This is a genomic window from Acinetobacter rudis, from assembly GCF_031157835.1.
Lineage (GTDB): Bacteria > Pseudomonadota > Gammaproteobacteria > Pseudomonadales > Moraxellaceae > Acinetobacter > Acinetobacter rudis_A.
The window spans coordinates 57672-115342 of the sequence record NZ_JAVIDR010000003.1; the positions used below are offsets into that span (position 1 = coordinate 57672).

General features: G+C 33.9%; 60 protein-coding genes (1 of these 60 only partly in view). 33 read left to right on the forward strand and 27 right to left on the reverse strand.

The features are described from left to right. Positions 1 to 302, forward strand: partial view of a phospholipase A gene (locus tag RFH42_RS04220; protein WP_308974331.1) — the final stretch only. Its footprint begins 865 nt before the window's first position; the window shows 302 of its 1167 coding nt (coding positions 866-1167); its start codon lies off the left edge, out of view; it ends in the stop codon at positions 300 to 302. Positions 303 to 346: 44 nt separating this feature from the next. On the opposite strand, the gene RFH42_RS04225 is transcribed toward RFH42_RS04220, so the two are convergent. From RFH42_RS04225 to tusD, 4 genes are read right to left on the reverse strand one after another with little or no spacing between them, the layout of a single operon-like run. Then, the gene (locus RFH42_RS04225; RefSeq protein ID WP_308974332.1) at positions 347 to 658 is read right to left on the reverse strand and encodes a TusE/DsrC/DsvC family sulfur relay protein; all 312 of its coding nucleotides are present in this window, start codon (positions 656 to 658) and stop codon (positions 347 to 349) included. Positions 659 to 703: 45 nt separating this feature from the next. Next, positions 704 to 997 (reverse strand): hypothetical protein, encoded by a 294-nt coding sequence (locus tag RFH42_RS04230; RefSeq protein ID WP_308974333.1) that lies wholly within the window; start codon positions 995 to 997, stop codon positions 704 to 706. 6 nt (positions 998 to 1003) lie between these two features. Further along, a complete protein-coding gene (locus RFH42_RS04235) occupies positions 1004 to 1354 on the reverse strand; it encodes a hypothetical protein (RefSeq protein ID WP_308974334.1) in 351 nt (116 codons plus the stop codon). 43 nt (positions 1355 to 1397) lie between these two features. Further along, complete coding sequence (tusD, locus tag RFH42_RS04240; protein WP_308974335.1) at positions 1398 to 1766, reverse strand: sulfurtransferase complex subunit TusD; 369 nt, start codon at positions 1764 to 1766, stop codon at positions 1398 to 1400. Positions 1767 to 1837: 71 nt separating this feature from the next. Between tusD and RFH42_RS04245 the strand changes: the two genes are divergently transcribed. The 8 genes from RFH42_RS04245 to RFH42_RS04280 all read left to right on the forward strand — a co-directional run bounded on the left by RFH42_RS04245 (position 1838) and on the right by RFH42_RS04280 (position 9460). Then, positions 1838 to 2836: an NAD-dependent epimerase/dehydratase family protein gene (locus tag RFH42_RS04245; protein ID WP_308974336.1), complete on the forward strand. Its 999-nt coding sequence runs from the start codon at positions 1838 to 1840 to the stop codon at positions 2834 to 2836. Between the two features lie 122 nt (positions 2837 to 2958). Continuing rightward, a complete protein-coding gene (fumC, locus tag RFH42_RS04250; protein ID WP_308974337.1) occupies positions 2959 to 4353 on the forward strand; it encodes a class II fumarate hydratase in 1395 nt (464 codons plus the stop codon). A 200-nt stretch (positions 4354 to 4553) separates the two neighbouring features. Further along, entirely contained in the window at positions 4554 to 5213 is a 660-nt protein-coding gene (locus tag RFH42_RS04255; protein ID WP_374990816.1) for a haloacid dehalogenase-like hydrolase, read from the forward strand. A 264-nt stretch (positions 5214 to 5477) separates the two neighbouring features. Next, positions 5478 to 5981 carry a hypothetical protein gene (locus tag RFH42_RS04260; RefSeq protein ID WP_308974339.1) on the forward strand — a complete coding sequence of 168 codons (504 nt, stop codon included), beginning with the start codon at positions 5478 to 5480 and terminating at the stop codon, positions 5979 to 5981. A 292-nt stretch (positions 5982 to 6273) separates the two neighbouring features. Continuing rightward, positions 6274 to 6735 carry a DUF2946 domain-containing protein gene (locus tag RFH42_RS04265; RefSeq protein WP_308974622.1) on the forward strand — a complete coding sequence of 154 codons (462 nt, stop codon included), beginning with the start codon at positions 6274 to 6276 and terminating at the stop codon, positions 6733 to 6735. Positions 6736 to 6877: 142 nt separating this feature from the next. Then, positions 6878 to 8335: a cytochrome ubiquinol oxidase subunit I gene (locus tag RFH42_RS04270; protein ID WP_308974340.1), complete on the forward strand. Its 1458-nt coding sequence runs from the start codon at positions 6878 to 6880 to the stop codon at positions 8333 to 8335. Beyond that, positions 8332 to 9336, forward strand: a complete 1005-nt coding sequence (cydB, locus tag RFH42_RS04275; RefSeq protein ID WP_308974341.1) for a cytochrome d ubiquinol oxidase subunit II — start codon at positions 8332 to 8334, stop codon at positions 9334 to 9336. The genes RFH42_RS04270 and cydB overlap by 4 nt, the downstream gene beginning before the upstream one ends. A 13-nt stretch (positions 9337 to 9349) precedes the next feature. After that, entirely contained in the window at positions 9350 to 9460 is a 111-nt protein-coding gene (locus RFH42_RS04280) for a DUF2474 domain-containing protein (RefSeq protein WP_308974342.1), read from the forward strand. 79 nt (positions 9461 to 9539) lie between these two features. Here the strand turns inward: RFH42_RS04280 and RFH42_RS04285 are convergent, their stop codons facing one another. After that, positions 9540 to 10172, reverse strand: coding sequence for a DUF805 domain-containing protein (locus tag RFH42_RS04285; protein WP_308974344.1), 633 nt, complete (start codon positions 10170 to 10172; stop codon positions 9540 to 9542). A 274-nt stretch (positions 10173 to 10446) separates the two neighbouring features. Here RFH42_RS04285 and RFH42_RS04290 point away from each other — a divergent pair, with 274 nt between their 5' ends. Continuing rightward, positions 10447 to 11145, forward strand: a complete 699-nt coding sequence (locus RFH42_RS04290; RefSeq protein WP_374990811.1) for a histidine phosphatase family protein — start codon at positions 10447 to 10449, stop codon at positions 11143 to 11145. A 692-nt stretch (positions 11146 to 11837) separates the two neighbouring features. Here the strand turns inward: RFH42_RS04290 and RFH42_RS04295 are convergent. After that, positions 11838 to 12257 carry a hypothetical protein gene (locus RFH42_RS04295; RefSeq protein ID WP_308974347.1) on the reverse strand — a complete coding sequence of 140 codons (420 nt, stop codon included), beginning with the start codon at positions 12255 to 12257 and terminating at the stop codon, positions 11838 to 11840. A 4-nt stretch (positions 12258 to 12261) separates the two neighbouring features. Beyond that, a complete protein-coding gene (locus RFH42_RS04300) occupies positions 12262 to 12510 on the reverse strand; it encodes a hypothetical protein (RefSeq protein ID WP_308974348.1) in 249 nt (82 codons plus the stop codon). A 121-nt stretch (positions 12511 to 12631) separates the two neighbouring features. Here RFH42_RS04300 and RFH42_RS04305 point away from each other — a divergent pair, with 121 nt between their 5' ends. Beyond that, on the forward strand, positions 12632 to 12826 hold the full coding sequence (locus RFH42_RS04305; RefSeq protein WP_308974350.1) for a hypothetical protein: 195 nt from the start codon (positions 12632 to 12634) through the stop codon (positions 12824 to 12826). Positions 12827 to 13145: 319 nt separating this feature from the next. Continuing rightward, complete coding sequence (locus tag RFH42_RS04310) at positions 13146 to 13655, forward strand: YfbU family protein (protein WP_308974351.1); 510 nt, start codon at positions 13146 to 13148, stop codon at positions 13653 to 13655. A gap of 186 nt (positions 13656 to 13841) precedes the next feature. On the opposite strand, the gene RFH42_RS04315 is transcribed toward RFH42_RS04310, so the two are convergent. Both RFH42_RS04315 and RFH42_RS04320 read right to left on the reverse strand, forming a co-directional pair. After that, positions 13842 to 14261 (reverse strand): hypothetical protein, encoded by a 420-nt coding sequence (locus RFH42_RS04315; protein ID WP_308974352.1) that lies wholly within the window; start codon positions 14259 to 14261, stop codon positions 13842 to 13844. A gap of 4 nt (positions 14262 to 14265) precedes the next feature. Continuing rightward, positions 14266 to 14514, reverse strand: a complete 249-nt coding sequence (locus RFH42_RS04320) for a hypothetical protein (RefSeq protein ID WP_308974348.1) — start codon at positions 14512 to 14514, stop codon at positions 14266 to 14268. Positions 14515 to 14635: 121 nt separating this feature from the next. Between RFH42_RS04320 and RFH42_RS04325 the strand changes: the two genes are divergently transcribed. Together RFH42_RS04325 and RFH42_RS04330 are read left to right on the forward strand one after the other, a co-directional pair. Beyond that, a complete protein-coding gene (locus RFH42_RS04325) occupies positions 14636 to 14830 on the forward strand; it encodes a hypothetical protein (protein WP_308974350.1) in 195 nt (64 codons plus the stop codon). 319 nt (positions 14831 to 15149) lie between these two features. Next, on the forward strand, positions 15150 to 15659 hold the full coding sequence (locus tag RFH42_RS04330) for a YfbU family protein (RefSeq protein ID WP_308974353.1): 510 nt from the start codon (positions 15150 to 15152) through the stop codon (positions 15657 to 15659). A gap of 353 nt (positions 15660 to 16012) precedes the next feature. Here RFH42_RS04330 and RFH42_RS04335 read toward each other — a convergent pair whose 3' ends face one another. Together RFH42_RS04335 and RFH42_RS04340 are read right to left on the reverse strand one after the other, a co-directional pair. Continuing rightward, entirely contained in the window at positions 16013 to 16228 is a 216-nt protein-coding gene (locus tag RFH42_RS04335; RefSeq protein ID WP_308974354.1) for a hypothetical protein, read from the reverse strand. 287 nt (positions 16229 to 16515) lie between these two features. Continuing rightward, positions 16516 to 16866 (reverse strand): DUF3969 family protein, encoded by a 351-nt coding sequence (locus tag RFH42_RS04340; protein WP_308974355.1) that lies wholly within the window; start codon positions 16864 to 16866, stop codon positions 16516 to 16518. A gap of 369 nt (positions 16867 to 17235) precedes the next feature. Between RFH42_RS04340 and RFH42_RS04345 the strand changes: the two genes are divergently transcribed. Beyond that, entirely contained in the window at positions 17236 to 17472 is a 237-nt protein-coding gene (locus tag RFH42_RS04345; protein ID WP_308974356.1) for a VF530 family protein, read from the forward strand. Between the two features lie 117 nt (positions 17473 to 17589). Here the strand turns inward: RFH42_RS04345 and RFH42_RS04350 are convergent, their stop codons facing one another. Both RFH42_RS04350 and RFH42_RS04355 read right to left on the reverse strand, forming a co-directional pair. Continuing rightward, a complete protein-coding gene (locus RFH42_RS04350) occupies positions 17590 to 18795 on the reverse strand; it encodes an MFS transporter (protein ID WP_308974357.1) in 1206 nt (401 codons plus the stop codon). A 121-nt stretch (positions 18796 to 18916) separates the two neighbouring features. Then, positions 18917 to 19498 carry a TetR/AcrR family transcriptional regulator gene (locus tag RFH42_RS04355; protein WP_308974358.1) on the reverse strand — a complete coding sequence of 194 codons (582 nt, stop codon included), beginning with the start codon at positions 19496 to 19498 and terminating at the stop codon, positions 18917 to 18919. A 563-nt stretch (positions 19499 to 20061) separates the two neighbouring features. Between RFH42_RS04355 and RFH42_RS04360 the strand changes: the two genes are divergently transcribed. Next, positions 20062 to 21990, forward strand: coding sequence for a multicopper oxidase family protein (locus RFH42_RS04360; RefSeq protein WP_308974359.1), 1929 nt, complete (start codon positions 20062 to 20064; stop codon positions 21988 to 21990). A gap of 200 nt (positions 21991 to 22190) precedes the next feature. On the opposite strand, the gene RFH42_RS04365 is transcribed toward RFH42_RS04360, so the two are convergent. Then, entirely contained in the window at positions 22191 to 23126 is a 936-nt protein-coding gene (locus tag RFH42_RS04365; RefSeq protein ID WP_308974623.1) for a LysR family transcriptional regulator, read from the reverse strand. 199 nt (positions 23127 to 23325) lie between these two features. Between RFH42_RS04365 and RFH42_RS04370 the strand changes: the two genes are divergently transcribed. After that, on the forward strand, positions 23326 to 26796 hold the full coding sequence (locus RFH42_RS04370; protein ID WP_308974361.1) for an indolepyruvate ferredoxin oxidoreductase family protein: 3471 nt from the start codon (positions 23326 to 23328) through the stop codon (positions 26794 to 26796). A gap of 156 nt (positions 26797 to 26952) precedes the next feature. Here the strand turns inward: RFH42_RS04370 and RFH42_RS04375 are convergent, their stop codons facing one another. After that, positions 26953 to 27663, reverse strand: a complete 711-nt coding sequence (locus RFH42_RS04375; RefSeq protein WP_308974362.1) for a haloacid dehalogenase type II — start codon at positions 27661 to 27663, stop codon at positions 26953 to 26955. Between the two features lie 209 nt (positions 27664 to 27872). Between RFH42_RS04375 and RFH42_RS04380 the strand changes: the two genes are divergently transcribed. From RFH42_RS04380 to RFH42_RS04390, 3 genes are all read left to right on the forward strand, one after another. Next, a complete protein-coding gene (locus RFH42_RS04380; protein ID WP_308974363.1) occupies positions 27873 to 28979 on the forward strand; it encodes a YheT family hydrolase in 1107 nt (368 codons plus the stop codon). 109 nt (positions 28980 to 29088) lie between these two features. Further along, positions 29089 to 29778 carry a DUF1826 domain-containing protein gene (locus tag RFH42_RS04385; protein ID WP_308974365.1) on the forward strand — a complete coding sequence of 230 codons (690 nt, stop codon included), beginning with the start codon at positions 29089 to 29091 and terminating at the stop codon, positions 29776 to 29778. Positions 29779 to 30095: 317 nt separating this feature from the next. After that, positions 30096 to 30329, forward strand: a complete 234-nt coding sequence (locus RFH42_RS04390; RefSeq protein WP_308974366.1) for a hypothetical protein — start codon at positions 30096 to 30098, stop codon at positions 30327 to 30329. A gap of 53 nt (positions 30330 to 30382) precedes the next feature. Here the strand turns inward: RFH42_RS04390 and RFH42_RS04395 are convergent, their stop codons facing one another. Beyond that, on the reverse strand, positions 30383 to 31297 hold the full coding sequence (locus RFH42_RS04395; protein ID WP_308974367.1) for a fatty acid desaturase: 915 nt from the start codon (positions 31295 to 31297) through the stop codon (positions 30383 to 30385). Positions 31298 to 31530: 233 nt separating this feature from the next. Next, entirely contained in the window at positions 31531 to 32439 is a 909-nt protein-coding gene (locus RFH42_RS04400) for a LysR family transcriptional regulator (protein WP_308974369.1), read from the reverse strand. A gap of 163 nt (positions 32440 to 32602) precedes the next feature. Here RFH42_RS04400 and RFH42_RS04405 point away from each other — a divergent pair, with 163 nt between their 5' ends. After that, positions 32603 to 33151 (forward strand): 2,4'-dihydroxyacetophenone dioxygenase family protein, encoded by a 549-nt coding sequence (locus tag RFH42_RS04405; protein WP_308974370.1) that lies wholly within the window; start codon positions 32603 to 32605, stop codon positions 33149 to 33151. Positions 33152 to 33254: 103 nt separating this feature from the next. Here RFH42_RS04405 and RFH42_RS04410 read toward each other — a convergent pair whose 3' ends face one another. From RFH42_RS04410 to RFH42_RS04425, 4 genes are all read right to left on the reverse strand, one after another. After that, on the reverse strand, positions 33255 to 34271 hold the full coding sequence (locus RFH42_RS04410; protein ID WP_308974371.1) for a 3-oxoacyl-ACP synthase III family protein: 1017 nt from the start codon (positions 34269 to 34271) through the stop codon (positions 33255 to 33257). Between the two features lie 327 nt (positions 34272 to 34598). Then, a complete protein-coding gene (locus RFH42_RS04415; RefSeq protein WP_308974372.1) occupies positions 34599 to 35465 on the reverse strand; it encodes a Vmh family MBL fold metallo-hydrolase in 867 nt (288 codons plus the stop codon). A 446-nt stretch (positions 35466 to 35911) separates the two neighbouring features. Further along, the gene (gene zigA, locus RFH42_RS04420) at positions 35912 to 37120 is read right to left on the reverse strand and encodes a zinc metallochaperone GTPase ZigA (RefSeq protein WP_308974373.1); all 1209 of its coding nucleotides are present in this window, start codon (positions 37118 to 37120) and stop codon (positions 35912 to 35914) included. A 101-nt stretch (positions 37121 to 37221) separates the two neighbouring features. Continuing rightward, positions 37222 to 37935: a D-Ala-D-Ala carboxypeptidase family metallohydrolase gene (locus tag RFH42_RS04425; protein ID WP_308974374.1), complete on the reverse strand. Its 714-nt coding sequence runs from the start codon at positions 37933 to 37935 to the stop codon at positions 37222 to 37224. 300 nt (positions 37936 to 38235) lie between these two features. Here RFH42_RS04425 and folE2 point away from each other — a divergent pair, with 300 nt between their 5' ends. The 3 genes from folE2 to RFH42_RS04440 all read left to right on the forward strand — a co-directional run bounded on the left by folE2 (position 38236) and on the right by RFH42_RS04440 (position 41131). Continuing rightward, a complete protein-coding gene (folE2, locus tag RFH42_RS04430) occupies positions 38236 to 39156 on the forward strand; it encodes a GTP cyclohydrolase FolE2 (protein WP_308974375.1) in 921 nt (306 codons plus the stop codon). Between the two features lie 69 nt (positions 39157 to 39225). Beyond that, on the forward strand, positions 39226 to 39786 hold the full coding sequence (locus RFH42_RS04435; protein WP_308974376.1) for a carbonate dehydratase: 561 nt from the start codon (positions 39226 to 39228) through the stop codon (positions 39784 to 39786). Further along, positions 39776 to 41131, forward strand: a complete 1356-nt coding sequence (locus RFH42_RS04440; RefSeq protein WP_308974377.1) for a dihydroorotase — start codon at positions 39776 to 39778, stop codon at positions 41129 to 41131. The genes RFH42_RS04435 and RFH42_RS04440 overlap by 11 nt, the downstream gene beginning before the upstream one ends. A gap of 56 nt (positions 41132 to 41187) precedes the next feature. Here RFH42_RS04440 and RFH42_RS04445 read toward each other — a convergent pair whose 3' ends face one another. Next, positions 41188 to 41649 carry an Lrp/AsnC family transcriptional regulator gene (locus RFH42_RS04445; RefSeq protein WP_308974378.1) on the reverse strand — a complete coding sequence of 154 codons (462 nt, stop codon included), beginning with the start codon at positions 41647 to 41649 and terminating at the stop codon, positions 41188 to 41190. Positions 41650 to 41757: 108 nt separating this feature from the next. Here RFH42_RS04445 and rarD point away from each other — a divergent pair, with 108 nt between their 5' ends. From rarD to RFH42_RS04460, 3 genes are all read left to right on the forward strand, one after another. Continuing rightward, positions 41758 to 42654, forward strand: coding sequence for an EamA family transporter RarD (rarD, locus tag RFH42_RS04450; RefSeq protein WP_308974379.1), 897 nt, complete (start codon positions 41758 to 41760; stop codon positions 42652 to 42654). A gap of 148 nt (positions 42655 to 42802) precedes the next feature. Next, positions 42803 to 43219, forward strand: coding sequence for a lysozyme inhibitor LprI family protein (locus RFH42_RS04455; RefSeq protein WP_308974381.1), 417 nt, complete (start codon positions 42803 to 42805; stop codon positions 43217 to 43219). 23 nt (positions 43220 to 43242) lie between these two features. Next, positions 43243 to 43650, forward strand: a complete 408-nt coding sequence (locus RFH42_RS04460; RefSeq protein ID WP_308974382.1) for a hypothetical protein — start codon at positions 43243 to 43245, stop codon at positions 43648 to 43650. Between the two features lie 156 nt (positions 43651 to 43806). Here RFH42_RS04460 and RFH42_RS04465 read toward each other — a convergent pair whose 3' ends face one another. Continuing rightward, positions 43807 to 46398 (reverse strand): aminotransferase class III-fold pyridoxal phosphate-dependent enzyme, encoded by a 2592-nt coding sequence (locus RFH42_RS04465; RefSeq protein WP_308974383.1) that lies wholly within the window; start codon positions 46396 to 46398, stop codon positions 43807 to 43809. Positions 46399 to 47095: 697 nt separating this feature from the next. Here RFH42_RS04465 and RFH42_RS04470 point away from each other — a divergent pair. From RFH42_RS04470 to RFH42_RS04495, 6 genes are all read left to right on the forward strand, one after another. After that, entirely contained in the window at positions 47096 to 47629 is a 534-nt protein-coding gene (locus RFH42_RS04470; RefSeq protein ID WP_308974384.1) for a hypothetical protein, read from the forward strand. A gap of 67 nt (positions 47630 to 47696) precedes the next feature. After that, on the forward strand, positions 47697 to 48122 hold the full coding sequence (locus tag RFH42_RS04475; RefSeq protein WP_308974385.1) for a hypothetical protein: 426 nt from the start codon (positions 47697 to 47699) through the stop codon (positions 48120 to 48122). Between the two features lie 92 nt (positions 48123 to 48214). Then, positions 48215 to 48955 carry a YggS family pyridoxal phosphate-dependent enzyme gene (locus RFH42_RS04480; RefSeq protein ID WP_308974386.1) on the forward strand — a complete coding sequence of 247 codons (741 nt, stop codon included), beginning with the start codon at positions 48215 to 48217 and terminating at the stop codon, positions 48953 to 48955. Position 48956: 1 nt separating this feature from the next. After that, entirely contained in the window at positions 48957 to 49214 is a 258-nt protein-coding gene (locus tag RFH42_RS04485; RefSeq protein ID WP_308974387.1) for a hypothetical protein, read from the forward strand. Between the two features lie 114 nt (positions 49215 to 49328). Continuing rightward, a complete protein-coding gene (locus RFH42_RS04490) occupies positions 49329 to 50402 on the forward strand; it encodes an RNA-guided endonuclease InsQ/TnpB family protein (protein ID WP_308974388.1) in 1074 nt (357 codons plus the stop codon). 139 nt (positions 50403 to 50541) lie between these two features. Next, positions 50542 to 51852: an aminotransferase class I/II-fold pyridoxal phosphate-dependent enzyme gene (locus RFH42_RS04495; protein ID WP_308974389.1), complete on the forward strand. Its 1311-nt coding sequence runs from the start codon at positions 50542 to 50544 to the stop codon at positions 51850 to 51852. Between the two features lie 78 nt (positions 51853 to 51930). Here the strand turns inward: RFH42_RS04495 and RFH42_RS04500 are convergent, their stop codons facing one another. The 4 genes from RFH42_RS04500 to RFH42_RS04515 form a co-directional block, all read right to left on the reverse strand. Next, on the reverse strand, positions 51931 to 52983 hold the full coding sequence (locus RFH42_RS04500) for a fimbrial protein (protein ID WP_308974390.1): 1053 nt from the start codon (positions 52981 to 52983) through the stop codon (positions 51931 to 51933). 11 nt (positions 52984 to 52994) lie between these two features. Next, a complete protein-coding gene (locus RFH42_RS04505) occupies positions 52995 to 55598 on the reverse strand; it encodes a fimbria/pilus outer membrane usher protein (RefSeq protein WP_308974391.1) in 2604 nt (867 codons plus the stop codon). Positions 55599 to 55610: 12 nt separating this feature from the next. Continuing rightward, complete coding sequence (locus tag RFH42_RS04510; RefSeq protein WP_308974392.1) at positions 55611 to 56288, reverse strand: fimbrial biogenesis chaperone; 678 nt, start codon at positions 56286 to 56288, stop codon at positions 55611 to 55613. Positions 56289 to 56393: 105 nt separating this feature from the next. Further along, the gene (locus RFH42_RS04515) at positions 56394 to 56948 is read right to left on the reverse strand and encodes a fimbrial protein (protein WP_308974393.1); all 555 of its coding nucleotides are present in this window, start codon (positions 56946 to 56948) and stop codon (positions 56394 to 56396) included. Positions 56949 to 57671: the final 723 nt, after the last annotated feature.

Genomic DNA, 57671 nt, shown 5'->3' on the forward strand with positions numbered 1-57671 from the left:
GGTATCGTATTGAAGAAAACTTCAAAGATGATAATAACCCTGATATTAAGGATTATATAGGTCGTGGCGATTTAACAACTTTTTATCGTTGGAATGATCATGAGTTTAACCTGTTATTGCGACATTCACTCAGAGGAGGGAGCCGCTCTCATGGTGCAGCGCAATTCGATTGGTCTTTTCCTATAAAGGGTAAATTACGTGGTCATTTCCAGTTGTTTGATGGTTATGGAGAAAGTCTAATTGATTATAATCAGCGAGCAACTTATGTTGGCTTAGGTGTTTCTCTAATGGGCTTATATTAGTTAACCCTTTAAAAACACTATAGATGTCTACAGATTATTATCTGTTATAAGCAATTCGCAGGCTTGGGTAGCCCAGCAAGTCGACTTAAATGACGAGCAACCAAGCCTGTATTAAATCTTTCTTGTAGTAGGGCATTATTCAATTCAGGATCAACTGTCTTAATCAAATATTTAATCAATGCACGTGTAGTCGGTGAGTGCCCAAATTGTTGATAAAATTGTCTAACAGCTAAGAGTATTTGCATATGCCAGTCACTCAGTTCCAATGTGAGTGTTTTAGCAAGTTCCTGAGCAATTTTCTCATTCCAAATAGTGTAATCAATTAAGTGACCATCTTGATCAAGTTCTATATTCATGAAATAGCCTAAGCGAAGTAAATGGATAAATAAAAAAATTTCAAATTATTTAAAACTAATGCAACGTGTATAATCTAAAATTAAATCAGCAAAATCAGAAGAAGTTAAAGCTTTAATATGTGGGGGAGGAATATCCTCACTAAGTAAATCAATTTCACTTTCTAAAATAAAAATACGCGATTTTTTTATCAATAAATCATGAAAACAATGAAGAACTGCATCACCCATCAACACAATACTATCATTTTGGCTATAAATCGTTTCAATACGCTCAATAACTGATTTTGTTTTTTCATAATCAGATTGAACCAAATATAAGGTTTTGTTTGATGCGGTCATTTACTACTACCAATACAAGACATAATCAAAAGATTGAATAAACTCACTATTAACATCAACGAACTCAAATTCTTGTGTAGACTGAGTTACAAATGGATGATGTTTATCACTATTCTGTATCAACACTGGTGTTAAATCATAGAATTCGAAACTTTCAACAAGCTGCGATGCTGCTTTAAATGCGTGTTTTAAACTATCGAAACTACATTCAGATTTTAATAAACTTAGACCTGCATCTTGAATTAATACGCTGACTTTACACCCAAAAGTAGCTAAAACCATAGTTGCAGAAATACTTTCGTGGATATTTAAACCAGTTAAATTGGATTGGGTTAATACAATAAGCACAGTACGCACACAATTCGCCTTTTAAAAGCAACAATATATTAAATATTAAGACTTAGAATCTAACCAAACGGTCAGTTATTTGAATTGCTTCAGCCAATTCACCAAGTCCAACTAATTCAAAACCAGGAGCAAGATTATTTGAAGATATTTGATGCCTTTTGGCATTTTCATGATCTGTGATACCTCTAGCAAGAGCAGCACTCACACAGACAGGAAGTCGAATACCCAGTTTAGCCCACTCATGGCTCAAGTTACGCTGATCGTCAGGAACCCACTGTAATTGATTTGCGACACAGACGCCATCTTGATAGAAAAAAACACGAACTTCTTGTTTTTTTTCTATTAATGACTGAACAAGTGTATAGGCATGCCAAGCATGGATAGAGCTTGGTGCTGATGTAATAAGAACTAGAGTACTCATAGTGTATTCACAACATGGACTAGCATAATTGAAGAGTTATTTAGAAAACATAAGAAATAGGAAATTAAACAATGATTTTAATCACTGGTGGCTTAGGATATATCGGTTCGCATGTGGCATTAAGCTTATTAGCTCAAAGACAGGAAATCGTTATTATTGATAACCTTGCCAATGCAAGTTTGGAAATTTTGGAGCGGTTAGAATACATTTCAAGAATGTATATTCCTTTTGCCAAAATTGATATTCGTAATACACCTGCATTAAACAAGATTTTTGAACAATATTCAATTGATACAGTGGTTCACACGGCGTCTTTTAAATCACTTGAAGAATCAAATTTAAAGCCATTAGAATATTATAATGATAACGTAAGTTGCATCATGAGCTTATTGCGTTCAATGCAAAGGACAGGCGTTCGAAGTCTTGTACAACTCTCTAGTCTAACTGTATATGGGCAATCCAGTTTAGAATTAAATGAAGAATTAAAATTCAATTATGCCTATCCCAATCCCTACATAAAATCGCAACAGATGATTGAAGAAATTATCCGTGATACTTTTAAAACAGATAATGAATGGAGGATTGCAATGTTGCGTTTAGGCAATGTTGCAGGTGCTTTTGAACATGGTATTTTGGGTGAGGTAATCACACCATTACCCAAAAATATTATTCCACTCACAATGCAAGTTGCATCCATGCAACGAGAAGCAATTGAGTTACAACGATTTGCAAAGACAGCAGATCAAACAGTAGAACGAAGTTTTGTTCATGTCCTTGATGTATGTGATTCTGTGTTAGCAAGTATTCAGTGGTTACACCAACAAACAAATGTTTGTGAAGCCTTTGATATTGCAAATGAAGTTAGTTCTATTCAGTCATTATTAGACACCATTTCTACTGTAACTCAGTCAAATATAAAAACAATCGAGCCAAGTTACGCTACTGTCACATTGGATCAGATTGGTTCAAATAGCCATAAAGCAGAAAGCCTACTTAATTGGAAAGCCCAACGTCCAATTCAAAAAATGATTGAAGATGAGTGGAACTATTATCGCAATACAATTAAATGATACTGATTATCATTTACTATCTCTCGATATTTGATTAATATGGTGATTATTTTATAAGATCGGCTTATGCTTGATTTTGTTGTATAAATAGTAATCATGATCAAATCATCGCTGAGGTAGTTATGCAAACACGTATTGAACACGACACTATGGGTGAGGTGGAAGTACCAAGCCAAGCATTGTGGGGTGCTCAGACCCAACGTAGTATCCAAAATTTTAAAATTGGCAATGAGCATCTTCCACGACCTTTAATTCGTGCAATGGGCCTTGTAAAAAAAGCAGCGGCTATAACGAATGCGGAACTACAGCAAATTCCACAAGATTTGTCTCAACATATAGTTGCTGCAGCAGATGAAGTCATTGCAGGGCAATGGGATGAACAATTTCCTCTAGTGATTTGGCAAACAGGTTCTGGTACACAGAGCAATATGAATTGCAATGAAGTCATTGCTAATATTGCAAATCAGAAATTAGGAAATCCTTTAGGTTCACAACATCCAATTCACCCCAACGATCATGTCAATCGTGCTCAATCTACCAATGACTCATTTCCGACAGCAATACATGTTGCGGCAAGTTTGCATATACATGAATTATTAATTCCAGCAGTACAAAAACTAAAAGAAACGCTCAAGCAAAAATCAATTGATTTTACCGACATTGTAAAAATTGGCCGTACACATTTACAAGATGCAACACCATTAACATTGGGACAAGAATTTAGTGCCTATGTTACTCAGTTAGAATATGGTTTAAACCGTATTGATCAGGCTTTGCAATGGTTGTATGAGCTACCTTTGGGTGGCACAGCGGTTGGAACAGGATTAAACACACACCCAGATTATGCTGTTAATGCAGCTAATCAATTAAAAAATATTACTGGTATAAATTTTACTACGGCGCCTAATAAGTTCGAAGCACTGGCTGCGCGTGATGCCATTGTATTTGCTTCTGGTGCATTAAAAACTTTAGCTGCAAGTCTAAATAAAATTGCCAATGATATTCGTTGGTTAGCAAGTGGACCTCGCTGTGGTTTTGGTGAAATTTCTATTCCAGAAAATGAGCCAGGTTCAAGTATTATGCCTGGCAAAGTAAACCCAACTCAGTGTGAAGCGATGACTATGGTTGTAGCCCAAGTTATGGGAAATGATACAACGATTGGCTTTGCTGGTGCAGCGGGTAATTTTGAGTTAAATGTTTATATGCCTGTTTTGGCCTATAACTTATTACAGTCCATTCAACTATTGGGTGATGCGTGTAATAGTTTCAACGAACATTGTGCAGTGGGAATTGAACCTAATCACGAAAAGATAAACTACTTTTTGCATAATTCACTCATGTTAGTAACAGCATTGAATCCTGTGATTGGTTATGAAAATGCTGCAAAAGTGGCAAAAACAGCATATAAACAAGGGAAAACTTTAAAACAAGTAGCTGTTGAATTGGGATTGGTAACGGCTGAACAGTTTGATGCTGTAGTACAGCCTGAGAAAATGGTTCACCCTAATAGTAATTAATACTATATTCTTAATTTAAAACTCGTTTTATCGTATAGAGGCCTAAATTTAGGCCTTTTATACGATGTTAGCTTATATGAAAGATATTTAGTCTTCATATGTGTATCCTTTTACCTATCTCAGACATGTATAATTTAGTTTTTTAGCAATTGGGAGGCTAAATTTTGAATAAATTGCTTTGATTCTTAAAGGATATACAAATCATGGATATTGTCGTTTTTGATCTAGATGGCACGTTATTGTCAACAGACTCTACAAAAACGTGGTTAGTAAAACAATTAAAATCTCATCCACTTAGGTTTATAGCTGCTGTCTTTATTTCACCTATAGCATTACCTTTAATGAAATTTAAGAAATATAAATCAAAAGGTGCTTCATTATTTTTATGGATTGCTACTTTTGGATTAAATAAAAATCAACTAGAAGAAAGATTTACATCATTTTCAATTGAACTTAAGAAAAATGCTACTCCTGAGATTTATTGGTTCAAAGAGGGTGTTACTACACTCGAATCACATGTAAAAGCCAATAGAAAAATTATAATCGCAACTGCTGCACCAGAATTGCTGGCTTCTGCACTATTACAATCTATCAATGTTGATGTAACTGTTATCGGAACACCTTTACAAAAGAGAGCTGGGGGATGGATTGGCGGCGTTCACTGTCGGCATGAGGAAAAGCTTAGACGATTAGAACGCATAGGTATAAGTTCTCAATGGTTAGCGACATATACTGATGATATAACAGAAGATTATCCGATTTTAATAAATAGTAAGAATCCCTATTTAATCAATAGTAGCAATAAGCAAAAAGAAGCAAGTCATAACCTTAAAAACTTACATTATTTGGAATGGCATTAATGTGATGTTGGTGAAATCTGACAATTTAGTAATAGGAAAATATACACATAGCTAAATCTATGGATTTAATATCAAGCCTTTGGAGAGAATTGATTAAAAAATTAAGTATGCTCTCCTGATTAAAAGGGCTTTTGCATTGAATAAAATGTCATAATTGCTAAAATGCATTTTTAATTTTTTAGGGTTTTATGTTTATTTTGCATTTATTTTGCGAGATAAAAAATAAACCATTAAAATACATATAGTTACTCAAGGTTTCCATCAATGCTCGATATATATTTAACAGATGTTCAAAACAAAGTGCAATTTAGTGATTATCCTGGTGAGCATCCAGTTAAATTTATTTTAAATTTTAAAAAAATTTTTCCTAGTGTCATGGAGCTATTACTGCCTGTTTTACCTGAAGATGAAAACCTTGATTCAATGAGTTGGGAATCAACTACACATGATTTCGCAATATTTCAAAAGTTATTACAGGGTTGGGGAGTCATTGAGCTACGTTTGAATGCATTGAGTCAATATAAAGATCGAGCTTATGCAGACGCTTTAGTAAAAAAGGCAAATACAAAACGACAATTATTTAAAAAAACGCAATCAAAATTATCAAGTATAGAATTAGATTATCTATTTATGCATGAAGTTCACGGACTCATTGATTCAGATCTCATAGATTTGGGTGAAAAATTTTACTTACCTATTCTTCGCGGACTTTGGCAAGACCTTGTGTCCGAACAAGTGTTATATGCTAAATTTGATCATGTAATCTAAGTTTTTGTACAAACTAACAAATTGATCTAAATGAAGATTATTAAAAGACCAGTTGTTTCTGGTCTTTTTTATGTTCTAAATGCTAGGTGCTTGAATTTTAGACAAAAGAATCTGAAAACTAAAATTTATTAGTAAAATCATTCTTTTTTAATGCAGAAGTACTGGAAAAATATTATAAATTAATCCTACAATAGAGCTTGGTTATTTACACTGTGTAGAAGCCAATCAGGTGTTCAATCTGTACTGTTTTTCTAAAAATCATGCAGATTCACTTTCAGTTGAGATCGTCATCTTGCTAAGAACCAGTGGAATACTGCTCGCTTTAGCGACAGTTCTATTACAGTTCGCTGTTTTTTTACAGCCTTTATTGCCGGAGCAATATCAAATCGCACCGGTCTGTGAATTAATTTCTCAGGTTATTAAAGCTAAAAAAACATCGCAAGATCATAATAACGATTCATCAGAACAGCATTCCGTCATACATCATGATTTAAAACACTTAAATATCTCTCAAGATCATTCATCTTCTGGTCATAGTCATCATGACCTGACCCATCAATGTCAATATTGCACTATCTACGGCAATTTACATCTGCCACCTGAGATTGATCTCAAAGAGATTCTTGTTCGTATTCAAGTCCGTTTATTGGCTTATAGTGAAAGCTTTAAGCATATCTACTTTGAGTTACAACGACTTTATTTGCTACCACAAGGTAGGGCTCCCCCCAACACTCTACAGCTATCTATCGTTTAATTTTCGATTTATTTCACATTGTAGAGTGAGCAAATATGCAAACTTATTTTAAGCATTGCCAAAAGCAGTGCTGTGAGGCTGTGCACATCAAAAACAGCAATAATCAACAAGTATGTTTAATTCAACATTGCGAGGTCTACCCATGAATTTAGGTATGACAGCACTTGAGTTAGCACGTATTCAATTTGCTTTTACTGTTTCTTTTCATATTGTGTTCCCAGCTATTTCAATTGGGCTTGCAAGTTTTCTTGCTGTAATAGAATGGCGTTGGTTAAAAACCAATGATCCTGTTTACCGGGACTTATTTAAATACTGGGCTAAAATTTTTGCTATTGCTTTTGGTATGGGCGTTGTTTCTGGTGTCGTTATGAGCTACCAGTTTGGAACAAATTGGAGTGAATTTTCCCGAATAGCTGGGAGCGTGACAGGACCATTATTAACTTATGAGGTACTAAGTGCTTTCTTCTTAGAGGCAGGGTTCTTAGGGGTTATGTTGTTTGGATGGGGAAGAGTTGGTCCAAGAGCACATTTCTTTGCAACACTAATGGTCGCTATTGGTACTTGTATTTCAATGTTCTGGATACTTTCTTCGAACAGTTGGATGCAAACACCTCAGGGATTTAGTTTTGAAAATGGCATTATTGTTCCTCAAGATTGGTTTGCCATTGTATTTAACCCTTCATTTCCATATCGACTTGCACACATGGCAGCAGCAGCATTTTTAGTTTCTGCTTTACTTGTACTTGCAATTTCTGCATGGCATTTGCTTAAAGGGCGTCGAGATAAACTTGTTAAGACCTCATTTTCTATGGCGTTATGGTTACTCCTTATTCTAGCTCCTTTGCAAATTTTCATTGGTGATATGCATGGCTTGAATACTTTGAAGCATCAACCAGCAAAACTTGCAGCAGTAGAAGGTCACTGGGAAACAAATAAAGAGGGTGGAATGCCGCTTTATCTATTTGGCATTCCAGATATGCAAGCAGAAGAAACAAAATATGCCATTGGTATTCCTAATCTTGGCAGTCTGATCATGACACACACAATGAATGGTGAGGTCAAAGGATTAAAAGAATTTGAACCGGAAGATCGTCCTAATTCTACGGTAGTATTTTGGAGCTTCCGTATCATGGCTGGTCTTGGTGTGTTAATGATTTTATTGGCATTGTTAGGATTATTATTACGTAAAAATCAAAAGCTTTATGAACATAAAGGCTTACAGCGTTTTGCGGTACTCATGGGACCATCAGGATTTATTGCATTACTTGCTGGATGGTTTACAACAGAAGTTGGTCGTCAGCCTTGGTTGGTTTATGGAGTATTGCGTACCAAAGATGGTTTATCTCCAGTTTCTGCAGAACAAGTTGGTTTGAGCCTAATCCTTTTTGTCGTGGTTTATTGTGTGGTTTTTGGCATTGGAATTTATTACATGTTCAAAGTTATGCATAAGGGACCTGAATTCTTTTATGCACAATCAGAATTGCATGCTGATAGTGAAGTTATTCAAGCATCAAAACGTCCATTAAGTAGTGTAGAGGATGAACTTGATAGTTCAAATGAATCAAAACCTACAACTCATTCGCAGGAGCATGACAAATGATTGATTTATCATTAATTTGGGTGGTAATCATTGCGATCGGTGTGTTGATTTATGTAGTTCTTGATGGTTTTGATCTTGGTATTGGTATTTTATTTCCATTTGTAAAAGGTCAGCAAGAACGTGATGTGATGATGAATACTGTTGCTCCAGTTTGGGATGGCAACGAGACCTGGATGGTACTGGGTGGTGCCGCATTATATGCTGCATTTCCATTAGTATATGCTACTGTACTATCTGCGCTGTATATGCCAATTATTATGATGCTCATTGCCTTAATCTTTCGTGGCGTTGCATTTGAGTTTCGATTTAAGGCAAATAAATCTAAGCATTGGTGGGATAAAGCATTCATTGGTGGTTCTATCTTAGCAAGCTTTTTTCAAGGTGTAATTTTAGGTGCATATATTCAGGGGATTAAGGTTGAAAATGGGGTATATGCAGGTGGTGGACTAGACTGGTTAAGTTCTTTTAGTTTATTTACTGGTGTTGGTGTGGTGGTATTATACGCTGCGCTAGGTTGTGGATGGTTGATTTTTAAAACTGAAGCTTCAATCCAAGAAACCATGTATAAATTAATGCCAAAATTGATCATTGTATTATTAGTCATATTTGCTTGTGTCAGTATCTATACACCAATATTACAACCTCAAATTGCAGAACGTTGGTTTAGTCAACCTCAGTTGATGTATTTTAGTCCAGTACCAATTTTAGTTGTACTATTTACAGTACTTACTTTGCGTGCATGTAAACTGCGTCAGGAATTAAGCCCTTTTATATATACTTTAGCTTTGGTATTCCTTGCTTATACTGGTTTCATTATTAGTTTATGGCCTTATATTATTCCACCGTCCGTTACTATTTGGGAGGCAGCTTCACCTTTAAGCAGTCAGCTTTTTGCTTTAATTGGTGCCTTACTTCTTATTCCAATTATTCTAATCTATACAGGTTTATCTTATTGGGTGTTTAGAGATAAAGTGCGTATTGGTGATGAAGGCTACCACTAATTAAGGTGTAATAATGAAAAAATCGGAATTAAAGTGGTTTACTTTCCTATGGCTTGCTGGTGTACTGGTTTTATTTGTTATAGCAGGAGCATTTCGTTTAATGGTTCAACTTGCATACCAATAAGTAAAGTCATCTAATTGATAAGATAAATGGCCTAACTTAAAAGTTAGGCCATTTTAGTAAATGCTATAAAGAAGATAAATTAAATGGTTGGCTCACTTGCAGGAGCATCGTTTTCAATTGAAGATTGATCCAATTGTATTGAGTTTTCGGTTAAACCATTTTGTTGTAAATCATTATATTGAGTCATCAATGCTGCGGAAAAAGTTAATGCTCCAATATACAATACAAAGATTGTTGCAAGAAAAATACAGTATAAAATACCAATAAGTTTCTCAGTTTGCTCGGTAATTCTCACTGGACCATAGTTATTCGTAGCTTGAGTACCAGGAGCTAACATAAGGTAGAAGCCAAAAATAATGTTAACTATAGGCAGTAAGAAAAGTAAGCATAACCAACCACTTTTATTTAGATCATGTAGACGTCTAATACTAACAATAATGCTCAATACAGCTGCACCAATGATCACAATAATAAGGGCTATTAATGTAATAACTCCAAGTCCAGTTCCAATATAATCTTGAATACCAACAGCTTCACCATTATAAGTGGCAACTGTGATTAGACCTAGTAGGGTAACAACTACAAGTGCGCAACTGTATAGTACGCTAGTAATGAATAACCAAGCTAAGTAAGATAAGCGACCGAATCTTCCATGAACAGAATATGGAAAATCTTTTGTTGATTGTATGTCTTGACTAGTATTTTGAATCATAGTTTTTTCCGTAAATTGGATAAATATTTTGATTGAAATAAATATAGGTAGGTATGTATATAACTTAGATATTTTAAACAAATGGATAGTTAATGTGTAGTTAAAATATTAATGTGCATGACAGAAAATATTTTGGTGCCAACATATATTCTTGTTTATAGAATTCATAATATTTACATTTATTGTTAAACTCTATGAAGAATCCAATAAACCAGCATTAACTTATTTATAATTAAAGGATATTTTTTATGATCAGATATACGACAAGGAGTTGGTGTTGACTATTATTTATCTCATTCGTCATGGTCAAGCTTCTTTTGGCCAAGAAAATTATGATCAATTGTCTGTAAAAGGGGAAATGCAATCAAAAATATTGGGGCAACATTTATCACAAATTATTAATAGTACTCCATTGGTTATTTCTGGTTCCATGCGGCGTCATCAACAAACTGCGAGTTTAGCCTTGCAACAATTTTCTCAATTCAACATGCATATTGATTCTGCTTGGAATGAATTTGATCATCAGCAAATTTTTGCTTTATATAATGCTCGGTTTGCAAATCCAGAATTAATTAAAAAAGACATTGCAACTGCTGAAAACCCAAAAACATTTATGATGGAGATATTCACCGCAGCAATGATGCGTTGGATAAGTACCGAATATGATCATCAATATACTGAATCATGGTGTGAATTTAAGCAACGTGTCGATCAAGCATTAATAAATCTTTCCCAATTGCTAAATCAGTATCCATCTAAACATGTAGCAATCTTCAGTTCAGGTGGTGTTATTTCTTTAGTCATTGCTAAATTGCTAAATTTAGATTTCAATCAAACTGCAGATCTCATTTGGAAAATTAGTAATGCAAGTATTACAACACTAAAATTTGTTGATCAGCAATTTGAGTTATTAACAATGAATGAATATCACTACTTAGAGCAAGCTGATGAGCAACTAGCGACTTGGGTATAGTGATTTATCATCCTTTTATTAAATGAAAAATAACTTATACGAGGGTTATCCCTAGAGTTGTCCGCAAAATTTGTGGATTACTCACAATCTATTCAAATTTATTTAAAACACTAACATATTGAAATTAAATAACTTAGTGTTGGTTTTTATGCTTTTAAAAGAAAATCGTTTAATAAGTGATCGTCAGCATAAAGATAAACTGAGAAAAGTAGTAGTGTAAGAAAAAAGGCAAGCAAAGATGAAATGAGATTTTCTCAGATACTATTAGAAATTATTTGTTGTCGAAAATTTAATAAAGAAGTGAGGTGTAGAATAAAATTCTGTGGTAACCATCTAGACTGTTGGATTCTAATTGAAATTTTGAAGTTATTAAATGTAGTGATTCTTATACATCAAAGTTGGACTAAAACCATAGAATTAATCTGAATAGTGATATCTATTGCAGCTTGCTTGAAAGTGCTCAGACAACGACAACTAGCAATATGATAATCATACATTGTATTTAGAATTTATATAGATTTCGCATAATGTATATTATGTTAAATAGAATATCCAAGACTGTGGCCTACACAACACTGTTTGTTGCCACAGCTCAGTAACGTGATGATCTACGATTATACATCACGTTACTGAGTATCCTAATGAACATAATATAAGTTATGCAGAAATCAGACCGCTACTCGACTTGCGTATTAGTCCAAGCCTACGCAAGTCTGCGTGGCTATGACCTCTATGTCTGGGTACATGATGCAGATTTGGTCAATCGTTTCCCGCATATTATAAATTGGGGTTTGAGAACCTTTCTGAGTTGGATGTACCGTATTTTTCAGTACATTGGCTATTTTATGTTCAAATGTTTGAATGACTGAATTGTCTTTGGGTTGCTTCTGTTTTTTAGTGATGAGTTGCTGACAATGGTTTAGTTTGTTTTGAACAACACCATTTAGGAAATCTTTTAGATTTTGGTAAACACCGAAATTAATTTCTGAATAAGTCGCAGCTAAGACAATTGCATCCATGATGAATTGTGATTGTTCATAGACTTCTGACAGTTGATGAGTATTTTTATCGAAGTCTTGGATTTTATTAATCAGCTCCCATGCCTTGTCCATCACCCTACTCTCCTAAATATTCACGAATTTCAGCATTGGCTTTTTTATAGGTTTCTAAGTGGGCATCAATCAGTGAATAGTCATACGACCAGTCACTTGCCACCACTGCCAAATGCTTAAGGCATCTTTCTGTAGATTCAGCAGGACAACATACGTCTAGGCATGGATGGCCATGTTCAGCAACAATTTTGGCAACTTGATTGAAAGCAGCCTGAATGAAATCGAGATGATTTTGGAACGCTATAGCAGTCATAGTTACCTTATTTAAAAGTTACCAATTTACATTTAGGATTAAATCATTTTAAAAGTAACTTTACAACTTTAAATTAAGTTTAAAATAAAACTAAGTTACTTTTTAACGTGGAATCAAAGTTATGGCTAAGGTTTATAAAATTCGAGATGACGAAGTTGACAGCATCAAAGAATCTTTGATGAAGTTCGTCATTGAGAAAAAAGTTTTAATGAAAGAATCTGATGTAATTCATGCTCTTATCAAGTATCACCTTAAGAATCTAAAGGCTGATGAAGTTATAAAATATCGCGAAGAAGTACTTGATAAGATAGATTAATCTAGATTCAAACCACCAATGAACCTATGCCCTGTTCGAGAGTATTCATTAATGTTTAAAGGGTGGCAAATTGGGATAAATCTTTAAAAACCAATATGATATATATTGGATATACAAGATATATAGTCTTGCAATGCAAGATATATAATTTTGTTTTTTGAAATCTTTTAAAAATAATGACTTAAGCTTTTTTGTTATCGAAATGTAAAAATGATAAGAGTCCACCATTAGATAACGTGGACTCTTTTTTGATTATGGTCTTGCAATTCAAAAAAAATACACCAATATAAGAATATTCAATTAATTAAATGAGTTATATATGTCAACTTTAGATAATCTTACAGATACAGAGCGTCTTATTCTCGCCAATCAATATGAAATATTAAGTAAACTTTCAGATAGTCAGTATGAAAAAGACGACTATAAGCAATTGTCGGATAATTATAGACATGGATATAAATGGCTATATAAAGAGCATTTTCAAGTTGTAAGTGATGTGCTGGATGATGCAGATACTAGCTTGGTAGTAGAAACATTAAGTTTATATAGGACTTTAAAAAATAATTATGATGATCTGACAGATAAGGCAGGAATTGATGAACATAAAATAACGTTCTTAGGATTCGATGGTAATAATGAAAGAAGATTAATGAATTTCACCAAAGCTTTAAAAGAAAATAATCGTTTTACTGAAATTATTGAAAAAGGCTTGATGAACTCTCACAGCCCTATGCGTCAGAAGTATCAAAAAATGTTAAATAAATGGAAGGAATTAGATAAAAAGGAAACTTTAACATTAGAAGAATTAATCTTCATTACTGATTACTAAGTTCATTCTGAAGTCGCATAACTTCATTTTATGTTAAATAGAATATCCAAGACTGTGGCCTACACAACACTGTTTGTTGCCACAGCTCAGTAACGTGATGATCTACGATTATACATCACGTTACTGAGTATCCTAATGAACATAATATAAGTTATGCAGAAATCAGACCGCTACTCGACTTGCGTATTAGTCCAAGCCTACGCAAGTCTGCGTGGCTATGACCTCTATGTCTGGGTACATGATGCAGATTTGGTCAATCGTTTCCCGCATATTATAAATTGGGGTTTGAGAACCTTTCTGAGTTGGATGTACCGTATTTTTCAGTACATTGGCTATTTTATGTTCAAATGTTTGAATGACTGAATTGTCTTTGGGTTGCTTCTGTTTTTTAGTGATGAGTTGCTGACAATGGTTTAGTTTGTTTTGAACAACACCATTTAGGAAATCTTTTAGATTTTGGTAAACACCGAAATTAATTTCTGAATAAGTCGCAGCTAAGACAATTTCATCCATGATGAATTGTGATTGTTCATAGACTTCTGTCAGTTGATGAGTATTTTTATCGAAGTCTTGGATTTTATTAATCAGCTCCCATGCCTTGTCCATCACCCTACTCTCCTAAATATTCACGAATTTCAGCATTGGCTTTTTTATAGGTTTCTAAGTGGGCATCAATCAGTGAATAGTCATACGACCAGTCACTTGCCACCACTGCCAAATGCTTAAGGCATCTTTCTGTAGATTCAGCAGGACAACATACGTCTAGGCATGGATGGCCATGTTCAGCAACAATTTTGGCAACTTGATTGAAAGCAGCCTGAATGAAATCGAGATGATTTTGGAACGCTATAGCAGTCATAGTTACCTTATTTAAAAGTTACCAATTTACATTTAGGATTAAATCATTTTAAAAGTAACTTTACAACTTTAAATTAAGTTTAAAATAAAACTAAGTTACTTTTTAACGTGGAATCAAAGTTATGGCTAAGGTTTATAAAATTCGAGATGACGAAGTTGACAGCATCAAAGAATCTTTGATGAAGTTCGTCATTGAGAAAAAAGTTTTAATGAAAGAATCTGATGTAATTCATGCTCTTATCAAGTATCACCTTAAGAATCTAAAGGCTGATGAAGTTATAAAATATCGCGAAGAAGTACTTGATAAGATAGATTAATCTAGATTCAAACCACCAATGAACCTATGCCCTGTTCGAGAGTATTCATTAATGTTTAAAGGGTGGCAAATTGGGATAAATCTTTAAAAACCAATATGATATATATTGGATATACAAGATATATAGTCTTGCAATGCAAGATATATAATTTTGTTTTTTGAAATCTTTTAAAAATAATGACTTAAGCTTTTTTGTTATCGAAATGTAAAAATGATAAGAGTCCACCATTAGATAACGTGGACTCTTTTTTGATTATGGTCTTGCAATTCAAAAAAAATACACCAATATAAGAATATTCAATTAATTAAATGAGTTATATATGTCAACTTTAGATAATCTTACAGATACAGAGCGTCTTATTCTCGCCAATCAATATGAAATATTAAGTAAACTTTCAGATAGTCAGTATGAAAAAGACGACTATAAGCAATTGTCGGATAATTTTAGACATGGATATAAATGGCTATATAAAGAGCATTTTCAAGTTGTAAGTGATGTGCTGGATGATGCAGATACTAGCTTGGTAGTAGAAACATTAAGTTTATATAGGACTTTAAAAAATAATTATGATGATCTGACAGATAAGGCAGGAATTGATGAACATAAAATAACGTTCTTAGGATTCGATGGTAATAATGAAAGAAGATTAATGAATTTCACCAAAGCTTTAAAAGAAAATAATCGTTTTACTGAAATTATTGAAAAAGGCTTGATGAACTCTCACAGCCCTATGCGTCAGAAGTATCAAAAAATGTTAAATAAATGGAAGGAATTAGATAAAAAGGAAACTTTAACATTAGAAGAATTAATCTTCATTACTGATTACTAAGTTCATTCTGAAGTCGCATAACTTCATTTTATGTTAAATAGAATATCCAAGACTGTAGCCTACACAACACTGTTTGTTGCCACAGCTCATCAACGTGAATATCTATGATTATAATTCACGTTGATGAGTATCCCAAGTAACATAATATAAGTTATGCCGAAATCAGATCGCTACTTGACCTGCGTATTAAGTCAAACCTACGCAAGTCTGCGTGGCTATGACATTTTTATTTAATATGGTGCAGTTCTTGCCCTGTGAATGTCTGCAACTACCCGACTGAATCTGTTCGCAAGTTTCACTTTATTAACATCAACTCTTCAAGATTGACCCTTAGAAAGCGATTAAATAAAGCACTATTCTCTACTAATTTTGGATTTAACTTCCTTGATCAGCTTGTATAAGTCAGTAATTACAGGATCATTTTCAATACCGAGCTTTTTGTGATCTTGAATTTTTTCATATAAATCAGCAATAGATTTTTCATTGAAGGTTCGAATTCTAATATCTACAGCTTTATCAGCACCAAATGTGTCTATGAACTCTTTATTAATCAACTCTAAATCATTCACTAATTTATGGAATTAAGCATGGTCTGTTACTGGATTGAATTCTCGAGTCCTTGATCATTCTCTTTTTAGAGATAATTTAAAATATTCTTACATAATTTGCCATAAGTATCTAAACAAGATGTAGTGAGTAACGAACGCGAGCAGCTAAAAGATATGTTAAAGATAATGATTGTTCATAACAAAAGCAAAGAGCTAATGAGGGATTAAAATATTAAAAAGTCCCGAATTTGGGACTAAAGTCCACTATTAGAGAATGTGGACTCTTTTTATGATTCATTTAATGTTTATTATTTGTAGTTATCAAATAACTTTTGATCATACCATTTCTCAAATTGACAACTACTCTCGGGAAGTAGTTTAATCAACACCTCACACTCTTTAAACATTTCTTTGACTTCATTTTTAACATCAAGATTAAATGATTCAAGATTTTCTAGCTCCATTCCTCTATGAATTACATCAATTAAGTGTTTAGAATATTTGTTCTTTTTTAATAGATTCATCATAAATGGTGTGTATAAAAAATACTCAGCCTCATTAATAGTTATATAATCATTTTCTAAAGAATGTAAAATTCCAAGATTAACTAGTAAAATTAACTTTTGTAAATCAGTGTTTCCAAATTGATCAAGACTCAATTAACATTACTCCAATATTTTCAATGTTTATTCATCAATATATCAGTATTTTTAAATACAATTACGATTATTAATTTAGTAACTCTGAAGTCGCATAACTTTATTTTATGTTAAATAGGATATCTGAGACTGTGGCCTGAGCAGCACTGCTGCGCAAGTCACTGTTTGTTGCCACAGCTCATCAACGTGAATATCTGCAATTATAATTCACGTTGATGAGTATCCCAAGTAACATAATTAGAATTTGACTAATTTATAATTAGAAAAAAGCTGCCATTTTCCATGTTAATTATGTTTAAAGTCCAACTCTCTCATTTTTCAACTATCTCAGGTTATAATGATGGCCTCCCAAAATATAGTTGATCTATTATGAACACTACCAATGACCCTTTACATGGTAAAAAACTTGCTGATATTCTAAATGAATTATTAGATTACTATGGTGGCTTTGCTGGCTTAAGTCGTAAAATTGAAATTAGATGTTTCTGCATAGATCCAAGTGTTAAATCATCATTACGATTCTTGCGTACCACACCATGGGCACGTGAAAAAGTAGAAAACTTATATTTGTATGTCTTACGCCAAAAAGCTAAACAGAAATCGTAGCAACAAAAAACCATCCTCAGCTAACTATATTTTTTGAGTAACAATCGATAAAGACAATCCTATGAGCCTATAGAGGGTTAGATTGGGTGACTGAAAATCTTCGTGAATCTGCTTTGTTTATCTATTTCTAAATCCATGTGTTTTAGATTGCAATATTACATAGACTGAAATTATTGATAACATACACATTGCAATCGTGAGCGATAATGGGCCTATTTTTTGAAGTAATATCCCACCTAATAATCCTCCTCCAGCAACCGCAAAATTAAAGATAGTAACTAACATGGACTGAGCAACATCAGCACCTTCTCCAGCTGTATCAGCAATTGCTGTTTGCAACAATGTTGGTGCCCCACCAAAAGCCATACCCCATAATGTGATACCACTTAGTACTAGCCAAGCATCATTACTAGCACCACCCAACCCTATTAAAATAGCAGCGACAGCAAAACCTACCAGACTTAGTAAAGTTAATAAGCGTAATGCTTTATCAACCCACACACCAGTAATCCAAATACCAATGATTGAAGATACACCAAATAATAAAAGTACCAGATCCACCCGATTACCAAGACCCACTAAGCTTAAATAAGGTGTAATAAAGGTATATAAAATATTATGTGCAAGTATCCATAAGAAGATTATTGCTAATACTGAACGAATGCCTGGATGTAAAAAAATCTCTTTAATTGGTTGGCGATTTTCTGAAATTTGTCCAGAAATATTTGGAATGATAAGTCTAATCCAAATTAATAGGAATAAAGCGAGCAGAGAAATGATCCCAAATACACCTCTCCACCCAAAAATACTTCCTAACCAAGTCCCTAAAGGTACTCCCATACACAAAGCAATTGGTTGTCCCACACCAACTATAGCTAGTGCTCGGCCCTGTAAATTAATAGAGACCATACTTCTAGCATAACCTGCCAGTATCCCCCAAATAATTCCTGCTGACATTCCTGCAATAAAACGGGCAACTAACACAACAATATAACTGGAAGATAATGCCGTTAATGTATTGAATATTAATAAGCCACTTATTGCTAGTAAGAATAATGGTCTTCTAGACCAACTACGAGTGGCAGCAACAACAGGAATAGCAGCTATCACGGAGCCTAAAGCATAAACAGATACTAACTGTCCTGCCAAAGCTTCTGTTACTTGTAAGTCCTTACTAATCAATGACAATAAACCAGCTGGAATTGTTTCTGTCATAATCGTAATGAAACCAGCAAGAGTAAATGTTAGAAGCTTTAAAATAGGAATATCCTCTTTAGAACTTTCAGTCTCAACTGCACTTAATGTCTTGTTTTGTCTATTCATGTATAATTTACTTTAACTTAAATCGGATTATTAAAGATGGGTTACCCTATTATGGAATGATCATTCCAAAACCAAGTAAAAAAATTCACTTTTTTTAAAGTGAATTTAAACTTCTAAAAAATTAAATTGTGCTCATTGCTACATTCACAATATCAACTAATTTTGCAGAGAGTCCTTTTTTACTACTACCCTTACTAAAAACACGTATTCCTTGGATTGTACTAACAATAAACCTAGCTAATACTTCAGGGTTTTTAGTGGAATCAATTTCACCACTAGCTTTTCCACGTATTAACAACGTACAGATAGCTTTTTCCATTCTCTCTAAGTTTTTTTCTACTAATTGTGCGATTCCTTCGTCATACCGAGCCATTTCTAAAGATGCATTAGCCACCATACAGCCCATATTCTCTATGTCATTAATTTCATCTGAGACAATTTTCATAAGTAGACGTAAAATTAAGTCCTTAGCTTTTCCTTCTTCAGACAGTATAGCTATATTATCGGCTGTTATTTCGTAATAACGTTTTAGAGAAAACTCATATAGTCCATATTTGCTTCCAAAAGTGTTGTAAAGGCTACCTCTACCAAGACCTGTCCCCTCTACTAGATCTTGAATACTTGTACCAGCATATCCTTTTTGCCAAAATACTTTCATAGCAGCTTCAGCTATTACATCTTCTTCAAATTCCTTTGGTCTCATTTTGAATTACCGTTATGGAATGATCATTCCAAAATCATAACTTTTACTAGAATGAAAAGTCAATCATAAATTTTTACTGACCTTTTTATTGCTAAATCAATAGTAGAATATATTAAAATAAGTAAATATATCCAATATGTACTTATAAGCATTAAACCAGCCTCTCTTTATGAAACATTAATATTATATAAAAGAAATATTACTTATAGGTGCTCAATGGGTTATTGATTATGTATAACTGTTTTTGAATTGCTTTAATTCTATATGTTATTTTTAAAACAAACTCTAAATAAAACATTGAGATTTTAATCTAAAAATTCATGTTAAAAACATACTAAACACCAATAACTACGGAAGGTTAACTTATTGAAAATAAATAATTAGTATCATTTATATCTTGTTTTTAATATTAATTTAAGTAAGTTTTGTTATTAAATTTGTCTACAATATTAATAAAATTATTCATTGAAATAAATTTCAATTATTTTAGATTAAAAGAACCTTAATTAAAAAATAAAAATTATTTTAAGAGAAATCTATAATCCCCCAAAAGGCAAAAAACCATGAATACCAGAATAATAATACTGACTTTACTGTTTTTGGAAGTTAATTTTAAAGTTTATGCCACTGATCAAATTTTGCAAGACCCACCAGCGATGCAGATCAATCGTAGTAGTGTGTTATCCCCATCAAATGCTAAATCAGATGTAAATAGAAAACAAAAGTTGAGTGAAGCTTCATTCACATGGGATGTGAGAAAAATTAAAAGTAAATTATGGAATCCAGCGACTCAGCACTTTGATTCAGTAATTTTACGAGGTTATCAAGGAACAAATACTAGTCTTAACACTCCATTTGTCGCTCCAACAATTGAGATTTTTCCTGGAGAAACATTAAAGGCAACACTAAATAATCAACTGAATATTGATCCACGTAGTAATCAAAAAACTGGGGCAGATCAAACATGTTCTAGTGAGCATATGCATACTGATCAACCACACTGTTTTGACACCACAAATATGCACACGCATGGTTTATGGGTGAGCCCACGTGACAAAAGTGATAATGTTTTTGTTTCTATTTCACCAGGAACAAAATTTCAATATGAATATAATATTGCTGAAGATCATCCAGCTGGCACCTTCTGGTATCACCCACATCGACATGGCTCAACCGCAATTCAAGTTGGTAGTGGCATGGCTGGGGCTTTAATTATTCGTGGTAATCGCCAACCTACCGCAAACAAAACAGGTGATTTGGATTTACTTACTAAAGGGTTTAAAGAACGTATTTTGTTATTTCAACAAATCCAATACGCCTGTTATAACAATGATGGCACAATAAAAACCAATTCTGATGGTAGCTATTTTTGTGGGCACGGCGATATTGGTGAGATTCGAGATTATCAAGGCTTTGGCGCTGGAAATTGGACTAAATCTGGACGCTATACGAGTATTAATGGAGAAATACAGCCTTTGTTAACTCAAGCTGTTGCTGGAAAAGTTGAACGTTGGCGAATGATTCATGCGGGTGTGCGTGATAGTATCAATTTAACAATTCGTTTAATGCAACATGCACCAAATAAATTGGACTTAACCACACAGAGCGAAAAAAAATTATTAAAAGAAAATTGCACGGGCCCAGTGGTAAATCAATATATTATTGCTAACGATGGATTAACCCTTAAACAGATACATGAACAACCAGTAACTGTACTGCAACCTAGTTATCGTTATGACGCTTTAATACAATTTCCACAAAAAGGACGTTACTGCATCATTAATGAGTCAGCTCCAGCCTCGGCTAATGTTGATAGAGTAAACTCAGAAAGACGTTTAATGGCGGTGGTTCATGTAAATGCTGCCAACCCTACATCACAGACTTTAACAGATGCTTTGATTGAACATGCAAATCAAAATATTAACTTAGACATGCGTAAGTCAGTCATTAATGATTTACAGAATAATCTTAAACTAAGCCATTTTGTTCCTCACCCTGATTTACCGCAAACTCCATATAAACAGCAACTAGAATTTAATATTGATAATACGCAAAATCCACCACAGTTTCAGATAGATGGTAAACCATTCCAATTGGGCCGTGTAGATCGCGATTTAAAACTAGAAAGAACAGATGAATGGACATTAACTTCTAAATTAGCAAGTCACCCATTTCATATTCATATTAATCCATTTCAGATCATCGCAATTTATGATCCCAATGGTAAGGATGTTAGCGCAATAGATTCAATAGATGATTATGATAAAAGTGCTGCCCCTGATCCCCAATATCGAGGATTAAAAGGAAGTTGGAAGGATACTATATTGGTTAAAAATGTCCGAGGAGCCAGCTATAAAGTGATTTTTAGAACCAAATACCAGCGCTATACTGGAGATTTTGTTTTACATTGCCATATCTTAGATCATGAAGATCAAGGAATGATGCAGCATATTCGCATTTCTTCTCCAAATGATCCTCAAACACAGAAATAATACTCGTAGATTATGATGATTAATATTTAGGCACTATCTAATTCATCTCATAAAGAGTCCTTAAGAAGAAAACCGAATGAAATACTCCTCATTCGGTTTTAACTTTTTCAGATGTTTTGGCTGAGCTCTCTGCGTCTTATTTCAAAATCAATTAAAAGTTAATTTAACACGTAAATAAATGTGTTAATAAGCATCTTAGATTATAAAAAGAAGTTTGTATCATTTTGAATTTTAGGCGAAATTTTTTTCTCAACCCAAGTTAACCATGCCCTTGTTTTTGCATCAATAAATTGTCGTGATGGTAGTAAGGTATAAACACCAATATCAGGTGATCTCCAATCAGCTAAAATGCGCTGTAATCTTCCACTACGTACCGCTTCATTCACAGTAAAAGTAGGAAGTAAGGCAATTCCCATACCTTGTTGTACCATGTCCAGTAAAAGCTCAGGTGTATCTGCAATTAATGGCCCTGAAATATCAATTTGATACGAATAATCATCATTAATGAGGTGCCATTGCGCCGTTATTGATGGATTCACCAATCTCAGACAAGCATGTTGCTGTAGGTCATCTATTGATTTGGGTACACCATGTTTTTCTAAATAGTCTGGCGATGCGCAAAGTACTGAAAAGATGGTTCCTATTCGACGAGAAACCAGTCTAGAGTCAGCTAAAGATTCGGTTAGATATAAACTGACATCAATGCCTTTACCTAAGAGATCAGGGACATTCTGTGACGTACGATATTCAACCGTTAATTCAGGATAAGTTTGGCAGAACTCTGCCAGCACTGGAGATACATAGTGATGACCAAAACTTGCCATACTCAAAACACGTAACCGCCCCTGTGGTTTAGTGGTCATCCCCCTTGCCTGAGTTTCAGCCTCTTCTATCATTGCAAGTACTTGACGACATTGTTCTGCATAGGTTGCACCAATATCAGTTAATGCATGTTGTCGTGTCGATCGTTGTAATAATTTTATTCCTAGACGCCCTTCTAACTCACTAATGAGTCGAGATACCTGAGCTGTTGTAATTTCCATTTGCTCTGCTGCAGCAGTAAAACTGCCACTATCAATAACTTTTAGGAAGGCATGTATTGCATGTAGTAATCCACCATCAAGATTTTTGCGCATAACGTAAATATCTTTTTCTAAATTACACATTGTTGCATTAGGCCCAATCAACCACAATGACATTAATGTACACACATTAAACAATTTCAACATATAACTTAACTTATCAATTTTTCTAAGTGTGTCTTTTACTCCAAATATTCAACTGGATGTTGAAAAAAGAAAGTAGCTCAAACTACAAAATTTCAGGGAGATATAAATGGATATTGCTATAAAATTTATTCCACATAAGATTCCAACAAAAGATGTATCACTGGAAGATAAATTTCTCAGTGATAATGGTACAGCCTATATGACAGGTATCCAGGCCTTAGTTCGGTTGCCACTTGTACAAACACGGCGTGATACGATAAAGGGTAAGCGCACGGCTGGTTTTATATCTGGTTATCGTGGCTCACCTGTGGGGAATTACGATCATTACCTTTGGCAAATTGATAGCATACTTAAAGACCATCACATCGTATTTCAGCCTGGTGTAAATGAAGATTTAGCAGCTACGGCCATTTGGGGAACACAACAAGCGAATCTTACTGGTCAAGGTAAATATGATGGTGTAACCGCATGGTGGTATGGCAAAGGCCCTGGAGTCGATCGCTCTGGAGATGTTCTTCGCCATGCAAATCTTGCAGGAACCTCAGCACAAGGAGGTGTCGTTGCTTTCTTTGGCGATGACCACTCTTGTAAATCCTCTACCATTCCGCATCAGTCTGAACATGTCATGATTGGTTGTGGTATTCCCATTTTCTATCCAAGCTCTATACAACAAATTCTCGATTTAGGGGTGCATGCCGTTGCTATCTCACGTTTTGCTGGTGTCTGGACATCAATGAAATTGGTCAGTGAGATTGTTGAAACGTCTGCATCTGTACACATCGATTTAGACCGAGTCGTTCCAGTTTTGCCCTCAGAAATTCATATGCCTCAAGATGGTGTCAATATTCGTTGGCCTGATCATGGTATTCAACAAGAAGAACGTCTTTACAAATATCGTTTACCTGCAGTATTGGCCTATGCGCGGGAAAATAAATTAAATCAGGTCACATGGCACTGTCCCAATGCTCGTATAGGTATTGTTGCTAGTGGTAAAGGCTATTTAGATAGTATTGAAGCTTTACGGATTCTCGGTATTGAAGGTGAAGTAGCACAACTGCTTGGATTGAAAGTATACCAAGTCACCTTAATTTGGCCATTAGAACCACACGGAATACGAGAATTTGCTGAAGGCCTAGAAGAGTTGATTGTTGTTGAAGAAAAACGGCCTATTATTGAGACACAAATTAAAGATGAATTATATGCTCTTCCAGACAGTAAACGCCCTCGTATTATAGGTAAAGCTTGTGATGGAAAAGGTGAATGGAGTACTTCTAGTGATGAAGCCCCTTTAATTGGGCACTATGAGTTTCAACCTGAACTAATCGCAAAAATGTTTGCAGCTCGATTTTTAAAGTTAGATATTACTGAAACATTAAAAACACACATTCAAAAGAGAGTGGCCTTACTAGACAAAGCAGAACAAGAGTCACAACGTATTCTTGATATTGTAGAGAGGAAACCTTTCTTTTGTAGTGGCTGCCCACATAACTCATCAACAGTCTTGCCAGAAGGTAGCCGTGCCTTGGGTGGTATTGGCTGCCATTACATCGCTGTTTCACTCGATCAAGGTACAGAGACTTTCTCACAAATGGGTGGTGAAGGTGTGAGCTGGGTTGGAGCCTCTCCTTTTACCAATGAAAAGCATATTTTTGCCAACCTTGGAGATGGGACATATTTTCATTCAGGTTATCTTGCCATTCGCCAAGCAATTGCGGCGAAAATAAATATTACCTATAAAATTCTTTATAACGATGCTGTTGCCATGACAGGTGGACAACACGTTGATGGCCACCTGAGCGTTGCACAATTAACAAGACAATTAGATGCTGAAGGAATCAAAAAACAAGTCATTATTACTGATGAACCTGAGTTGATTCATGCAGATGAAAAAATTGCTCCTCATGTCGAAATTTATCATAGAAATGAATTGGACGATGTTCAACGTAAATTACGTGAGATTTCTGGCGTAACAGCCTTAATTTATGTTCAAACTTGTGCGAGTGAAAAGCGTCGCCGCCGTAAACGTAATGCTTATCCTGATATTGCAGAGCGGATTTATATTAATAGTGATATTTGTGAAGGTTGTGGTGATTGTTCTAAACAATCCAATTGTTTGTCCATCGAATCTATTGAAACAGAGTTAGGAACTAAACGTAAAATCAATCAGAGTAGTTGTAATAAGGACTTTTCTTGTGTCAAAGGATTCTGTCCAAGTTTTGTGACTGTACATACGCAAGATATGAAAGGCACAGAAACAATTAAAAATATAGCCTCTGGCTGGCCAAAGAAACCAAACATTGCTGATCTTGACCAACAAGTCAGACGCATTATGGTGGGCGGAGTTGGTGGTACAGGTGTAGTTACAGCAGGTGCAATACTTGGTATGGCAGCACATCTAGAAGGTAAGTCAGCACGTATCATGGATATGGCTGGACTTGCTCAAAAAGGAGGTGCCGTTTATTCATATATACAACTTGCCGCACAGGATGAACAAATTTCTTCAACTAAAATTCCTGCTCATCAATGTGATCTTCTCATTGGCGCGGATGCGATTGTCGCTGGCAGCAATGCTACACTTTCTCGCTTAAAAACAAACGCGACAGCTATCATTAATAAAGATGTTTTCCCCACTTATAATTTTATTCAATCACGCGACTGGTATGCTCCAATCACAGATTTAATTAATCGAATAAAAGGTCAGGCGATAAAAGGTAAAATTATATCCATACCTGCTACAAGCATAGCTACACAAGTTTTAGGAGATGCAATTTTTACAAACCAATTATTACTAGGAATGGCTTGGCAATCAGGTCAGATTCCATTGGAGCGTGAAAGTATTGAAATGGCAATTCGCCTTAATGGAACTGCCATAGAAAAAAATCTTGAAGCATTTCGTGTTGGCTGCCATTTAATGAGTGATCCTGAGTTAGTGACACAAATTGTGGCAATGTTATCGACAAACAGTAAACCACGTACATTGGCTGAATTAATTGAAGATCGTTCTGCTCGGTTGGTTGATTATTGGAATCCTGATTATGCAGCTAAGTATCGAACCCTCACAGAACAGGCAGCCCAAGTATTACCAAAAGAATTAGCTGAAGTCATTGCAACTCAGCTGTACAGAGTCATGGCATATAAAGATGAATATGAGGTTTCACGCCTACTTACAGCGAAGAAGTTTAAACAATCTATTGAAGCTCAATTTGGTAAAGGTCTACGTTTAACCTATCACCTTGCCCCTCCTATTTGGGGAACACATCACTCTATACGTAAACGTGCTTTTGGATATTGGATGCGCATTCCAATGATGATTATTGCTCATTTAAAATGGCTTCGAGAGACGTCATTTGATCCATTCTCAGCGCAATCAGAGCGTAAACAAGAACAGGCTTGGCGTGATCGTTATATTGAATTTGTACAAACGATCAGTTCTAAACCTGAGAGTTTTAATTTATCGATCGCGTTACAAATTGCTCAATTACCAGTAGAAGTACGTGGATTTGGTCATGTCAAAATGCAAGCAATGGCAATAGCCAAACAGCATTGGGATGAACTTTCATTACAGCTCTACAAATAACACAGATAAAAAGCCTATTTTGCTTTCAATCAGTCGCAAAGATGTGATCAAATTTAACTTGTTATGATCACGTTTTAGCGACTGATTATTATATATTCCATATAATTAACTTACCATCTTCCATAATTTTAATTACTAAAGATAAGCCAATTGCTGTTATACAGATTCGTTTAACTTAACAATTAAATCTAATAGATCAGATGCATGTAAATCATTTTCACTACATGGAGAGACATCTTTAATGTTAGTTTTTCCAAACTCAAAAGGTCTTTCAATATAAGCTGTCCTCAGCCCACAAGATCGTGCACCAGCCAAATCATCATGATGTGCAGCAACCATTAAAACTTGATCAGGATTCACATTCAAAAGCTCAGCTACACCTAGATAGGTTTTAGGTGAGGGTTTGTAGCTACGAAAATTCTCAGCTGAAAAGATATAATCCCAAGGTAGATTAGAGAATCTAGCCAGATCAACGAGCAACCTAATGTTGCCGTTAGACAACGTACAAATAATATATTTTTCCTTGAGCTTATTTAATCCTTGTACCGTATCGGCCCAAGGCGCTAATCTATGCCACACCAAATTGAGGTGGCATTTTTGTTGTTCTGATAGATCTAAGATATGATATTGAATGAGTAAATCTTCTAGAATTGAACGATGAATATCATCAATAGAACTCCAATTGTTTACACCTGAAAGAACTTTGTCCATAGCCGGTCTATACCCAGCTCTCCAATCTAGAGCAAATTGATCTGCATCAACAGGTAGATGCATTTTTTTTATTTCATTCACAATAGAGGAATGCCAATCAACAACGGTACCAAATACATCAAAAGCGAGGACTTTAATATTACCTAATTTTGTCATCAAAAATTCCTTTTATTGATTGTTTATGATGATACATCATCTTCCCTGATTAATATTTAAAATCCATCCACAAGGGAATAGTGTTATTTTTAATCAAAATAAGAGTAAAGCAATTTCTATAGTCGTAGAGTAAACACTATTTTTTGAAATTTGATGGCATTTATGCTTTTATTTCGAATGATGATAATTGTAGGTCAAAAGGAACGTTAATGAAAAATCTGTTGAGTAGAATCAGTCAACATGCCTTAACGAAATTTGATCAAGTCACAGGAACAGAATCGCCTAAACTGTATTTTAATGAACAAGGGCAACTTAGTCCGATCATTGAAAAATTATCACAACTTCATCAAAAGTATCGTCCTACCCCATGGCTATCTAATCGACATTTGCATTTGCTTTATTTTGATGTAATAAAAAAACGTAGTATTTCTTTAAATTATGATCGTATTGATCAGTTGAACATGCAAGATGGCGGAATAACTGGAATCGCATGGTTAGGTACTGATTTACCTCCCAATACCCCAACGATATTAATATTACATACCATTACAGGTACACCAGAAAGCATGAGCGAACTGGTACAAGACTTACATCGCTATACAGGATGGCGTATTGCCTTGTGTTTACGGCGAGGTCATGCAGGTTTACCAATGCCTGTTCCTAAAATTAATTTATTTGGGTTAACTGAAGATCTACGTGAACAACTACAATATATTCAGGAGAAATATCCTTCCTCTGCTTTATATGCTATGGGTTCATCTGCTGGGACTGGATTATTAGTTCGTTATTTAGGGGAAGAAGCTGAAGCAACACCACTTAAAGCAGCTTTTGCTTTATGTCCAGGCTATAACACTGAATCAGGATTTCGTGCGGTACATCCATTCTATAGTAAAGTGATGACCAAAAAACTGATCACTAAGTTTATTAAGCCTTATCAGGAAACTTGGAAAAATACTGAGTCACTTACTAAGATTCTAAACAGTAAGTCATTATTTGATTTTGAACAAACTTATTACGAAATGGCTGGTTATCAGGACTATATAAGTTATTGTAATGCAACGAACCCTATTCTTGTTTTAGAAAATGTGAAAACGCCATTATTAGTTCTAAATTCAGAAGATGATCCCGTATGTAATATTCATAATTTTGAACCTTATAAAGCCACAGTCAGAAAAATGCCTAATATCGCAGTAGTAACAACAAAAAAAGGCAGTCATTGTGGGTTTTATCAAGGAGTATTCTCAACAAATTCTTGGGCATCTCAATTAGCTGCTGATTTTTTCCTACTTGAAGAGAATAAACACAGCTCAACATAAATTTAATTTGAAGCATATTATTGACTGTTAGAGCTCTTTTTAAATTTCTCTGGAAATGCAGGTATATAATTAGGAAAGTTACTAAATTATTTTTTTGAAGATAACACTTATGTTTTTTGATCACAAACAAGTTTTAGAGGTCTCTAGTTTTTCAACACTTGTAAGTACACAGTTCCAAAAAGAAAATAATGCAATTTGTTGGTCTAGAAATTTACATGGAAACTTTAAAGAAATAGTCGAAAAATTAGAATTAAAAGAAGATATCACAGAAGTATCCAGAGAGGATTTAATGGGCTTAAGTCTTTCAGAGGAAGGAAATATTGCTAGAGAGATCATTTTAGCAGATATACAATTACTTTCTGATTTTGGAGCTTCACCTACACTCAATTTACTTAAGAAGTATCAACGAGACGAAGAATTTGATTTTATATCTACTGATGTCTACTCTTACCATGTAGATCGCTCTCCTATAGAAGTTGATACTTATTTGTGTACTTATTACGGGCCTGCGAGCGATATTTTGCCGCAAGATCAAGCACAACAAAAAATTTTAATTCCTGAAATTAGAGCGGAATTAAAAAAAATATACGATGGACCCGAAAGTGAATTTGATTCTTTTTTAAAAGAATTTTTCTTTGATTTACATTATCAAGCTAAACCATGTGCAGAACCAATAAATTTAGGTATAGGTAATCTTTGGCGTTTAGCTGTAGATCATCCTACACAACAAGTTTCACCCTGTATTCATCGTGCACCTACTGAAATGAATGCTGAATGTAGATTGTTATTAATTTGCTAAGTAAAGAATATAATATTAAACATGATTTAATATCAATTATATTTAAACGCATTATGAATCTTATTTAATCCCAATTAAATTTAACATTATAAATATGTAATGTAGAAATAAGGATATTTTTTTATTCCTATGATATTTGTAATGTTTTATTTTCCATCAAAGAATGAAAATTACTATTTTCATGCAAGTATATGTGATAGATAAAACATATAATATCAATTATATTTAGACTATATTTTTATTTTATTGATTTATCATTAATTAGAGTGTTTATTGTATTCCATAACAAACCAATTATGTGTAATTCTGGAATAATAATGAAAATATCTTTTCTTACTCTTTCTTTACTGATATCAATGAGCACTTTTGCTGCGGATCAAATCAATATTAGTGAAGTAGATAAAATCACAAATCAACAAATTTCTGAACTAAACAAAAAATGTATGCAAGACAACTACATGAGTGAAGAGTGTAAAAAACTCCAACAAGGTAAAACCACTCAAAAAGATAGTGCAAAAAAAGAAACGAATACAAAACATGCTTACTATTAACCTCTTCTTATAGCCAAGAGTCCAGCATGGTACATGCTGGACTTTTTAAAATATCAATCCAATGTAAATAAATTTTTAAAGAAGACAATAACATAGTGTGTTTTTAATTTTTGCTTATCATTTAAATTGGAGCGTATTTCTTGATCTATTTCAGGGGTGTGGTACGGATGGAGAAATGGAAACAACGAATGTACAATATAAAGCCCATCATTATCACCAAATCGATTTGAAAGCCGACTATAAGAATTCACCGCCAGATGTATGTTTGCTTGATCTCTCTGAATATTGTGTTTCATATAGATTACGATTAGAGAGATTGTCCAAGCAATCATAATAGACGGAATAAATATATATAAGAAAAAATCCTTACTTATCGAATATACTAATGTATCCAAAATAATAATTATAATAAGCTGAGTCATCACCTTTATTTTATCTTTTTTTGAACTTTCTCTAATAAAGTACTTCATTTGATTGTAAAAGATCAGGATAAAAGAAAAATTCAATATTCCTGTTATATTTTTTTTACTTTCAATAGTCGTTGGATTTAAATATTTTGATTGTTTTATTTGTAATAAATTTATTTTATCAATTTCATATATATATTCTCTATGGTATGCCTTATGAGCATAACGATATAAAATAAATGGTATTTGGTAGAAGCCAAAAATTATCCACCTTATATAAAATTTTAATTTTTTATTTCGAACAACCCTCCAATGTAAATCGGCATGCATGAAAACTCTTAGGTAGGGTAAACTAAAAAAACCATTAATAAGTATAAACAAAGGGGTAAAGTAGACATGCCTTGGATATAGCGTATAAAAGAATAATGTCAGCAAAAAGATAACATGAATCATTAATATTTTATTTCTAGTACTGGCATTAAATTGACTAATCTCTTTTTCATAAGCTCTGTCGGAATGAAGCTGTATAGCTAATTCTTTAAGTTCTGTTGTATTGTTCATTATAATTCTCATTTTGCTGTTTTTAATATAAAGTCTTATTTGTATTTTGACCTTTAATTATGAATTCTAATTATATGTTGTGCTTAAGATGTCACATAATAATGTAAATTTGTTTTTAAAAATCACACAATATGTGATAAGTATCTTTATTTCCCAATTTTAATTCAAGCAATAAAAACGTATAGATTAAGTTGTAAATAAATAAAAACACAATTAAATCAGCATGCTAAATTTTATAATATAATCTGCCATGGATTTTCTTGAACTTTTTTCTGTAAAAATTGAATAAAACATTTAATTCGAGGGCTTTGAAGTTTTCTATTCGCATAGATAACATATTGGGGTTCTGTTATTGCAGAGCGGAAGTGCATTAAGATTGGAACTAAACGACCAAGTCGAATATCTTCACCAATATGATAATCTGCTAAGCGCACGATTCCCTCACCTCTTAATGCAAGATCTCTTAAAAATGTGCCTTGAGAAAATGATGCGATGGCTTTAATTGGCACAGTAAAGCTCTCATTATTTTCCACAAAGTCCCAATTGTTCCAATTACTGGAAAAATTAAAGTGCAAGCATCGATGCTGTAGTAATTGCTGTGGATGCTCAGGGACACCATATTTTTCTAAATATAGTGGTGAAGCACAAGTAATCCACTCACTGTCTCCAAGCCGAGTAGCAATTCTGGATGAAGATGGGAGAATACCACCATAAATTGCAATATCTACACCTCGGTCAAATTCATCTTGATAGACTGCATTTAGTTCAAAATCAACGGTTAATGTAGGGTATTGTTCAAGAAATTCTGGTAACCAAGGCAAAATTTGGTGTTGTGCAAAAGTTGGCATTGTTCTTATTTTTAAAATACCGCTCACTCGGGTGGGAAATGCCTCAGCGAGTGAATCTGCCTCATGCATAGCAGCAATAACATTTCTGGCACTTTTTAAGTAAGCCATGCCTTCCTCGGTCAAACTGAGTTGTCTAGCTCCTCTTTGAATCAGACGAACGCCCAAACGATTCTCTAATCGACTAATGAGTTTGCTAATTGCAGATGGTGTTAAATCATTTGCTCTTGCAGCAGCAGAAAAGCTTCCATGTTCATATGACCAAATAAAAGCCATTAACTGTCGATAGTTATCCATAGTACCTTTCATTTGCATGTTTCTATATTTCTTTGAATATAACAGAGATTAATTTACATGAACTGTGCCTAATATTCACATCTAGTTTGAATAAGGCGCAATCTACGCCAGATATGCTTTTGCTAGTATCTCTAACAGATGACTTTATTTTAAGGATAGCAGAATGTCTAAGCAGAGAAATCCAGATTACTCCATTAATGAAGAACTTATGCCTTTTCAGCGACCACAAGTTCCATATATGTCAGCAGATCTTGTTATACCTGGAGTTCTAGATGATGCACTAAAAGATGATGATTTATGGGTACCCACTTCTGAATCTGTCAGCTTTAAACCGTTACTATTAAATACAAGTGCTGGTTATTATGTAAACTTATTACGTGTCCGTAAAAGTGGTGTGTTATCTAGACATCGCCACACAGGCACAGTACATGCGTTTGTACTTAAAGGGCGTTGGTATTATCTTGAACATGATTGGATAGCTGAAGAAAAGTCTTTTGCTTATGAACCTCCTGGTGAAACACATACGCTTTTTGTTCCTGATGATGTGTCAGAAATGATTACTTTATTTATTGTACATGGTGGCTATACCTATGTAGATCCTTATGGTAAAGCTGTAGGCTATGAGGATGTCTTTACCAAATTAGAAGCAACACGTGAACACTATAAAAAAATAGCTGTTCCTGAAAGTGAACTACAAAAGATCATTCGATAATTTATTTGATTTTTTATAATGCCAATTTATTTAAAATTGGCATTATAGTATTTAAATAAAGAATGCTTTAATCTAATCTTTTCATAAAATCTCTTTTATGTAATTAAACTTTCCAGAGCATTAAACCAGCTTGATAACCTGCCCCCAAAGTCCAAAACAAAATAATATCACCTTCTTTAATTAACCCTTTTTTCAATCTACTTGCGTAGGCAATAAACAAGCTATTCGCCCCTGTATAACCATACTGATCTCCAATGTATTCAATTTTATCCCAAGGAATATTTTTTTTCTCTTGTAAGAGATCAATATTAAATTTTGTAAATTGTGAAAATAAAAAACATGAAATATCCTCTAGATTCAACTGATTTTTTTCGAGCAAATCATCCAATGCATCAGCAGCAAATTCAACACTTTCTACACCACTAAATGTACCCCAACGAATTTTTTCATTATTACTGGTATGACTTTGAGAAAAACCGTTTGGAGGTAACACGATACTATCTTTAAAACTACTATCTGTTCTATATATTCGATCCATCATACCTGAATCCGTTTTTTCTAACGTCTTTTCAAGAATAATAGCTGCCGCTGCATCACCAACAATCGTTGAAGGTATTGGTTTGGTTTCACATCCAATTTTACTCATATGATCTGAACCAACAACTAAAGCTCGTTTATATATTTTATTTGAATTTAATATAATTGCGGCTTGCTCTAAAGCCATAAACATACCTAAACAATTTGCGTTGATATCAAAACATACACACTCATTTTTTATACCTAATATTGAATGTAGCCAGAGCGCATTCGTTGGTGCCAAATACTCAAGGGTTGTAGAGGTGAAAATAATTATGTCAATATCACCATTTTCGATGTTATGTTTTTTAAGTACATTATTCGAAGCTGAAATTGCCATAGTAAGAGAATTTTCATCACTATTTGATATGACATGTCTTTTTTCACGACCAACTTTTCTAAATATCTCAATGAGTTTCTCTGTATCATCAAACTTATCAAGATAGTACTGATTATGCCGTATAGTGCTAGGGTGATACGTATCTATTGCAGCAAGTTTTAAAGATAAACTACTATTTTCTTGGATCGAATTAGCAATATTCATTTTATTAAGTATCATTTTAGAAGTCGGAATATATTTTTTATAGAATAAAATAAACCAACTCAATGGCTAAATAAATCATCAATCTAATTGACTATTATTTAATAGATTTTTCTTTATAATAAAAAATTCAATAAAAAAATATTTAAATCAATTTAAATAATATAAAAAATTAACACAACATTTTTAATTAATATATTAATAATTAAAGAGGCGTTAAGTATAAAAATGAAATATGTGAAAAAACATCAAATACTCTTTTAAAATTATCAGAAGTTGCACTCACTTCTAGAATGCAACTTCTAGGTTGTTAAATATTATAACTTTTAATTATTTCCAAGACATTTCACCGGTATGGACTTTAGAACTTAATTCCAGTGAACTTTCTTCATTGAGTGTAGGGTATATTTTCTTAACCTCAGCAATAACTTTACTGGAATCTTTATATTTTTGATTTTTTAATATCTTCTCATAATTTTTAAGATATTGTGCTGTGAAATCAATAGATTGACCACCTTTTGGTATGTCACCTAAATAGTGCCCTGGAATGACTGTGCCTGGATGTAACTGTTTCATTTTACTCAGCGTATTTAACCAATCTTTACGTGATTGCAGTGTTTGGGTATCTGCTGTCCATAAATGAATGCCTGATGAAACACCAACACCACCTAAAATAGTACGATTGCTTGGTACCCATAAATAAGCTGCATAAGATTGAGCTGATTTGACTTCAATTTTTTCTCCATCTAAAGTCAGGCTATGATTGCTCAAAACAGTTGGAACAATTACATTTTGGGGTGCATTTTCTTTTAAAATAGGCCCCCAATAAGCAAGCTTATCTTTTTTAGTTGCTTCAATATGTTTAACGACTTCAGCAGTTGCGACTACTTTGGTATTAGGAAAAGCTTTTACAATTGGCTCTAAACCAAAATAGAAATCAGGATCACCTGCGGTAATAATAATTTCACTAAGATTTTTCCCACTGGCTTGTATCATTTTTACCAAGTTTTCACCATCTTTAACGCTGAACTGGGCATCGACTAAAATGGCATTTTTGTCACCTGAAATTAAGGTTGATGACACAGGGAATATTGCTTGCGTTTGAGGATTATAAGTTTGAAAGTTTAATGGAGCTGCAAATGTTGCTGTACTGAGAAATATTGTACTCAGAGTCAATGTTGATGCATATTTATTCATAATTACACTCATGTTGAATTATCGTATTGATCAATAATAATGTGTTATCCATATTCACATCGTCAGAAAAATCTCACATTGTTTAGAGAGACTATTTTTCCTCATAAATACTCAAATTAAATATATTGAGTCGCCATCCGTACCTTGATTTGATTATATTAATACCAAAAATTACTTTTAGTAAGTACTTACCAAAAAGTAAGTATTGAATAAATTGTATTTATTTTTTGAGCTTGTTCAAAATGTAAAATTAAGCTGTTCACCAAATGGGGCGTAAAGCCCCATCGTTCACATTTGCTATAAAGGAATGATTCACGGCGCCATTCATATGACACCTATAATCCCAGTTATTAAATCTATCTACTCAAAAATAGAGCTTTAAATAAATTTAGTGTGTTTCCCCCCCAATCACACAATGCAAAATATTATGTTGTTGGGGGAGACTATTAATCCCAATTGCCAAAGGGATTTTCAAACAATTGCCATAACTCTGTACCTAATGACATTTCATAATCTGTTAGTAAACAATGATCAAATTGTCGTATTAAATCTGCCTCATCCATATCCATACCAATTAAGACAATTTCCTGTCTAGAATCTCCAGTTTTTTCATCCCAGTTTTTTTCAATTGCTGCGATGCTTTGTGCATCCTGTGGCCAATGTTCTTTTTCTACCTCATTCCACCATTGTCCAGCAATACCATATCGTGCCATAGCACCAGCCTGAGACCATGAACAAGCCATACTCGGTTCTGTGGCAATCCAGAAAAAACCCTTGGAGCGTATCACACCCTGCCATTTTGAATGGATAAAATCGTAAAAACGCTGAGGATGAAAAGGTCTGCGAGCATGGTAGACAAAACTGTGAATACCATATTCCTCTGTTTCAGGACGATGTTCCCCACGTAACTCTTTTAACCACCCTGCTGCCTGAGAAGCCGCATCGAAATCAAAAAGATGAGTATTTAAAACTTGATTTAGGTTAACTTGACCAAACTGACAAACCTCAATTTTCGCTCTAGGATTTAGTTTATGTAAAATTGCAAATAATTGCTGTTTTTCACTCTCATCTATTAAGTCAATCTTATTTAAAATTAGTACATCACAAAATTCGATTTGATCTATTAATAAATCAACCACATTTCTTTCATCTGCTTCACCTAATGATTCTCCGCGTTCTTGCAAACAATCATAAGAATGAAAGTCTTTCAGAAAATTAAATGCATCTACAACTGTAACCATGGTATCCAGTCGAGCAAATTCATTTAAAGATCGGCCATGCTCATCCTCAAAAGTAAAGGTTTCTGCCACTGGTAAAGGTTCAGAAATACCTGTCGATTCAATAACAAGTTGATCAAATCTGTTTTCTAGTGCTAATCGACGTACTTCAAGCAATAAGTCTTCACGCAATGTACAACAAATACAGCCATTACTCATTTCAACTAATTTTTCATCAGTTCGAGATAATTCAGCACCACCTTCCCGAACCAGTGCAGCATCAATATTTACATCAGACATATCGTTAACGATGACAGCTACGCGACGTCCTTCACGATTATTTAAAATATGGTTCAATAACGTTGTTTTTCCAGCACCTAAAAAACCAGATAAAACAGTAACAGGCAATTTCACTGGATTTACTAGAGAAGTATCCATGAGTTTCTCACTTCTATTGATGAAAAGGTTTTTGTGTTGTCTCAAGACAAATTAAGAAATTTGAGCATTAACGTGCTATACATACAGATGGTATGAATGGCTTAAGTTATGGAGTTACAAGGGGACGATTGCTGCTTATGATCAGCTCCCCAATGGCGATAACCAGAACTATCTATATGAATTTGGCCAGAGGCATAAATGCCCAGTCCCATATTGAGCATCAAGCCTTTTTCCCTCCAAAATTTACAGAGTTTATTTTTATTTTGCTCAATCTCTTGTCGTTGGAGTTGCGTCGGATGCGTTGGGCCAATTCGAAAATCCATTGCAGCATTTAACACATGTTTGGATGCCCCAGCTCCGCCTGCACAACGATTTAAATGATCGTTTCGATATACTGAACTCACCGTAAAATCGTTAATAATTCCATCATCACGTAACCGCTTTAAAATATTTAGAGTTGGAATGATATTCCCCCACAGTTCTTGAGGTGGAATCTCATATGCAGGGGTATTACATTTTTGCCAATCTCTTGCGGTCTGAAACAATTCAAAATCTGGAACAATATTATCTAGAGCATGCTGGTGTAAAAAGGCTTTATATTTTTGAACCTTTTGTTGTTGACTGGGGTATGAAATCCAACTGATATAATCATCAGGCGCTATTTTAACAATCGAATTACCTTGCTCTTGATAAGGTTGAGTAAGATTTTGTTTGGGGGTGTTTGAAAAATGAATAGAGGTTGTTTGTTGCCCTATATTTCGTTGACTACATGCCACCGTAAATAGCACCAGAAATAAAGCAAATGTGCGTTTCATAAAGACCAACCACGATTATTACTTGTCATCTATGCTGGATAACAAGCCTCAAAATTTAATGTAATGTTATAACATAACAATAATATTGCAAGATCCTTATGCTTAAATCTTATTTAAAAATATAATTCCACACTACATATTATTGATTTTACTTACTTTATTTTTTAATTTGACTTTCGGCAACCTGAACCATTTTCACTGGGAATGATCACCACTCAAATATTGGTGCCTATCTATTGACAACCTCCATTAAATGTTATGTTATAACATAACATTTAATGATTGAAATTTAGCTATTTTATGATTACCCGTTCTACTCTGCCAGATATTTCATTACTCTCCTCTGCTAATTCTCACCCCTATCCTTTAGATTGGGTTGGTATGGAAAATATTAGTTTACCTCTATATATAGAAAATACTTTATGTCTTTGCAAGGTGAATGCTTATGTTAGTTTGGATGATCCCTATGCAAAAGGCATACATATGTCACGTTTGTATACTCGCTTATTGGAACTCAGTTCAATTCAAAATCTAACGCTGTTGGTCATTGAAACAGTATTAAAAGACTTTTTATTAAGTCATCAATCTTTATCCAAACATGCCAAGATTGATTTATATGGCGAACTTCCTCTTGAACAACCTGCATTAATAAGCCAACTATCTGGATGGAAAAGCTACCCATTTCATTTATCTTGTCAATTACATCAACAGCAATTTAAAGCGACACTTGGCATTGATATTGCCTATTCCTCAACCTGCCCATGCTCAGCAGCACTCGCACGAGATCTCATTCAAAAAAGTTTTCAAGATGCAATCCTCTCTGAAAAAATTCAGCCTAATCGTCCTGATCAGATTTTTACTTGGTTAGGTACCACAGACGCTATAGTTGCTACACCACATAGTCAAAGAAGTTTAGCTCAGTTGAACTTTGATCTATCCCCTGCGATACAAAAACCTCTTCCTCTTATTCAATTGATTCATCATGCAGAAAAAGCTTTGGCCACTCCTGTTCAGACTGCAGTAAAACGAGTTGATGAACAAGCCTTTGCTTTAGCCAATGGACAAAACTTGATGTTTTGTGAAGATGCACTACGTCGGTTGTATCATGCTTTTATCAATTATTCAGATATTACAGGCTTTAATTTTAAAGTTATTCACGCGGAAAGTTTACATGCTCATGATGCTGTAGCCCAAGGAACATGGACAAAATCATCTCTATAAACAAATAAACATCATTGAAAATTTACCATTGCATTTGTTCTAAAATTATTTTTGAGAGATAAAAATATTATGATTCGTAAAAACCCTTCAGGTGATTTACCAATTATTGATCAGTCTGCATATGTTGATTATACCGCGATTGTTTGTGGCAAGGTCATCATAGAGGCCAATGTTTTTGTGGGGCCATATGCTGTCATTCGTGCAGATGAAGTGGATGAAAATGGAGAAATGAATGCTATTTTAATTAAAGCAAATTCAAATATCCAAGATGGCGTAGTTATACATTCTAAAGCTGGAGCCGCAGTAACAATTGGACATCATTCCTCTATTGCACACCGTTCCATTATTCATGGGCCATGTGAAATTGGAAATCATGTTTTTATTGGCTTTAATAGTGTTCTCTTTAATTGTAAAGTCGGTGACTATAGTGCAGTGCGTCATAATTCAGTTGTTGATGGCTGTCATTTACCTACTCATTTTTATGTTCCAGCTATGCATTATATTCATGCTGAAACCAATTTAAGCCAATTCCCTCCTGTAGATATCTCCATCAACGAGTTTTCAGAAAGTGTTGTAAATACAAATATTGAATTAGTACTCGGCTATAAGGCATTGCAAAATGAATTTTAAACATTTGCCCAACTTAATTATTCGTAATGCTAATGTTGTTAATGAAGATACCTGCAAAATTCAAGATATTTTAATTCAACAAGGACGTGTTAGCAAAATTGAGCCACAAATTACAGGCTTTTATCAAGCCAAAGAAATTGATGCCAATGGTGCTTGGTTAATGCCTGGAATGATTGATGATCAAGTTCATTTTCGTGATCCTGGTTCTGCTCATAAAGGTGGTTTTTTATCTGAGTCAAGTGCAGCTGCAGTGGGTGGAATTACTAGCATAATGGATATGCCAAATACCCATCCACCAACGTTAGATTTAGTTACTTTACAAGATAAAAAAGACCGTGCTGCAAAGCTATGTATGACAAATTACGCTTTTCATTTTGGAGTAAGTGCAGATAATTTAGATATTGTTGAAAACATTGATCCTAAAAGCATCAGTGGTATCAAAGTATTTATGGGTGCATCTACAGGGAATATGCTTGTTGATGATCTACAGATTTTAGAACGCTTATTCGCAAATGCTCCGACTATTTTACTCACACATTGTGAGTCAACTCCTCGTATTCGACATATGGAACAGTACTATCGTCAACAGTATGGCGAGCATATCCCTGCAATTTTACATCCTAAAATTAGAGATAAACATGCTTGTTTCGAAAGTACACGTTTAGCTGTATCGTTGGCAGAAAAATATGCTACCCAATTACATGTTTTACATATTAGCACTGCTAAGGAATTGTGCTTATTCAAAAATATTCCTTTAGATAAAAAATATATTACAGCAGAGGTATGTGTACATCATCTAAGTTTCGATGATCGTAGTTATGGTCGCTTAGGTCATCAAATTAAAACCAATCCAGCCATTAAAACTGTACATGACAAAAATGCATTAATAGATGCTGTTGCTCATTCGCATCGTCTTGATATTATTGGTACAGATCATGCACCACATACTTGGCTAGAAAAACAGCAATCATATTTTGATGCTCCTTCTGGTTTACCCTTAGTACAACATGCATTACCTGCGTTAATGGAGCTTGTCGCAGAACAAAGACTTTCAATTGAAACACTTGTAAAAAAAACCTCACATCAGGTTGCAGACTTATTTCGTATCAAAGATCGAGGGTATATTCGTGAAGGTTATTGGGCAGATTTAGTGCTAATAAAAGATAACCATGATCAACAGGCAGTTTCACAACAACGTAACTTTATGCACTGTGGCTGGACACCATTTCAACATAAAACTTTTCGTTATTTAGTCGATACAACCATTATTTCAGGGCAACTCGCATGGCATCAACAGCAACTGTTTTTAAATTGTCGTGGTATGGCCTTAGATATTAACCGCTAATAAGCACCACTTCCCCTACATTGTTTATACAGTATAGATCTGCTTGAAGATATTTTTTAAATAAGATTTGGGACATCTAGCGTGGTTTTAATTTGATCTAAAACCACGGCGGTTTTAAACCACTGTACGTTTTCATTCTGATGAAAAAGCTCATCACATAATGTTTGAAAGCGCCCCATACTAGGCACCAACAGCACTAACATAAAATCGGCCTCACCTGTAATGTAGTAGCATTGTTGTACTTCTGGTCGGGAGAAACTTTCTTTAAGTAAGTCTAAATCGACCACATGTGTTTTGTGTACTCTTACTTCAACCAAAATAGTAATTACCTGACCAAGTTTTTCCGCATTAAGTACAGCAACTGTCTTCGCAATATAACCACTCTCTTTTAATTTTTGAATACGGCGCTGTACAGAAGCAGTTGATAAATGAACTGCTTCAGCAAGCTCTCGTAAAGGTGTTAAACAATCCTTTTGCAATAGATCAAGAAGTAACAGATCAAATTTATCTAATGTCATGTTTAATCTTATAGTGAGAAAATTTCTTAATAATAGTAAGAAATACAAGGCTATTTATCAATTGTTATGCAATAAAATATTGCTGGTTTTTTTGATACATAAAGAATTATGCGCACCTCACCAAATACTCAATTGGGTATTTTATTCAATATCATTGCTTCGCTTTTATTTGCCCTAATGTTTGCATACAGTTCTTTTTTGGACTCATTACAAGGCAATGAAATATATGGCTGGCGTATTCTGCTTACTTTTCCATGTTTGACGTTATTTATAGTATTACAAGGTAAGTGGTCTCAAGTGAGCTGCATTTATAAACGTCTTTATTTGGAAAAATATTTCATTTTTACAAGATTATTATCGGCTTTTCTGATTGGCTTTCAACTTTGGTTATTTATGTGGGCGCCAAGTCACCACTATGGTCTAGATATATCACTTGGCTATTTTATCATGCCAATTACCATGGTTATTGTTGGTCGATATGCTTTTAAAGAGCAATTGACTAAAATGCAGAAACTCTCTTGCTGTTTTGCTATATTTGCCATATTGAACTTACTCTTGTTTTCTCAAACACTTAGTTGGCCAACCTTAGCTGTATGTCTAGGTTATCCAGTTTATTTTTGGCTAAGACAAAAAAGCAATACAAATAATATTGCTGGACTATGGTTTGATTTATTATTTAGCCTACCTATAAGTTTATTCTTTATTATTAATGATGGCGGTGTATTTGAACAATCTATGCAGCACCCACACATCATTGGGCTTATTTTAGGTTTAGGTCTAATTAGTGCATTAGCTTTAGGATTCCAATCTCTGTCAGCACCTCACCTTAATTTAAGCCTTTTTGGTTTGCTCGTTTATGTTGAACCTATATTTTTATTGATAGTATCAATAATATTAGGTGAAAATATTCAACCAAGAGAATGGCCAACCTATATTGCAATTTGGTTTGCTGTGTTTGTATTAATGATAGAAGGTTTACTCAGTTTAAGGAAAACTAAGCATTGAGATTTACTTCTTTACACTCAATACGGTCACTCTCTTATAGTTGTACCTCTATATTAGCTTCAATATCAAATATCTAGAGTTTTGAATTAAAATCTAGCACATTGAATATGTTACCAGTACACCCATAGTCCGATTAGGGAGTTTCTATATGAAAAAAATGTTATTGAATAGCGTATGCATAAGCAGTCTCTGTGCTATATCCTCTACACTTTTTGCTGCTCCTATAGCAACTCAACATGTATTAAGTGAACGTTTTAACCTGTGCTCAACCAAAGCACAAGGTATTATTGAACAGGCTGCTTGTTTGAGTGATGAAGCCGAACTGCAAAATACACGGTTAGACCATGCTTATACTTTATTACAGTCAAAGTTAGATCAAAAACAAAAAGCAGATCTTGCTATAGCACAACGTCTATGGCATAGCACTCGTAATAGTGATTCAATTTTTGAAGCAACCCTTTTCGATCAATCGCAACCAGAAAATTTGCAAATGCAGCTAAATGAACTACAACGTATTAAGTTTAGAGCAGATCAATTGGAAAATTACATTAACATTATTAACTAAAGACAGACCTAACTGAGTTCAAAATGAAAAAAAATGTTTTTCTTCAAATTGCTATGATCATTTTTACATCACTGCTTTCAATGTCTAGCTTTGCTGAATCGAAACAAAGCACGATGCAATTTCCTGATTCATCTTACACATATGCAAAATTACAACCAAGTTATGCTCAATGTATTCAGAAAAGTGATAGCGTAACATTCAAGTTAAATGATTGTATTACTGAGGAATTTGATTATCATCAAAAACGTGTTCATCGATATTTTGAAAATATTATTAATCTACCGGATAGTGTAAGTAAGGATAAATTGATGAATGAAATTGCAGATTGGTGGGTGAATACTAAAAAATATTGCACTTCAGAAATACTCGATGAACAATCTTGTAATTTAAATCGTATTGCGAATTTGGCTGATAAAATTCAAAACAACTAATTTTGCTTTTAGTTGTTCAAATAATGTATGTCCGATCATCAAATCAGGCATACATTATTTTAAATGAATAATTAATTCGGTTTACTTCTTAATTTATTTAGATCTATCACATTAGATATCAGCATTTACCTCATACTAAGATGTATGGATTTGCATTTATACATTGATATAAATATCTTCTATGTGGTTATTATGGCTTTCTTTGGTACGATAATTTATCGGAGTGAACCCCTGTTTTTTAGCAATATTGAGAATTTCACATGCGGTTTTAAAATCTATAGTTTTACCTATGCTTAATGGTTTCTCTTGGCTATTCATAGACAATGCTATTGTTTCTGATAAGCATGCTAAATTCAAACCTGCAGGCATTCTCACCATATTGCAATCACTATAAAGTACAGGATTAGGTTGTTGAACTAAGCCACCTTCATAAATTTTTATATGTTTATTATTAATAAAATCAAAAGGACGTGCCACATCAAATACCACAGCATTTTCTTTAATATACTGAGTATTTAAAAATGCCTTTCCTTCACTGGTAGCAGAAATCACCATATCTGCTTTAGCAAGCGCAAGTTGATAGTCAGATACAATACATAGTCCAAGTTGAGAAAAATCTTCTGTCATTTGGTGTAAATCACAATGCTCTATTTGAGTTGTTTCTATATAACGTCTTAATTTATCAAAAAATGAACCATGGACAATTTCATATTGAGTATCACGACAACTTTCCACTAAATATGGCAGTAATTCTTGCTCTATTTTCAACTCACTACCAGGTCGACCAACTAGAATTAAATGACCATATCGATGTGCAACTCCTGCAACAATAAGTTTAGCTACAGATCCACGAGCTCCAACGACAACAGCATGGTGTGTAGATACATCAGTATCTTCAATCAATGAAAATATACTCTCAACAGTTGCTAATGCAGTAAGTGAATTCCCATTAGTAATGATGAGTTTTTTAGCTTCAGCATATTCTAAAATGGACTCCCCACCATGACTAATCACAGAGGTATAAGCACCTAAGCCAATAAATTCAGCACCATTATCTTTGGCAATATCTAGATATTCTAGCATTAGGTTTAATTTCTCTTGTGTACTCAGTTTAAGCATATCTTGAGGGCTAAGAGGAGATAAAATAAACATTCCATCAACATAACATTGATGATTATAAACAGTAAATAATGCTGCTACATCTGGACTTGGGTCAACATGAGCAATTTCCAAAAACTTATGAGTAAGTTTCAATAATTGATCTGAGCTAAAATTTTGTTTTATTGCATAAGGAAAAGTATGAATCGAATCTTCAAGGGAAGTACTATGGATGAGAAAAGCAAATTTTTTCCCAGCTTTTAAGTGACCATTTTTTTGGTTATATTGAATATCGGCAATTGGTGTATTTCCTACAAATGAGACAGGATATGACTCAGATAATGCAGGTAATAATGCTTGATCCAGTTGAATCAACTGACAAAAAAATAGGTCATAACGCCCTTTTTCAATAATTTCACACACGACTTCCAAAGCATCAATAAAACGGTCTATATCTATCTTTTCTATAATTAGAGGAGGTTCAAAACGAATAGCACATGGTTTAGACAAGAGCGGCATGACAAAAATTTTATGTTGTCTTAGTAAATATCCGCAAATCGTATACGCCAAGCTCCCATTATTATGACAAAAATTAATCATCATATTGTATTGGGCATTAGAATCAAAGAGTTCAAAACTACGCATTAATCCTAACCCATTAAATCGAATAATATGAGAATATCTAAATAAAAGACGATCTAGTTGTTGATCCAGATAATGACTAAGTTCTTGAACTTTTTTATAAAGTGCTATATCTGGGTCATTTAAATAATGTAATACAGATAAAGCGATTGTTGCAGCGAAGGCATTATTCGCAAACGTTGAACTATGTTTTTTATCAAATTCTAAAGTATGAAATTTTTCGCTATAAATGGCTGTACCCACAGGTACTAAACCACCACCTAATGCTTTTGAAAATAAAATACAGTCTGGATAAATTTCAAATTGCTTTGCTATGCAGATATCACCAGCACGCCCTAAACCTGTCTGAATTTCATCGAAGATCGACATAGTTCCAAATTCTTTACATAGTGATACCGATGCACTTAAAAATGCTTTGCTGGCAGGAATCATCCCTCCCTCACCTAATATAGGTTCAACTATAAATGCTGCATACTGTTGTGTAGATAATTTTTCCTGTAATGCAGAGATATCATTCAATTCAACATAATCATAATGTTCTTCATCATGAATAAAAGGTTTTTTAAAACGATTAGAGCCACTTGCAGATAATGCAGCAAAGGTTTTACCATGAAAGCCTTTAACTACGCTCAAAATCTTACTTCGCCCCGTTTTGATACGAGCAAGTTTTAATGCTGCTTCTACTGTTTCTGCCCCACTATTACTCATAATACAACGACTATAGTAATCGTTATTGACCATCTTTATCAGCTGGCTTGCAAATACTTCAACAACTGTTGGAATATTAGGTTGGATGAGGCTTGCTTGATTATTTTTTATAAAATTTATAGCTGCATTTTTTAAAAAATCTGAATTATGTCCAAAAGATACTGCACCATATTGAGATAAATAATCGTAAACAAATGCACCATTTTCTAAAAATAAAATATTACCCTGAGCAGAAATAGGGTGAATTTCAATATTAAAGCTTTTTAAGAGTTTTTGACGATATTCATTAATTCTATACATTATAATTATTCCTTTATTCTCTTTGGTAATCTTATTTTATCTATGATTCTTATACATTTTTTCTATATAATTATTGCCTATGTTTTCCCCATGATTTAAAATCAGTAAGTATTTAACTATATGTAATTCATTATAATTTTTTATTAAATTTAACGTAGTAACTTGATTGTAGTATCCACAATTCGATTGTCTTTAAGTTTAATGTTATTAGTCGTATTTTTTATGATAATTCAATATATCATTTTGTCTTTAACTGATCATTTTTCATTATGTATGACTAAAAGATTTCAAGATTAGGAACAGCTAGAATCAGGTATAAACGCATTAAGCTAATTTTTTGCAATTAAGCTTGTATTTAAAATCACTAGGAATAGAACGTCAAAATCCATTTACATAGATCTATGATTCAATGTATTTAATTTTACACTAAAGTGCAATTTATTGATATTTAAAACTAGATTGCAAAATCATCAACATAAATTCTAAATTATTATCCATTGCATTTAAAACTTCGTATTCAGAATAAGTGATGGATGTAAGTCATATAACATATGATGTTGTCAGAATGTACTTCACATTCTTAGGTCTATTTATTGCTATGTCTGATTTTTTAAGGTTTCACTTTTTATAAATAATTTAATTTGCTTCTCTCTTTATAATTTGGCATAAGTAAATCAAATTTAAGTTGGTCGAAAAAATGAAAATTGTTTACTTAATTGGCATATCAAACTTAATCCTGTCATCCGCTGTTCAAGCACAAAGTATCCAAGAATGGGAAAATTGTACTAGTAAAATTGGTCGTAGTTTAAACACACTGGAGATTGGTAATATTGGTTATGAACAGGAACTTAAAAAACATTGTGGTGTACGGCCTGCAACTCATATAACTCAATATAAACTCGCCAATAGTATTGCTTATGATTTAATTCAAGCCAATCAGTGGAAAGTGAAATTTCAACAGCTACTTAAAAAAGATTATATTGCTGTTCAATCTGCACTTAGTGTTTCTGGAACAATGCAAAATGATGGAAATTGGTGGGTTGGAAGTGGCTACAACCCTCAGGGTGCTGGCGTAGATCAAGCAGCAATTGCTATAAACACAAAAACACATCAGGTGCTCGCCGTGTATGTTAAGGCAGGTGTATTACAGACCTATGGTTTTGACGAAAATACACAGGATGTTCCAGAAAAGTTGTGGCAATGGATGTCTGGAAAGACTGCAGCGGGTTAAAAATATTAATATCAGCATCGAATAAACTCTTATTTGGTGCTATTTATATTGAAGACAGGGAGCAACAATGCAAAAGAGTAATATCTTTATATCAACTATAATCCTATTCGGATTAACTGCATGCCAATCTCCATCTGTTAATACAGTTATACAAGATATATCTTCGCCAAATGGGAATTATCATGTAGAGGTTCGTCAATGTCGTGCTAATGATGTAATGTTTGGAAAAGCCACACAAGTTCAAGTATCTGTTTTGAAAAAAGGCTTAACCGAGAAATGTCGCACTACCATAAATTCAGTAGCACAATTTGATGTGTATACTATAAATTTAAATCATAAAGCTGAAGAGTTACAGCTAGTTTGGCGTTCTAATACAGAATTACAAGCATGGCATCCTAGTTTTACTTTATCTGAGCATAAGAAATACATTGGTCCCTCTTCAACGTATAGTATTAATAGACCTGTAAAGTTAAGTTTTAAGCCCATTAAATAATAATTTCTATCTAAATTTTCTAAAGATCTTGTACTTTTTTATAAATACAATTATTGTCATATGACAAAATTTTATTGTCATAGGTTTTAAGTATGCAATATCACACCCCCAATAATTTGTCTGAGTTGGAAATCAATCTCAAGAAAATTCAGCATACAATAAGTTTAGTTTGTAAGCGTGTAAATAGAGATCCCGCACAGGTTCGTTTACTACCCGTTACTAAAACTTTATCCATAGAGCAAATTCAGCAGGCAAATCAGTTAGGCTTTCGTTGCTTTGGTGAAAATAAGGTATTGGAGGCAAAATCTAAATATGAGGCCCTCCAACATTTAAATATAGACTGGATTCTAATTGGCCATCTACAAAGCAATAAGGTTAAATATGTAGCGAAATTTATAGCTGAATTTCACGCACTTGATAGTTATAAACTTGCTGAAAAACTTAATCATCGTTTGTTATTAGAACAGCGCCAACTCCCTGTATTTGTTCAAGTCAACACGTCCAATGAGGAAAGTAAATTTGGTGTACAGCCAGAGCAGGCTTTAGCACTGATTGAGCAATGTCAGGCATTAACACAACTTAAAGTGGTTGGATTGATGACACTTGCTTTACATAGCCAAGAACCAAATGAAGTCAGACGCTGTTTCCAAGTATTAAGAGAACTTCGAGATAATATTCAAAAACAATATCCAGAAATACAACGTCTCTCTATGGGGATGTCTGGAGATTTTGAAATTGCGATTGAGGAAGGTGCTACGGATATTAGAGTAGGACAGGCAATCTTTGGGGCAAGAAATTTACCAGATAGTTATTATTGGTCGGAGAGTAAGTAAAATGAGTCAGTGTTTTCAGTTGCGTATTTTTAAAAATGGTAAATTATTAGGAAACTTTGAGAGCCAAACAACACAGGCTCTATTTTCTATAAATGAGGTTTTTAGCTATCTACAGCCACATAATGAATTAAGTTTTGAACTTTATCGAGTAGTAGAGGATTCAAGATTACTTTTACAAAAAGATGGCGTGCTACAGCTACTCAGCACTACTGAGCAATATTTACCTTACTCACTTGAAAATTTATCCGATGGAGCGTAAAACCTCATCGTTCAGGGTGAGGATATAAGTGACTGGCGTAAGCCATATGACATATTTCGTCGCTTAATCTTATGCTATAAGGCTTTTGGTATATTAAATTGCTATAATTTGGCTATGAAAACCCTTAAATTACGCATAAAAGACAAACATTGTAAGATGCTAGATCAGCTCGCATCAGAGGTTAATTTTGTCTGGAACTATGTTAATGATTTGTGTTTCAAACATCTTAAACGTACAGGGCATTTTTTTAGTGCCTACGATATCAATGAATATACTTCGGGTACATCAAAACTGTGTAATTTGCATAGCCAAACTGTTCAGGCAATTACAGAGGAATTGGTCACACGTAGAAAGCAATTCAAAAAAGCAAAACTTAAATGGCGTGTGAGTAATAAGAAGTCGGCTAGACGTTCACTTGGATGGATACCTTTTAAAAAGGCTGCGATTAAATGCACGGATGGATCTGTTCAATATGGCAAGCGTCAATTCAAAGCATGGGATAGCTACGGCTTAAGCAAATACAGTGTTAAGACTGGTTCATTCGTTGAAGATAGTCGTGGTCGTTGGTATGTTTGCCTTGTTGTTGACTTACCGAAGCAGGAACAATCCACTGCAAAGCAATCTATAGGTATTGATTTGGGCTTAAAAGATGTGGCGACTTGTTCTGATGGCACAGTCATATCTAATCCTAAATTCTATCGAAAATATGAACAGCAACTCGGGATTGCCCAACGAGCAAGGAATAAAAAGCGTGTACGTGCCTTACACGCCAAGATTGTAAACTGTCGTAAAGACCATTTGCATAAAGCAAGTACGATGCTTGTTAAGAATAATGCACTGATAGTCGTTGGTAATTTAAGTGCTGCCAAACTGGTAAAAACTAAAATGGCTAAGTCTGTTTTAGATGCTGGTTTTTCGGCACTAAAAACAATGCTCAAGTATAAATGCGAGAACGCAGGGGTATCGTTTGAAGAAGTCAATGAAGCCTATACCACCCAAACATGTTCGTGCTGTGGCTCACGCTCCAGCAGTCCGAAAGGTAGAGCAGGACTTGGAATAAGAGAATGGCAGTGTCATGAGTGTGGTAGCTCATGGGATCGGGATATAAATTCCGCACTGAATATTCTTCTTACGAAACAGTGTTTCTCAGGACATAAGCGTCTAGCGGTAGGAATCACCCCCATTTAAGGGGGGTGAGGATGTCAACAGTAGAACATGATGATTGATTGCTGAATGAGAAAGGCTGCATAATATTGTCTATGAATTCTATTGATAAAACTAATTTTCAATATTTATTATTGGAACAAATTATAGATGACTTTTATTTATGATAATCCGTGGTAATACTGTTCAAGAGATACAAGATAGTATTCGCAGCCTACTCAAAGAAGGAAAGTTACATGAAGGTGATTTTTTACCTAGTGTAAGAGAATTAGCTGAGCAATTAGGTGTAAATCGAAATACTGTTGCTAGTGCCTACAAGAATTTAATTTTGTTGGGGATTGTTGTTTCTAAAGGGCGTTTAGGGACACAAATTAAAATACAGCAAAAAATACGTTCACTTGAGGGCTATCAAGCAAAGTTAACACAAAATATTGTTGATTTAGCACATGGTAATCCATTACGCACATTTTTGGCATGTCTAGAAAACATACAGTTAAAACAATTTTATTGTGCAGTTTATGGTGATGATATTTATCATGAAGGTTTATTAAAAATCGCTCAAAAGTATATATTTTCCGATATTCATCAGACCAATAAAATCAATTTTAGTCATGGTGCAATTGATGCGATCGAAAGAATTTTACAGGCTTACTTGGTAAGTGGAGACAAAATAGCAGTTGAACAACCCGGATTTATCACCAGTATTAATACATTAGAGCAACAACAATATAAAATGTATCCTTACACAGTTAGTAGCACAGGATTTAATGTAACAGAACTACAAAGTGCATTAGAAAATAACATTCAGGCAGTTATTCTTACTCCTCGTGCACAAAATCCGACTGGTTATAGTTTAGATCAAGAACAAGCCAAAAAAATAAAAGCACTTTTAACACACTACCCTCATGTGTTAGTTATTATTGATGATCATTTTTCTATTCTATCAACTCATTGCTATCATCATATTATTCCTGAATCTACTCAACATTGGGCTGTTATTCGCTCTGTATCTAAATACTTGGCTCCTGATTTTCGTTTTGCATTTATCAGTTCTGATGAAGAAACATCAACAAAATTACGTTGTAAATTAAATGCTGGTTCAACTTGGGTGAGTCATATTTTACAAGAAATAATTTATCAGTTATTACAAGATGAAAATTTTGATACTCGAGTTAAAGAAGCACAAACTTATTATCACATACAAAATCAAAAACTTATAAACCACCTACAGCGATGTAATATTCCATGTGCTACACAATATGATGGTTTAAATATCTGGCTAGATTTACCTCACACAGATAAATGTACCAAGTTACTGGCACAGCAAGGTTGGTTAGTTCGTTCAGGACAAGACTTTCGCATAGATAAGGATATTTCTGGGCTACGAATTAGCACTGCAGAAATGACAGACCTACAAATGCAAAACTTTGCACAGGTGATGCAAAATATTTACCAAATATTACTGCACATTTAATGAAAAATTAATTCACTAGCCCAGAAGATGACCTCACTCAACTGGGCTAATAATTTATTTTGTAAAGTAAAAAATATCTTATTTAAACTCCACAACAAAGTTTGCTATTGCTTCGACTTTTCCTGCACTTACTTCATGACCATAACGATAATACTCTGCGTAGATTGGTACATAGCTTGTACCATCTCCTAGTTCTTTAAGAAAAACTCCACTACGATTAACTAAGCGTTTACCATCATCTGTTGAAACAACAAACCCTATGCCTTTTGCACCATCACGATCATTTTCTTTCTGATTTTTAACAACAGTATCATCACCTGATTCATCTGAAGTCACCTGATCATTATCCAAGTTTAGGGTAATCGAAGCTTTCATTTCTCCAGTACATTTGATTCTTAACTCATCTTTTCCTTTTTCATGAGTTGATCCAATTTCAGGTAAAGCTGAAACTGGTGCTCCAGGTAAATGAATGGAAAGATTATGTGCATTTTCTAATGTACAACTTGCTGTTACAGGCGCAATTTGACCTGATTTAAACATATAGGTTACACCTGCACCATAAGAAGCTCCCAGTGGATCTGGTAATAACCCTCCTAGGGTAATATTTGATAAATAAACTTCTTTCGATGGATTATCAATATTGGCATATAAGATTACGGTTGCACTACGTGGCCGCATTTTGCTGTCTTGGTTATCTCCGTCATTGACTTTTAGCTCTGTAGGATTAGTTTTCTCTCCATAGGGCCTACCAGTAAGGTCATCAATGAGAACATAAGCATAATGATACAGTCCTCCAGCAAAAGAATTAGGCAAAGTATAGGCTGGTTGGCCGTCAATATTGCCAATAGAAATTGCCCCAGATGTTGTTGGACTTCCTTGACCTGCATAAGCATAAATTGTTGCATCATCCGTACATGTTGCAATATAGGGTACTGGTGCATCTTGCTGAAAATTAAATCTAGCAATTTCCTGATATTTTTCAACAGAACCACTAACCTTGATTGTTCCAGCAAAAGCATTCATTAAGGTATGTCTAGTCGATGATGGTGTACAACCAGAAGCTAGCGCTTGCTGCATAGCACCACATAATAATACGGTCTGCATCAAAAAAAGATGTTTGACAAATCTCATAGCATATTTCCTTAATGTTGTACTGTATGTGGTGTAGTTTGCTGATCTACACAAGCTGTTTTAATTAAATAAAGCCCATTCACCGCTTCGGTTTTAGTCAAATCAAACTGAGCAGTACAGCTTTTTTCCTGACCATTTACAGTCCAGTTTACATTGACCTGTCCTTTTTCTTGCTCAGATAACATATAGACCTGATTAAAACTTGCAACCATAGCTGTTTTATTTTCATCAAAAATTGCTTTTGCACCCATTGGAATACTTTGCCCATCTCCATCTAAGGTCAGCAATAATTTATAACCTTGACGAGCTTTAAAGTCAGCCAGGATCAAAGCACCTTTGGTTGGAATAATTTGACTAATAATTGTTTCATCAATTTCTGCATTTTCAGGAATACTCTGTGTATCTAACGCAATTTGATTTTTTCGATACGGTGATAAACCTGGATATACAGCAAGCCCAGTCTTTGTTGTTGTAGCAGTCGAACTATTAATCGCCTTAATACCACCCACCTTTTTAGTAACAATCAGCGCATTCGTTGCCTGTAAAGGTTTTGACATCAAAGCTCCATATTGAGTTGCTAAGAATGTGCCTGCCACATTGGCATTTACACTATGTTGATCACTACCTCGGTAAGAATAACCAGCATTAAAATGTGCAAATGGAGAGTTATAACTACCACTAACGCCACCGTAGTTTTTGTCATCATAGCCTTGATAAACGTTCCAACTCGCTTGTAAACGATCACCAGCCAAGCCATTTAGTTGAACAATATGGTTGTTTTGTCCGCTAACACTGCGTCCAACATTGTAACTTGCATACACAGGTTTCTTAGCTGTAAACAATGGCATACTGATATTAAAACTAATGCTGTAATTACCCTGAGAAGCATTTTGGCTTACATCTGTATCATTATAATAAGTGTAATACAGACCATAATTGATTTTATTTCTAGAGAGCATATAACCTAAGTTATACGATTGTAGGTCTCGTCGATCACGATAGTTATAACTTGTCGCATTCAAGCTCACTGATCCCCACTGATTTGGCAGTGTTTGAACCATGGTGACATTATACTGATGTTTAATTTTGTCATTCATAGAAACAATTGGATCATGAATACTACTTTCAAATTTTGATCCAGAGTTATAACGCATCACATCATTAAAGTTATAAAACCCTGATGAAAAATATTTATATCCTGCAAAATTTAATGAGGTATTCGTTGGAGTAAATGATTTACTATAATTTAGTTTAAATGCATTACCTTCTTTGGTGAAAGCATCTTCTTTCTTAGTATTGTCTGGATAATCTACATTATTTTCAAAGTCACTAACGGCATGTATTACGTTTGCGGATATTGCACCAAACTTACCCAAGTTGATACCTTGACCAAACGAAAAAGCCTGATAATGTTGAGAAAGCTGAGCACCAGCAGCCATAGTAACATAATCTGTTAAACCATAAATTACTTCAGCTTGTGTTAGAAACTCATGCTTATTATCGTATTCTCCATCATATCGGCCTAGTGCGACATGGTAATTCAAATTACCTTTACGTTCTAAAAAAGCCAATGATGTAAAAGGAATAATTTGACGTTTTACCTGACCATCCACGCCAGTAATTTCAACCGTCATATTCCCCCCATTGGATAGAGGATTATAGTCAGTAATATAAAACGGTCCTGCAGGTACAGATTTTTTAAAGATTAGATTATTGTTCTGATAAACACTCACAATAGATTCACTATCAGCGATGCCTGTAATGCCAGGAGCATAAGAGTTAAATCGACGAGCACGCATTGTTCGATCAGTTTGTAAAATTGCACCACGTAATTTTACACCTTCAAAAATAGCTGAAGAACTATAGTTATTTCCTAAAACAATTTCAGAATCTATGGATGGAATATTTCGACTTAAGGTCGTACTTAAATTTTTCCACTTATCATTACCTTGGGTATCATGTGACCATGTTGAGTCTTGTTTAAAACGCCATGCACCCCAATTGATGCCACTTTGAAGACTTGCAAATGTACTGTTTTCTGTTTTCGAGTTATTACGATTAGAAAACTCAGAAATGTTATAATCTAGGCGAAATGCCGGTATACCATTATCCCAATACTTTCTCTCAAAATAATCTATACGTTCCTGTACGATTTGCGCTTGAGGGAATTGCAACACCAGTTGATTGTTGTGCAAATCTAATTCTGATTTAGCATAACTTAGGCTTGCCCAATCAACACACTGCTGCCCATTCTCAAGCTGAATGACTGATACTGGTTTTGGAATATTTACCCCATAGTGTTCAAACTCATTTGCTTGAAAACATGGAGCAAGTTGCTGATGATCCTCATCAATTTTACTGGCATACAAATAAATAGAGCGATGCTCCATTCGGTTATTATTAATCGTTATGTCGAGTTTATATTCACCAGGCAAACTATCTAAATCATTAAATAGGGATAAATCCTCATTATTATAAATCTTAGTACTGTCGTCACCAATATTAAGCATACCTGGATCGAAATATTCTTTTGCTAAGGCTAAATTAGGAGTCGCTAAAAATATAGACAATGAGCCTAGAATAAATTTAAAAGCATTTCTCTTTATACATTGCATTGCTTACCACTCCTAAGGTTGAAGCAAAATAGATTTTCCATAATCATCGATATATGTAATTTCTGTTTTACTTTGAACTTGAGCAGCAAACCCTAAATCAATTGTTTTTTTAGAATATGGAGCAACAAAACTTGGTGATTTAACTTCTTTTCCATTCACTTTAATTTCTGCAATATTGATATAAAAAGCTGTTGGATTATTTAAAGTGATTTGATTATTCTGAATCTCTGAAGTTAATTTTTTAACTTCCTGATCAAAAGGAATTTTTGAAAGTAATGTCGGACGATAAATTAACTTAATTTTATGCGTCATTGAATATTTCAAAACATTGTCATTTTCAGCATTTGAAATAGGTGCAACAAATTTCACATTCAACCAATATAATGATTCCTTATCAGCAGGGAGAACCACATTTTTAGTCAGTTGAATTGTATTTTTTTGCTGTGGGCGGAGTTTCAACAATGGTGGTGTAGCAATAAAATCGGGAGATATTTTCCCTTGTTCATTTTGTATCCATGATTGAGCTAAATAACTTATATTTTTATCAGTGTTAAATGCTACAACAGATTGATTACGGTCTTTTTCTGAAAAAATAACGCGTGTTGTTTCAAGACCAAAACCTGCATAAACCCCTTGAGTCATAGTGAAAAAAAAAGTTAAACCCAATAATCGTTTAGATAATCGCAACATGAAGTTTTTTCCTCGTATATCTCTAAATATATCTGAAACACCATCCAGCGAAGACCACTAGATGGTGTAAAACTAAAAAAGGAAGATTACTTTCCCTTCAAAAATTTAGTTATATTCGATTGAGAAATTCACAGTACTGTTTGCATCACCAGCTTTTAGCTCACGATCATCATCAGTATAACGATAGTATTTTGCTTTCATTTCATAAGTATAATTTTTGCTGTCAGTAACGCGTTTTTTAATCGCGATAGAGCCATCTAGATCAATACGGTCATCATCTTCATCAAGTAAAATAATACCAATACCGCCCGCAGTACTTGCGCTGCCAGGATTATCTAAACGAAGTACATCACGTGTACCAGAAACAAGAGTACCGTCGAATCTTACTTCTAAAGTTCCATTTGTTGGGCAATCAGCAAGCTTAATTTTGATATCACCATTCCCCCCAGTACCACCAGCTTCACTGCCCTCTTCAGGAAAAGCACTTGTTGGATGACGTCCCATATCTACAGAACCTTGGGTGCTGCCTCCATTGTTATTAATATCAATGGCACAAGTTGCATTATAAATTGAGCCATTGAAAGTCAAAATACCATCTTGCTTTTCGGCAAAGACATGAGTAGTTGATAATGCACATAGAGCAAGAATAATCTTTTTCATATTATTTCCTAATTTAAGTAAATATTTAATTTTGATTTACTGTGATCAACAAGTTTGAGGTCAACCAAATTGTGATCTTAATTAGGTTATTTAATATTTTTTTTTTATGTAAATAGTTTCTTTATGTAATACAAAATTTCTTCATTTTAGCATTCTTTTTTTATTTAATTTAATTAAACAGATTAAATTATTTTAATAAGCATATTGAACGTATTATTTATTTTTATTTAATAAATTGAAATTTAAAACCATATTTTATAAAAATAATTTAAAAATGGTAAATATAACCCAATGATATTAATTGATTTAATTGAGCATAACTGTTTGATAAAAACTTGGTATTAATTTTAAATCATTTCTATTTCAATTACTCACTTCATGACCATTTATTTTTTTGTGTTTTTATTGATCTATTTTTAAAAATAAAATTTCAATTTTTATGTTCATTTTATAAGAATCCATATACATAAATTAATATAAAAAAAGGTTTGTTTTTATAAAAAAGTGCTACTTAAGTCTCAGAAATAAAAATTGAATATTTAATAAATCCCCCGTTATTTTCAATAGACGATTTAATCACACTAACGAGTTTAAACTTAAAAGATATATTTATTATATATATTAAAATAAGATAATTAAGTAAATATTAACAATAAAAGATAAAAAATTTTTTGAAATTTTGATGGATTTATTTGTAAAAAGTATTAATATTCAGTTTTATAG

Bases quoted from the DNA above. Each gene is read 5' to 3' on its own strand.
- RFH42_RS04225 (WP_308974332.1), bottom strand. From the start codon at position 658: ATGAATATAGAACTTGATCAAGATGGTCACTTAATTGATTACACTATT.
- RFH42_RS04230 (WP_308974333.1), bottom strand. From the start codon at position 997: ATGACCGCATCAAACAAAACCTTATATTTGGTTCAATCTGATTATGAA.
- tusD (WP_308974335.1), bottom strand. From the start codon at position 1,766: ATGAGTACTCTAGTTCTTATTACATCAGCACCAAGCTCTATCCATGCT.
- RFH42_RS04245 (WP_308974336.1), top strand. From the start codon at position 1,838: ATGATTTTAATCACTGGTGGCTTAGGATATATCGGTTCGCATGTGGCA.
- fumC (WP_308974337.1), top strand. From the start codon at position 2,959: ATGCAAACACGTATTGAACACGACACTATGGGTGAGGTGGAAGTACCA.
- RFH42_RS04260 (WP_308974339.1), top strand. From the start codon at position 5,478: ATGCTCGATATATATTTAACAGATGTTCAAAACAAAGTGCAATTTAGT.
- RFH42_RS04270 (WP_308974340.1), top strand. From the start codon at position 6,878: ATGAATTTAGGTATGACAGCACTTGAGTTAGCACGTATTCAATTTGCT.
- cydB (WP_308974341.1), top strand. From the start codon at position 8,332: ATGATTGATTTATCATTAATTTGGGTGGTAATCATTGCGATCGGTGTG.
- RFH42_RS04280 (WP_308974342.1), top strand. From the start codon at position 9,350: ATGAAAAAATCGGAATTAAAGTGGTTTACTTTCCTATGGCTTGCTGGT.
- RFH42_RS04285 (WP_308974344.1), bottom strand. From the start codon at position 10,172: ATGATTCAAAATACTAGTCAAGACATACAATCAACAAAAGATTTTCCA.
- RFH42_RS04295 (WP_308974347.1), bottom strand. From the start codon at position 12,257: ATGGACAAGGCATGGGAGCTGATTAATAAAATCCAAGACTTCGATAAA.
- RFH42_RS04300 (WP_308974348.1), bottom strand. From the start codon at position 12,510: ATGACTGCTATAGCGTTCCAAAATCATCTCGATTTCATTCAGGCTGCT.
- RFH42_RS04305 (WP_308974350.1), top strand. From the start codon at position 12,632: ATGGCTAAGGTTTATAAAATTCGAGATGACGAAGTTGACAGCATCAAA.
- RFH42_RS04310 (WP_308974351.1), top strand. From the start codon at position 13,146: ATGTCAACTTTAGATAATCTTACAGATACAGAGCGTCTTATTCTCGCC.
- RFH42_RS04315 (WP_308974352.1), bottom strand. From the start codon at position 14,261: ATGGACAAGGCATGGGAGCTGATTAATAAAATCCAAGACTTCGATAAA.
- RFH42_RS04320 (WP_308974348.1), bottom strand. From the start codon at position 14,514: ATGACTGCTATAGCGTTCCAAAATCATCTCGATTTCATTCAGGCTGCT.
- RFH42_RS04325 (WP_308974350.1), top strand. From the start codon at position 14,636: ATGGCTAAGGTTTATAAAATTCGAGATGACGAAGTTGACAGCATCAAA.
- RFH42_RS04330 (WP_308974353.1), top strand. From the start codon at position 15,150: ATGTCAACTTTAGATAATCTTACAGATACAGAGCGTCTTATTCTCGCC.
- RFH42_RS04345 (WP_308974356.1), top strand. From the start codon at position 17,236: ATGAACACTACCAATGACCCTTTACATGGTAAAAAACTTGCTGATATT.
- RFH42_RS04350 (WP_308974357.1), bottom strand. From the start codon at position 18,795: ATGAATAGACAAAACAAGACATTAAGTGCAGTTGAGACTGAAAGTTCT.
- RFH42_RS04355 (WP_308974358.1), bottom strand. From the start codon at position 19,498: ATGAGACCAAAGGAATTTGAAGAAGATGTAATAGCTGAAGCTGCTATG.
- RFH42_RS04360 (WP_308974359.1), top strand. From the start codon at position 20,062: ATGAATACCAGAATAATAATACTGACTTTACTGTTTTTGGAAGTTAAT.
- RFH42_RS04365 (WP_308974623.1), bottom strand. From the start codon at position 23,126: ATGCGCAAAAATCTTGATGGTGGATTACTACATGCAATACATGCCTTC.
- RFH42_RS04370 (WP_308974361.1), top strand. From the start codon at position 23,326: ATGGATATTGCTATAAAATTTATTCCACATAAGATTCCAACAAAAGAT.
- RFH42_RS04375 (WP_308974362.1), bottom strand. From the start codon at position 27,663: ATGACAAAATTAGGTAATATTAAAGTCCTCGCTTTTGATGTATTTGGT.
- RFH42_RS04380 (WP_308974363.1), top strand. From the start codon at position 27,873: ATGAAAAATCTGTTGAGTAGAATCAGTCAACATGCCTTAACGAAATTT.
- RFH42_RS04385 (WP_308974365.1), top strand. From the start codon at position 29,089: ATGTTTTTTGATCACAAACAAGTTTTAGAGGTCTCTAGTTTTTCAACA.
- RFH42_RS04390 (WP_308974366.1), top strand. From the start codon at position 30,096: ATGAAAATATCTTTTCTTACTCTTTCTTTACTGATATCAATGAGCACT.
- RFH42_RS04395 (WP_308974367.1), bottom strand. From the start codon at position 31,297: ATGAACAATACAACAGAACTTAAAGAATTAGCTATACAGCTTCATTCC.
- RFH42_RS04400 (WP_308974369.1), bottom strand. From the start codon at position 32,439: ATGGATAACTATCGACAGTTAATGGCTTTTATTTGGTCATATGAACAT.
- RFH42_RS04405 (WP_308974370.1), top strand. From the start codon at position 32,603: ATGTCTAAGCAGAGAAATCCAGATTACTCCATTAATGAAGAACTTATG.
- RFH42_RS04410 (WP_308974371.1), bottom strand. From the start codon at position 34,271: ATGAATATTGCTAATTCGATCCAAGAAAATAGTAGTTTATCTTTAAAA.
- RFH42_RS04415 (WP_308974372.1), bottom strand. From the start codon at position 35,465: ATGAATAAATATGCATCAACATTGACTCTGAGTACAATATTTCTCAGT.
- zigA (WP_308974373.1), bottom strand. From the start codon at position 37,120: ATGGATACTTCTCTAGTAAATCCAGTGAAATTGCCTGTTACTGTTTTA.
- RFH42_RS04425 (WP_308974374.1), bottom strand. From the start codon at position 37,935: ATGAAACGCACATTTGCTTTATTTCTGGTGCTATTTACGGTGGCATGT.
- folE2 (WP_308974375.1), top strand. From the start codon at position 38,236: ATGATTACCCGTTCTACTCTGCCAGATATTTCATTACTCTCCTCTGCT.
- RFH42_RS04435 (WP_308974376.1), top strand. From the start codon at position 39,226: ATGATTCGTAAAAACCCTTCAGGTGATTTACCAATTATTGATCAGTCT.
- RFH42_RS04440 (WP_308974377.1), top strand. From the start codon at position 39,776: ATGAATTTTAAACATTTGCCCAACTTAATTATTCGTAATGCTAATGTT.
- RFH42_RS04445 (WP_308974378.1), bottom strand. From the start codon at position 41,649: ATGACATTAGATAAATTTGATCTGTTACTTCTTGATCTATTGCAAAAG.
- rarD (WP_308974379.1), top strand. From the start codon at position 41,758: ATGCGCACCTCACCAAATACTCAATTGGGTATTTTATTCAATATCATT.
- RFH42_RS04455 (WP_308974381.1), top strand. From the start codon at position 42,803: ATGAAAAAAATGTTATTGAATAGCGTATGCATAAGCAGTCTCTGTGCT.
- RFH42_RS04460 (WP_308974382.1), top strand. From the start codon at position 43,243: ATGAAAAAAAATGTTTTTCTTCAAATTGCTATGATCATTTTTACATCA.
- RFH42_RS04465 (WP_308974383.1), bottom strand. From the start codon at position 46,398: ATGTATAGAATTAATGAATATCGTCAAAAACTCTTAAAAAGCTTTAAT.
- RFH42_RS04470 (WP_308974384.1), top strand. From the start codon at position 47,096: ATGAAAATTGTTTACTTAATTGGCATATCAAACTTAATCCTGTCATCC.
- RFH42_RS04475 (WP_308974385.1), top strand. From the start codon at position 47,697: ATGCAAAAGAGTAATATCTTTATATCAACTATAATCCTATTCGGATTA.
- RFH42_RS04480 (WP_308974386.1), top strand. From the start codon at position 48,215: ATGCAATATCACACCCCCAATAATTTGTCTGAGTTGGAAATCAATCTC.
- RFH42_RS04485 (WP_308974387.1), top strand. From the start codon at position 48,957: ATGAGTCAGTGTTTTCAGTTGCGTATTTTTAAAAATGGTAAATTATTA.
- RFH42_RS04490 (WP_308974388.1), top strand. From the start codon at position 49,329: ATGAAAACCCTTAAATTACGCATAAAAGACAAACATTGTAAGATGCTA.
- RFH42_RS04495 (WP_308974389.1), top strand. From the start codon at position 50,542: ATGATAATCCGTGGTAATACTGTTCAAGAGATACAAGATAGTATTCGC.
- RFH42_RS04500 (WP_308974390.1), bottom strand. From the start codon at position 52,983: ATGAGATTTGTCAAACATCTTTTTTTGATGCAGACCGTATTATTATGT.
- RFH42_RS04505 (WP_308974391.1), bottom strand. From the start codon at position 55,598: ATGCAATGTATAAAGAGAAATGCTTTTAAATTTATTCTAGGCTCATTG.
- RFH42_RS04510 (WP_308974392.1), bottom strand. From the start codon at position 56,288: ATGTTGCGATTATCTAAACGATTATTGGGTTTAACTTTTTTTTTCACT.
- RFH42_RS04515 (WP_308974393.1), bottom strand. From the start codon at position 56,948: ATGAAAAAGATTATTCTTGCTCTATGTGCATTATCAACTACTCATGTC.